The following is a 56,443-nucleotide window of genomic DNA, read 5'->3' as shown; positions in this document are numbered from 1 at the left end:
GGCGACGACCGGGCCCTGGTCCGCGCGGTGTCGCTGCTGCACCGGCAGCGGGAGCTGGCGGCGTGCGCGCTGTCGGTGGTCCCGGTGGGCGGTGCGCTCTCGCTGGCCCGGTCCCTCGGGGTGCCGACCGACGCGGTGGCGGCGGCGCGGGCGGTCCTCGACGGCGCCGAGCGGCGGATGGACCTGCTGGTGGACGACAGCGACGGGGTGGTGCTGGGCGCGCTGCGGATCCCGCCGGTGTCGGCCGTCCCGGGCCAGGACCCCGGGGAGATGGCCGAGGCCGGACGGCCCTGGCTGCGGACCTGCCAGTCCCTCGTACGGACGCTGGTGCCGGCCCGTCCGTCCCGCCCCGCGACCGCGCCGGAGCCCGGGCCCTCGCGCCTGCGGGTGGAGGTGGACGGACAGACGCTCGTCGACCTGCGCCAGCCGGTGGAGGCGGTGTCCGTCACACCGGGCGAGAAGGGCGTGGCCTCGGTCGAGGTGCGGCCGGTGTCGGTGGGCGCGGAGGCCTCGCCGCTGCTGGCGGAGGGACGGACGGTGACGGTGTCCGGAGCCCACTTCCGCTACCGGACGGACGCGGCGGTCTCGGGACCGGTACGCACCAGGACGTGGGTGGTACGGGAGGACGCTTGGGGGCTCACGGTGCCGGCGGTGTCGTGAGCCGGGCTTCCCGCGCCCTCCCCTCGATGCGGACCGGCCGCACCGGCGGGGCGGGCCACTCCCGCCCATACGGGCCTTCTTCAGGGCCGGACACCGCCGAAGAGCTTTTCGCGGTGGGTGCGCCAGCGTTCCATCATCTGGGCCACGTCCTTCTCGACGAACTCGAAGAACGCGAGCGTCTCGGCGAGCCTGCGGCCCGCGGGAGTGTCGGCGCCGAGGCTGGTGACGCCCTCGCGCAGCGCGTCCTCCCACCGCTTGATGATCGCCTCGCGGTTGGTGAGGGCCTCGTACCACTGGTCGCTGTGGACCCGGTACCGCTCCCGGCGCGAGCCGGGTTCCCGCTCGCGGGAGAGCATGTGGACCTGGGCCAGGTAGCGCACCGCGCCGGAGACGGCCGCGGGGCTGATCTTGAGCTGTTCGCCGAGCTCCGCGGAGGTCAGGGCGCCGGTGTCGGAGGCGAGCAGCGCGGCGAAGACCCGCGCGGGCATGCGGGGCAGACCGGCCTCCACGAGCTGCGCCGCGAAGTGCTCCACGAACCTGGAGACCGCCACCGGGTCCCGCTGGCTCTCTTCCCTCGCCTTCGGATCCACCATGTCCCGATCATCTCCCCTGCTCAGGCACCGTCCCCCACCCTACCCCGCGATTTATACGGTTCCTTAACTTCACAAACTTCTGAAAGAAGCGTACGTTCCGAAGCATGACGAAGGCCATCACCGTCTCCGGAGTGCGCAAGTCGTTCGGCCGGACCCACGCGCTCGACGGTCTCGACCTGGACGTCGAGTCCGGCGAGGTCCACGGCTTCCTCGGCCCCAACGGCGCCGGCAAGTCCACCGCCATCCGCGTCCTGCTCGGCCTGCTGCGGGCCGACTCGGGCGCCACGCGGGTGCTCGGCCACGATCCCTGGGCGGACGCGGTCGAGCTGCACCGCCGTATCGCGTACGTCCCCGGGGACGTGACGCTGTGGCGCAACCTCTCCGGCGGCGAGGTCATCGACCTGTACTGCCGCCTGCGCGGCGGTCTGGACCCCCGGCGGCGCGCGGAGCTGATCGACCGGTTCGAGCTCGATCCCACCAAGAAGGGCCGGACGTACTCCAAGGGCAACCGGCAGAAGGTCGCCCTGGTCGCCGCCTTCGCCTCGGACGTCGACCTGCTGATCCTCGACGAGCCGACCAGCGGCCTGGACCCGCTGATGGAAGAGGTCTTCCGCAGGTGTGTGGCCGAGGAACGGGACCGGGGCAGGACGGTCCTGCTGTCCTCCCACATCCTCAGCGAGGTCGAGGAGCTCTGCGACCGCGTCAGCATCATCCGCAAGGGCCGCACCGTGGAGAGCGGTTCGCTGGCCGACCTGCGCCATCTGACCCGTACGAGCGTCACCGCCGAACTCGCCGGCCCGCCCGACGGCCTGTCCCGCCTGTCCGGCGTGCACCACCTCGACGTACGGGGCCGCCGGGTCCGCCTCCAGGTCGACACCGGCGAACTGGACGCGGTGCTGCGCGCGCTGAGCCAGGCGGGCGTGCGGTCGCTGACGTCGACGCCGCCGACGCTGGAGGAACTCTTCCTGCGGCACTACCAGGACGACACGGGCACGAACCGGACGGCCCGGGAGACGGGGGTGGCTTCCCGATGACCGGGACAGCCTTCGCCGTACGCCCCGGCGGCTCGCGCGAGCTGGCCGGTACGGCGACGCTGCTGCGGTTCGCCCTGCGCCGCGACCGGCTGATGACGCCGGTCTGGATCGCGGTGACCGCGCTCATGGTGCTGTCCATGCCGAACTCGCTCCAGGCGCTGTACGGCACCCCGGCCGAACGCGCCGGCCTGGTCCGCCAGATGGAGACCAACTCCTCGCTGCGCGCGATGGTCGGGCCGGTCTTCGACGACTCCCTCGGCGCGCTGACGGCCTGGCGGGTCGGCGTCTACGCGGCGGCCGCGGCGGCCGTGCTGAGCCTGCTCGTCGTCGTACGGCACACCCGCGACGAGGAGGAGAGCGGCCGTCAGGAGCTGGTGGCGTCCGGCATGGTGGGCCGCCGGGCCTCCCTGACGGCCGCCCTGCTGGCGGCGGCGGTCGCCGACGCCGCCCTGGCGCTGCTCGTGACGGCGGGCCTGGCCGGACAGGGCGCCACGGGAGCGGTGGCGTTCGGGGTCGGGATCGCGGGCGTCGGCATGGTCTTCGCCACGCTGGCGGCGATCGTGGCGCAGCTGACCGAGAGCGCGCGGCTCGCGCGGGGCCTGACGGCGGGCGTGCTGGGCGCCGCCTTCGTCCTGCGCGCGGCGGGCGACTCGGCGACGGACGACGGCTCCTCGCCGCTGACGTGGCTGTCGCCCCTCGGCTGGCTGGAGAACCTGCGCGCGTTCGCGGACGAACGCTGGTGGGTGCTGCTCCTCTTCACGGCCGCCGCCGCCCTCCAGGGAGCGGTCGCCTACGCGCTGGCCGGCCGGCGGGACGTCGGCATGGGCTTCCTGCCGGCCCGGCCGGGACCGGCCACCGGCCGCCTGGGCGGCGCGGGGGCGCTGGCCTGGCGGTTGCAGCGGGGCGGTGTGCTGGGCTGGAGCATCGGCTTCCTGCTGGCCGGAGTGGTGTACGGCGCGATGACGGAGGGCGCGGCCGACCTGGTAGGCGACAACGATGACGCCCGGCGGATCATCGAGCGGATGGGCGGACAGGCCGCCCTCACCGACGCGTTCCTGTCGGCGATGATCGGGGTGCTGGGGCTGGTCGCGGCCCTGTACGTCGTGGCGTCGGTGCTGCGGCTGCACGGGGAGGAGACGTCGGGGCGGGCGGAGCCGGTGCTGGCGGGCGCGGTGGGGCGGCTGCGGTGGGCCGCGGGTCACCTGGCGGTGGCGTTCGGCGGCTCGGCGCTGATCATGCTGCTGGCCGGGCTGGGCTTCGCCGCCGGGTACGGCAAGGACGCCGGCGCCGTCCTCGGGGCGTGCCTCGTGCAGCTCCCGGCGGTGTGGGTGGTCGGCGGTGTGGCGGTGCTGCTGCACGGCGTGGCACCACGGGCGGCACCGGCCGCGTGGGGCGTGTCCGGGGCGGTGCTGCTGCTCGGCTGGATCGGCCCGGCGCTGCACCTGCCGGAGGCGGTGCTGGACGTCTCACCGTTCGGTCATCTGCCGAAGATGCCGGGCGGGCAGATGCAGGGGCCTCCTCTGCTGGTCCTGACCGGGCTGGCGGTGGTGCTGGTGGCCGCGGGGCTGGTGGGGTTGCGGCGGCGGGACATGACGACCTGAACCGCCCGGGGAGGGACGGGGCCCGCCTCCCTCCCCTTATGCGCAGCGGAACCGGCACGGCCAGCGACTGGCACGAGCGGGGCCGGTGGGACCGGCGGCGCACCGAGCGCCCTCCGGGCGACGACTCCGAGGGCGAGGGCAGCGACTACAGCGTCCTGTACGCCGAGCCGGCCCTCGTCCGCAGGGCCCGGAGCGTCCTCCCGTCGCTCGCCGTCGCGCCGGCCGCGTGTCTGCCGGACCGGCGCCGACGGCGGCACTCACACCTCGACCGACAGGCCCTCCAGCCCCCGGATCACGAAGTTCGGCTTGCGCTCCGGCTCCGCCGTCAGGCGCAGGGTCGGGGCCTTCTCCAGCAGGGCCGTCATGGAGGCCGCCAGTTCGATGCGGGCCAGCGGGGCGCCGATGCAGTAGTGGATGCCCGCGCTGAAGGAGATGTGCGGGTTGTCCCGACGGGTCAGGTCGAGGCGGCCGGGGTCGGTGAAGGCCGCCGGGTCGTGGTTGGCGGAGCCGAAGAGCATCGCGATCTCCGCGCCGCGCGGGACCGTCGTGCCGTCTATCTCGATGTCGTCCAGCACCCAGCGCTCGAAGAGCTGGAGCGGGGTGTCGTACCGCATCAGCTCCTCGATCGCCGAGGGGACCAGGGAGTGGTCCGCGCGCAGGGCCGCGAGCTGGTCCGGGTTGCGGAACAGCGCCCACCAGCCGTTGACCGTGGCGTTCACGGTCGCCTCGTGACCCGCGTTCAGCAGCAGCACACAGGTCGAGATCATCTCCTGCTCGGTGAGCCGGTCGCCCTCGTCGTGCGCCGCGATCAGGCCCGAGATCAGGTCGTCGCCCGGCTCCTTGCGGCGCTCGGCGATCAGCTCCCGGAGGTAGTCGGAGAACTCCACCGACGCCCGGACCGCCCTCGTCGCCGCCTCCCGCGAGGGGTTCAGCTCGTACATCCCGCAGATGTCCGCCGACCAGGGCCTGAGCGGCGCCCGGTCACCCTCCGGGATACCCAGCATCTCGGCGATCACCGCGACCGGCAGCGGCTCGGCCACGTCCGTCAGCAGGTCACCGCCGCCCGCCGCCACCAGTTCCGCCACCAGCCGGTCCGCGAGGTCCCGCACATACGGCTTCAGCCGCTCCACCGTGCGCGGTGTGAACGCCTTGGACACCAGGCGCCGGATCCGGGTGTGGTCCGGCGGTTCCAGGTCGAGCATCCCGTGGTCGTTGAGCGTGTGGAACGGCTCGTGCTCCGGCGGAGGCGGGGTGCGCCCGAACTCCTCGTGCGTGAACCGGTGCTGATACGTCCTGCCGAGCCGCCGGTCCCGCAGCAGCGCCGAGACGTCCGCGTGGTGGGGCACCAGCCACTGGTTCGTGGGCTCGTAGTGGTGCACCCGGCCCCGGGCGCGCAGCTCGGCGTAGGCGGGGTAGGGGTCGGCGAGGAACGCCGGGTCCCACGGGTCGAAGGCGAGGTCGGTGCGTGCTGCCATGTCCGGACGCTAGCCCGGCGCACCCCGCGCTGACCAGGGTCAGCCCGGTGTGACCAGTCTCGCCTCGTACGCGAACACCGCCGCCTGGGTGCGGTCCCTGAGGCCCAGCTTCACCAGGATGCGGCTCACATGGGTCTTGATCGTCGACTCGGCGACCACCAGCCGCTCGGCGATCTCCGCGTTCGACAGGCCCTGCGCGATCAGCACCAGCACCTCCGTCTCCCGCTCGGTCAGATCCCCGTACGCCGCCTGCGCGGAGGCCATCGGGCGTGGGGTCCGGGACAGCTTGGAGAACTCCGTGATCAGGCGTCTCGTCACCGACGGGGCGAGGAGCGCCTCGCCGGACGCCACCACCCGCACGCCCTCGGCGAGCTGGCGTGCCGAGGCGTCCTTGAGCAGGAAGCCGGAGGCTCCCGCGCGCAGCGCCTGGTACACGTACTCGTCCAGGTCGAAGGTGGTCAGCACCAGCACCTTCGCCGTGCCGTCCGCGGCGACGATCTCCCGGGTCGCCTCGATGCCGTTCAGCTCGGGCATGCGGATGTCCATCAGCACCACGTCCGGGGCGAGTTCACGGACCTTCGCGACGGCCTCCCGGCCGTTCACCGCCTCACCCACGACCTCGATGTCCGGCATGGCGTTCAGCAGGACGGAGAAGCCCTCGCGCACCATCATCTGGTCGTCCGCGATCAGCACGCGGATGGTCATGGGGCACCGTCCTCGAGCGCCGGCGGGACCGGCAGGAACACCGTCACCTCGTGGCCCCCGTCGTCCGTCGCGCCCGCCGTCATCTCGCCGTTGAGCATGGAGACCCGCTCGCGCATGCCGGTGATGCCGTGCCCGGCGCCGGGCGAAGGCTTGATGAGGTTCGGCCGGGGCGACGGGCCGTTGACTATGCGCAGGCCCAGACCGCCGAGGACGTACCCGATCTCCACTCGGGCGCTCGCGCCGGGCGCGTGCCGCAGGGTGTTGCTCAGCGCCTCCTGCACGATCCGGTACGCCGACAGCTCCACCCCCTGCGGCAGCTCGCGCACCGCGCCGGTGACGACCTTCTCGACGCTCAGGCCGGCGTCCCGCACGTTGTCGAGCAGCCCGTCCAGGTCGGCGAGCGTGGGCTGGGGGGCGTCCGGGGCCTCGTAGTCCTCGGCGCGCACCACGCCCAGGACGCGGCGCAGCTCGGTGAGGGCCGCCACCGCGTTCTCCCGGATGGTGGCGAAGGCGCGCTCCAGCTCCGGCGGCGGGTTCTCCACCCGGTAGGGCGCGGCCTCCGCCTGGATGGCGACCACCGACATGTGATGGGCGACGACGTCGTGCAGTTCGCGGGCGATCGTGGTGCGCTCCTCCAGCAGCGTGCGGCGGGACCGCTCGTGCGCGGTCACCGTCTGCTGGGCGGTGACCTCCTGCTCGGCCTCGCGGCGGATGTGCCAGACGGCGACGCACAGCAGGATCAGCGCGGAGATCACCAGCATGGGACCGGTGTTGGAGCCGTAGTAGTGACCCGGGCCGAACGCGGTCTCCGCCACGAACCCGTAGGCCGCGGTCAGCGCCCACATGTACGCGGCCGTCCGCGGCCTGGTGCGCAGGGCCACCACCGTCAGCACCGTCAGATGGCAGGCGAAGCTGCCGGGCCGCCACGGCCAGTCGCCCCAGGAGCTGCCGAAAAGGACGGTGACCGGAGTGGCGGCCATGGAGAGCCAGAACGCTCCCACCGGCCGCACCATGGTCAGCAGAACCGGCAGCGCGGCGAACGGGGCGACCAGGAGCAGCACCGCGCCGGAGTCGACACTGGCGATGAGCAGGGTGATCAGGGCCACCGCCGTGATGAGGGCGTGCGGCGTCCAGGCCGCGTACTCCCGCAGACGCGCCGGCAGCCTCCGGGCGAGCGAGCCGTCCATCCGCAGGCGCGGCAGCGGCCGGTAGGCGAAGGCGTCGTGGAGCAGGTCCTGCCGCAGCCCGCGCAGGGCGTTGGCGGCCAGCCGGAACTCCGGGCTGCGCGAGGCGTGCGGCTCGGATGCGCGCCCCGGCTGTGTCAGGGGCGTCTGGGTCGTCTCGGTCACGTACAGAACGGTAGGCGCAGGCGGGGTGCGCGGTCGTCCCCTTGGAGAGGGGTCCTTCCCCCTCCGTCTCAGGTACTACGGTCCGGCCGGGGTCAGTACCCCGACGGCCGCACCAGCCCCGACTCGTACGCGAACACCGCCGCCTGGGTGCGGTCCCTGAGGCCCAGCTTCACCAGGATGCGGCCCACGTGCGTCTTCACGGTCTGCTCGGCGACCACCAGCCGCTGGGCGATCTCCGCGTTCGACAGGCCCTGCGCGATGAGGGCGAGCACCTCCGTCTCCCGCTCGGTCAGGTCGCCGACGCGCTCCTTGAGCGGGGCGCGGGGCCGGCCGTCCAGGCGAGAGAACTCGGCGATCAGCCGCCGGGTGATGCCCGGGGCCAGCAGCGCGTCCCCGGCAGCGATCACCCGCACCGCCTCGGCGAGCTGGTCGGCGGAGGCGTCCTTGAGCAGGAACCCGGACGCCCCGGCCCGCAGCGCCTCGTACACGTACTCGTCGAGGTCGAAGGTGGTGAGCACCAGCACCTTGATGTGCGGGGTCGCGACGGTGATGCGGCGGGTGGCCTCGATGCCGCCGAGCTCGGGCATGCGGATGTCCATCAGCACCACGTCCGGAGCCGTCTCGGCGACCTTGGCGACGGCGTCCAGGCCGTCCACCGCCTGGCCGATCACCTCGATGTCCGGCTGGGTGTCGAGCAGCACGGTGAAGCCCTGGCGGACCATCTGCTGGTCGTCGGCGATCAGTACGCGAATCGGGCCGCTGGGGCTGCTCGTCATGCGGTGCCGTCCTCCGGGTCGGGGGTGGGGTCGGGGGTGGTGACGCGGCCGGGAGCGGTGAGGCCGCCAGGCGGGGCACCAGTGTCCCGGGCGCCGGCGGGCCTAGAGCCGCCAGGCGGGGCAGCGGCTGGCGGAGCCTCGGCGGGCCGGGAGCCGACGGGCGGGGCACCAGTGTCCCGGGCGCCGGCGGGCCGGGAGCCGACGGGCGGGGCACCGGCGGCCCGGGCACCGGCGGCCGGTGCCTCGGTGGGCGGGGCGTCCGGCAGGAACGCGGACACCTTGAAGCCGTTCCAGTGCCAGGGGTGCGCCGTCATGCTGCCGCCGAGCATCGCCACCCGCTCCCGCATCCCGAGCAGCCCGTGCCCCGCGCCCGGCGACGGCGGCGCGGGCCGTGTCGGCCGCGAGTTGACGACCTCCACCCACAGGCCGTCCGGTTCGTAGGAGACCCGGACCCGGGCGGTCGCCCCGGGCGCGTGGCGCAGCACGTTGCTCAGCGCCTCCTGCACGATCCGGTACGCCGACAGCTCCACGCCGGGCGGCAGCGGACGCCGCTCGCCGGTGGTCTCGGCGGTCACGGCCAGGCCCGCCGCCCGGGTGTTCTCCACCAGTGCGCCGAGCCGGTCGAGGGTGGGCTGCGGGGCTTGCGGGGCGGCTCCGGTGCCGGGCTCGTCGGACGACCCGGGCACGTCGGGGTGTTCCGAGCGCAGCACGCCCAGCACCCGCCGAAGCTCGGTCAGTGCCTCCAGTGCGTTCTGCCGGATGCCCGCGAGGTTCTCCCTGAGCTCCTCGGGCGGGTCCTGCACCAGGTGCGGGGCGACCTGGGCCTGGATGGAGATGACGGACATGTGGTGGGCGACCACGTCGTGCAGTTCGCGCGCTATACGGCTGCGCTCCTCCAGCAGGGTGCGCCGGGCCCGCTCCTCGGCGGTCAGCGTGGTCTGCTCGACGAGCTCGGCGCGGGCCTCACGGCGACCGCGCAGGGCGCTGCCGAGGACGACGACGACGGCGGACAGGGCGACCGCGACCGTCCCGGTGGCGTCGTAGTGCGCCCCGCCCCACAGGCCCTGGAGCACATAGGTGACCAGCGCGGTCGCCGCCAGGGCCTCCACGCAGACGCGGGTGGGTGCGCGCAGCGCGAGGAGCAGCAGCACGAGCAGGTGGGCGACGATCCCGGCCGCCGTCCATGGCCAGGTGTACGTCTCCACGTCGAGACCCAGCCGGCCGTGCACCGCGGCAGCACCCAGGACCCAGGCCACCGTGGACAGCCACCACGCCGGGATCGGCCGCCACATCGCCAGGAGCACGGCACCGCCCTGCCCGCCCGCGACCAGGAAGGCCCACCCGAGGTTCAGGTGCCCGTTGTCCTGCAGGTCGCCCATGCCTCCGACCGCGACGCCGAACGCCGCCAGGCACAGCACACCGTGCGGCAGCCACCGCAGCCACAGCGAGGGCGGCAGCGGATCCGCCCGGACGGTCCACAGGTCCTCCCTCAGCACCCGCAGCCAGCGCCGCACGTGGCCCGTCAGCACCCTTCCCGCCCCCGTTCCCGTCACGCGGACCAGCCTAGACACGGCGCACCCGCCTCTCCGCCCCGCGGTCCGACGGACGATGGGTCCGCACCACCCGCGAGCCTCCCCGGCCGCCGCCCCGCTCGTAGCCGCGGAAGGCGGCCCAGCAGACCGCGAGGGCCACCGCGAAGACCGGGAGCCACAGCAGGCGGGCCGCGACCCAGCCGAGACCGTCGGGGACGGTGTGCAGTCCGGGGAGGCGGCCCGCGAGAAGGCCGGTGGCGGTGGTCGCCATCATGGCCGTCTGGTGCCAGAGGAAGATCGTCATCGCGGAGAGGTTCACCAGGGCCACCGCCGCCCACGCCGTCGGCCGGCGCATCACGCGCCGCAGCCGGCCGCGCAGCAGCAGGGCCAGGCCGCACTGCGCCATGCCGAAGGTGACGGCGGCCAGCGTCGGCGGGTTGAGGTTGGAGACCGCGACACCCGGGACCCCGACCATCGACGCCGGGTAGCCCGCCCAGGCGACGAGGGCCGCGGTGGCCGCCGCGCCGCCCGTGAGCAGGACCCATCCCGCGCGGCGCCGCTCCAGCTCGCCGCGGGTCCAGGCCGCCCCCAGGGTGTAGGGCACGAGCCAGCCCGCCGCCAGGTTCACCCAGCCGAGCCAGGACGGCCCGCCGAGACCGAAGCGCAGCAGGTCCACGTGGACGACGACGGCCAGCGGCCACAGCGGGTGCAGCCGGGTCAGCAGCGGGGTCGCCGCCGTCAGGGCGGCGAACACCAGCAGGAACCACAGCGGGGACAGGGCCAGTTTGACCAGCGTGCGCAGGGTGGTGAACTCGGCGCCGGACAGCAGCAGGGCGAGCGCGACGACCGTCCACAGGGCGAGGACGGCGGCGACGGGACCGAACAGCCGGGCCAGCCGGTCCCCCAGCCAGCGGTGGTACGGAACGCCACGGGCCCGGGCGGAGGCGTACCCCCGGGTGGCCACGTGGCCGCCGACGAGGAAGAACACGGCCAGCGTCTGGAAGACCCAGGAGACGGGGGCCAGCCAGGGCATGTGCCGCAGCGGGCTCGCGGTGTGCAGGGTGCGGCCGTCCGCGACCAGGGCCGTGACCAGCCAGTGGCCGAGCACGACACCGAGGATCGCGGCGGCACGCAGCGCGTCCACGGCCCGGTCACGGCCGGCGGGGGTGGCCACCTCGACGCGGGTCGCTGCCTGCCGTACGCCGTGCCACAGGCCGCCTCGCGCGCTCACGTCACTCGTCATGGGTCACCGCCTTCGTGTCGCCCAGGACGATCCGGGCCAGGTTGGTCAGGGAGGTCGAGCCGGGTGCGAAGTAGTCGCTGTGGCCACCGTCGCCGGCCGCGAAGACACGGGCGCCGAAGGCCGGGGAGACGGGGTCGGTCCCGAACCCGACCGTCGTGCCGAACAGTTCGGCGCTGAGGTGCGGGACGTTTTCCACCCAGTCGCCGGCGCCCCGGGCCGCCCACACCCGGGCGCGGGTGTGCAGGTCGGCGGCGGAGCCGGCGCCGGTGCCGGGGCTGCCGAGGAGGACGATGTCGTCGACGTCCAGGCCGGCGGCGGCCCGGCCGCACACGACCGAGCCGTAGGAGTGGCACAGCAGGCTGATCCGCGCGTCCCGTCCGGCGACGGTGCGCAGGTCGGCGACGAGTTCCCGCAGGTGCGGTGCGGCTTCCTCGGCGCGGCCGGTGGTGGTGACCGTGGCGCTGACGGTGCCGGGCGTCTCGTAGCCCAGCCAGGCCACGACCGCCGTGCGCACACCCGCCGGTGCCTGCCGTGCGAGCCGCTCGTGCAGGGCGACGGCCGCCGCGCCGAACCGGCCGTACGTGTCCAGGCCGGTGTCGGAGCCGGGCACCAGGACGGCGACGCGGTCGGCGTGGGCGAGGTCGCCGAGGACCTCGGTCGCCCGGCCGGAGCCGCGGCCGTCGAAGGAGAGGAGCCGGCGGGACGCGGCGGCGAGCTCGCGGTCCGTCGCGGCGCGGTGGTGGTCGCCGTGGGCGGCGGCCATGCGGGCCGCTTCGGCGGCGTTGGCCCGGTTGGCCGCGTAGACCTCGTCCAGCGTCGCCGCGGTGACGGGGGCGAGTGCGGCGGGGGGCGGCGCGGGAATCCCGGGGTGCGCGGCGGCGGAGAGCGGGACGACCAGGGCACCGGTGATCAGAGCGGCCAGGGCGGTGCGCACCCACCGGCCGCCCCGGCGCCGTTCGACGGCGGCTTCGCCCCGCCGGGCCGGCGACGCCTTTCCGCGCCGACGGCCGCCCCGCTCACCCGCCGCCCGGCCCCACGCTCCCAGCCCCACGGTCGTCTCCCCCGTCCCAGCTCGCCCGGCCATCGGGCTTGTCTGGAGGGGAAGTTACGGATCGTGACGCGTCGTCCGCGTCCCGCCAGGGAACTCTTCCGCGCGGTAGCTCTCAGGTACTACGGGTATCACCAGGAGGGGGGACCGGCCCCGCCCTCACCAGGCCAACTGCGCGATCTCCTCCGCCACCACCGCGCACGCGTCCGCCGCCGGGTCGATCAGCGGAAAGTGGCCGACATCCTCCAGCAGCGTCAGCCCCACCACCTCGCCTGCCTTCGCCGCCGCGTCCGCGTACGACTCGGCCACCGCCTGCGGCACGTCCAGGTCCGTGCGCCCCTGGACGAGGGTGGTCGCGATGCCGGTGGGCAGCAGCAGCGCCGGGTCGGCGTACGGCTGGCGCTCGGCGAAGCGCTCGTCACCGCCGAGGAGTTGCCGTACGGCCCCGCCGCACACGTCCAGCTTGTCGGCGACCGCGAGGTCGGCGATCGGCGCGAGGGCGACGACGCCGCGCAGCGGTGCCGGGCGGTCGGTGCGCCAGGGCGCGTCGGCGGGCAGGACGTGCCGGGCGGCGGCCCACAGCGCGAGCTGGCCGCCGGCGGAGTGGCCGGTGACCACGGTGCGGCGCGGGTCGGCCTGCGGCAGCCTCTCCCCTGCGAGCGCCGGAAGGGCGTCCAGCGCGGCGGCGACGTCGTCGAGCGTGTCGGGCCAGCGGCCGGCCACGGACGCGCCGTCACCGCCGCGCCGGTACTCGACGCTGGCGACGGCGAAGCCCCGGCGGGCCAGGAAGGCCGCGAACGGGCTGACGTGCCGGCGGTCGTACGGAGCCCGCCATGCACCGCCGTGCAGGACCACGACCAGCGGGGCGGGCCCCACGGGACCGGCCTGGACGCGCGGGGCGTAGAAGTCGATCACCTGGTCGGGGTGGTCACCGTAGGAAGCGGTGTTGTCCGGGTCGACGGGCGGGTGCGCGAAGGCCGACTCCTCTTCCGCGGCGGCCCGGGCTGCTGCGACGTCGTCCGTCATGCTCCAACCTCTCAGCGAAGAAACCTACTTGGCGGACCAGGGGAGAAATGCGGCCGTTGGCGGGGACGGTATCAGGCGGATGACGTGCGCCAACACGGGGATGTCACCCTCGGTGAGTATTTAACGGTCCTACGGTTTCGTTACGCTGTCGGAGCGCCCGTCGCCACCCCGACGCCGGTGTCAGCAGCCCGTACGTCAGCAGACCGCACGTCCCCTTGGAGGCCGCCATGCCCGCCGAACCCGGCACCGTGCGTCCCGGGGGGCGGACCGCGCGGGTCCGCGCGGCCGTGCTGCGGGCGGCCGGGGACGTCCTGGCCGAGCAGGGGTTCGCCCACCTGGACCTCGCCGATGTCGCGCGGCGGGCGGAGGTGGGCAAGACGACCGTCTACCGGCGGTGGGGCTCGGTGACGGGCCTGGTGGCCGACCTGCTCGCCGACATGGCCGAGCAGTCGCTGCACCGCACGCAGACCGGCTCCGTCCTCGGCGACCTGCGCGCCAACGCGGACCTGGTCCAGCGCACCCTGGCCGACCCCCGCCAGGGCGCGCTGTTCCGCGCGGTGATCGCCGCGGCCGCCTGCGACGCCCGGACGGCCGAGGCCCTGCGGCGGTTCTACGACGTGCGGATCGCCGAGTGGGCGCCCTGCGTCGAAGAGGGCGTCGTCCGCGGGGAGCTGCCGAGCGGCACGGACGCGGCGGCGGTCGTACGGGCGGTCTCGGCGCCGCTGTACTACGCGCTGCTGACGACCGGGACACCGCCCGGCCCCGCCGCCGCCGACCGCGCGGCCCGCGCCGCGTTCGCCGCGGCGGCGGCGGGCGTGTACGTCACCGGGGAAGGCCACCGGGAACAGGACACCTGAGGCTCACGCCAGGGTCTTTGCCAGCGTCCGCGCCGCCCGCTCCACGTCCGCGAAGCCGACGTACAGCGGGGTGAAGCCGAAACGCAGCACGTCCGGTGCCCGGAAGTCGCCGACCACGCCCCGCTCGATCAGCCGCTTCATCACATCACCGGCGTCGTCGCAGCGCAGCGCCACCTGGCTGCCCCGCTCGGCGTGGGCCACCGGCGTCAGCGACTCGACCCGGCCCTCGGGCACGTACTCCGCGACGCACTCCAGGAAGAAGTCCGTCAGCGCGAGCGACTTGGCCCGCACCGCCTCGATCGACACCCCGTCCCACACCTCCAGGGCCGCCTCCAGGGCGAGCATGGAGAGGATGTCCGGCGTGCCGACCCGGCCGCGCAGGGCGCCGGAGGCCGGTGCGTAGGCGGTGCGCATGCCGAAGGGCTCGGCGTGGGAGTTCCAGCCGGGCAGCGGCGAGTCGAAGCGGTCCTGCAGGTCCCGGCGCACGTACAGGTACGCCGGCGCACCCGGGCCGCCGTTCAGGTACTTGTACGTGCAGCCGACCGCCAGGTCGACGCCGTGCTCGTCCAGCCCGACCGGCAGCGCGCCCGCGCTGTGGCACAGGTCCCAGACGACGTACGCCCCCGCCGCGTGCACGGCGGCCGTCAGCGATGGCAGGTCGTGCAGCCGGCCCGTGCGGTAGTCGACGTGGTTCAGCAGCACCGCCGCCGTACGGTCGCCGAGGGCGCCCGGGACCTCTGCCGGGGTCACCGGCCGCAGCGTCCGGCCCGTCATCCGGGCCGCCGACTCGGCTATGTACCCGTCCGTGGGGAACGTCGTCGCGTCGACGAGGATCTCGTCACGGCCGTCGCCGGCCAGCCGCACCGCGCCCACCAGCGCCTTGAAGACGTTGACGCTGGTCGAGTCGCCCACCACGACCTGCCCGGGCTCCGCCCCGACCAGCGGGGCGATCCGGTCGCCGATCCGCTCGGGCGCCGTCCACCAGCCGCTCTCCTCCCAGGACCGGATGCGCAGCTCGCCCCACTGGCGGCGTACGACGTCCGCGACCCGGTCGGGAACCGCGGCCGGCAGCGCGCCCAGTGAGTTGCCGTCCAGGTAGACCGTGTCGTCGAGCACGAACTCGGCGCGCGTGCCGCCCAGGTCGTCGGCCGCGTCGAGCTTCTCCGCCTTGCTGACCAGTTCAGACATAGGACCGCGCCGTCCACAGCTCGGGGAACACGTTCTTCCGGGCCCGCTTCTCCAGCCAGGCCACCCCGGCGGAGCCGCCGGTGCCCTGCTTGGCGCCCATCGCGCGGCGGGTGGCGACCAGATGGTCGTTGCGCCAGCGCCACACCAGCTCGGCGACATCGGTCAACGCCTCGCCCAGCCGGGCCAGTTCACCGGACTCGTCGCCGGAGTAGACGGCCGCCCAGGCCGCCTCCACCTCCGGCGACTCCTCGTACCGCCGCGACACGTCGCGCCGCAGCACGGCCTCCGGGATGTCGTACCCGCGCCGCGCCAGCAGCCGCACCACCTCGTCGTACAGGCTCGGCTCGTGCAGCGCCTTCTCCAGCTCGGCGTGCACGCGCGGCGCGCCCCGGTGCGGGACGAGCATCGACGCGGACTTGTCGCCGAGCAGGAACTCCATGCGGCGGTACATCGCCGACTGGAAACCGGAGCCCTCGCCGAGGGCGGACCGGTACGCGTTGAACTGCTGCGGTGTCAGCTGGCCGAGCGGCTTCCAGGAGGCGTTCAGCGCCTCCAGCTCCCGCACGGACCTCTTCAGCGCGGCGATCGCGGTGGGGACGTCGTCCTGGCGCAGCGCCCGCGCGGCCGTCTCCCACTCGTGGACGATGACGGTGAACCACAGCTCCATCACCTGGGTCGTGACCAGGAAGACCATCTCTCCGGGATCGTCGGAGAGGGTGTGCTGGAGGTGGGTGAGCACGTCCGCCTTGACGTAGTCCTCGTACGGCGTCGTGCCCTGGAAATCGAGATGCGGGGTCTCGGGCTCGTGTGCCTCAGTGGGCTGAGGGGTCTCGTGAGCCGGTTGGGACATCGCTGTCTCCTGCTGTGCACTCCGGGTAGCGGTCCGCCCTGCCGTTACCGGCACGGGGCCCCGGTCCCCACCCGCATCCTGCGCAATCCGGCCCGGCGACCGCAAGGCCCGCCTGATCACAGACGGGCCTCGGGTACCCGGAACCAGCCGCTCGGCTCAGCCCAGGACCTGGGCGGCCGTCGGCGAGGAGTCCTTCAGGAACTGGGTGCAGCGCTCATACTCCTCCTGCTCGCCGATCGCGTGCGCGGCGCGGGCGAGGGCGTGCAGGGCACGCAGGAAGCCCCGGTTCGGCTCGTGCTCCCAGGGCACCGGGCCGTGCCCCTTCCAGCCGTTGCGGCGCAGCGCGTCCAGACCGCGGTGGTAGCCCGTGCGGGCGTACGCGTACGACTCCACGACACTGCCCCGCTCGAAGGCCTCGTCGGCGAGCTGGGCCCAGGCCAGCGAGGAGGTCGGGTGCTGGGCGGCGACGTCGGCGGGCGCGGTGCCCGACGCGAGCAGCTCACGCGGCCCGGGGTCGTCGGGGAGATGGGTCGGGGGCGGGCCCCCGAGGAGGTTCTCGTGAATGGACATGAGGTCCAGTCTGCGCCATCGAGGCGCTAGGAACCCCGCTCCCCCTCCAGCGGAGGCGCCGTCACGGCCCCGTGCGTGCGGCACTCCGGCCGCCGGCAGCCCGGGCCGGGACGCCGTACGGTCGCGAAGGCCACCGCCGCGCCCAGCACCAGCACCGCCGCACACCACACCATGGCCCGTGCGAACGCGGCGTCGAACGCCCCGGGCTGCCGGTACGCCTCCTCCCCCATGCCCGCCAGCAGCGGCAACGCCGCCACCGCCAGCAGGCCCGCCGCCCGGGCCGCCGCGTTGTTGATGCCGCTGGCCAGGCCCGCCCGGGCCGTGTCCACGGAACCGAGCACCGTGGCGGTCAGCGGCGCCACCAGCGTGACCATGCCCAGCCCCAGCACCAGCAGCGCGGGCAGCACGTCCGCCGCGTACGACGCCCCGGGCCCGGCCCGCAGCATCAGCAGCATCCCGGCGGCGCACAGCAACGGGCCCACGGTCAGCGGGAGACGCGGTCCGATGCGGTCCGCCAGCTCGCCGGAGCGTGCGGACAGCAGCAGCATCAGCACGGTGGTCGGCAGCAGCGCCGTCCCGGCGGCGAGGGCCGAGTAGCCGACGACGACCTGGAGCTGGAGCACGGCCAGGAAGAAGAAGCCGCCGAAGGCCGCGTACACGCACAGCGTCACCAGGTTGACCGCCGTGAACTGCCGGGAGGAGAAGATCCCGAGCGGCATCATCGGATCCGGCCGACGCCGCTCCACGTACCCGAACGCCACGGCGGCGGCCAGCCCCGCGACCGCCGCGGCCACCACGGCCGGGGACTGCTGGCGGGCCTCGATCAGGGCGTACGTCACCAGCGCGAGGGCGAGGGCGCCCAGTCCCGCGCCGAGCACGTCGAACCGGCCATGGGCACGGCTGTCGCCCGATTCCGGTACGTGCCGCACGGCCACCGGCACGCACAGCAGCGCCAGCGGAACGTTGAGCAGGAACACCCACCGCCAGCCGGGCCCGTCCACCAGCCAGCCCCCCACGAAGGGTCCGACCGCGGCCCCGATCCCGCCGAAGCCGGACCACAGGCCCACGGCCCGCCCCCGGTCGTCGGGATGGAAGGAGGCCTGGATGAGGGCGAGTGAGCCGGGCGTGAGGAGGGCACCGCCGATGCCCTGCAGCGCGCGGGCGGCCACCAGCACGCCCGGGGTCGGGGCGAGCCCGCACAGCAGGGAGGCCCCGGCGAACCACACCACGCCCAGGACGAAGATCCGCCGCCGGCCGAAGCGGTCCCCCAGGGCGCCGCCCAGCAGGATCAGCCCGGCCAGCGTGACCATGTAGGCGTTGACCGTCCACTGCAACGCCGTCAGGTCCGCGTCGAGGTCACGGCCGATGCCCGGCAGCGCGACGTTCACGACGGTCGAGTCCAGCAGCGCCATGCTGGAGCCGAGGACCGTGGTGAGCAGGATCCAGCGGCCCGTGGGGCTGGTGATCCTGATGGTGGCCGGGGCGGGGTGCTGTTCCGCGCCCCCGCCCCGGCCGTCCATTACTTGATCTTGGTGCCGGTGGAGCGCAGGTTCTGGCAGGCCTCGACGACCCGCTTGGCCATGCCGGCCTCGGCCAGCTTGCCCCAGGTGCGCGGGTCGTAGGTCTTCTTGGAGCCGACCTCGCCGTCGACCTTCAGGACGCCGTCGTAGTTGCGGAACATGTGGTCGGCGACCGGGCGCGTGAAGGCGTACTGCGTGTCCGTGTCGATGTTCATCTTCACCACGCCGTTCTCCAGGGCGGTGACGATCTCCTCCTCCGTGGAGCCGGAGCCGCCGTGGAAGACGAAGTCGAAGGGGCTCTGCTTGCCGAACTTGGCGGCGACGCCCTCGTTCAGCTCCTTCAGCAGCTCCGGACGCAGCACGACGTTGCCGGGCTTGTACACGCCGTGCACGTTGCCGAAGGACGCGGCGAGCAGGTAGCGGCCCTTCTCACCGAGGCCGAGGGCCTCCGCCGTACGGATCGCGTCGTCGACCGTCGTGTAGAGGGAGTCGTTGATCTCGTGGGAGACGCCGTCCTCCTCGCCGCCGGTCGGGGTGATCTCGACCTCCAGGATGATCTTCGCGGCGCGGGTGCGCTCCAGCAGCTCCTGGGCGATGGCCAGGTTGTCGGCCAGGGTCTCGGCGGAGCCGTCCCACATGTGGGACTGGAACAGCGGGTTCTGGCCGGCCTTGACGCGCTCTTCGGAGATCGCCAGCAGCGGACGTACGTACCCGTCGAGCTTGTCCTTCGGGCAGTGGTCCGTGTGCAGGGCGACGTTGACGTCGTACTTCTTGGCGACGATGTGCGCGAACTCGGCCAGGGCCACCGCACCGGTCACCATGTCCTTGTTGTGCTGGCCGCCCAGGAACTCGGCGCCACCCGTCGAGATCTGGATGATGCCGTCGCTCTCCGCCTCAGCGAAACCACGCAGGGCCGCGTGCAGGGTCTGGGTGGAGGTCACGTTGATGGCCGGGTAGGCGAACTTTCCTGCCTTCGCCCGGTCCAGCATCTCGTTGTAGACCTCGGGAGTTGCGATGGGCATCTGTCCGCTCCTTGTATGTGCGGTTGGCGTTCTGCGTGTACGGCCCTGACCTAGACCTATGGGGGCGACGTCATCGTCGGCCCCATCTTTCCAGACTTGGCCGGATGGTCCATCCCGCCGTCCACGCCCTGGTCACGCTCCGGTCAGTCGAGGCCGAGCTCGTCCTTCGAGTACGCGAACAGGTACGGCACCCCGGCGCCCTCCTGGATCTTCTCGGCGGCACCGGTCGCCCGGTCCACGATGGTCGCGACGGCCACGACCTCGGCGCCGGCCTCCCGCACGGCCTCCACGGCGGTGAGCGGGGAACCACCGGTGGTGGAGGTGTCCTCGACCACCAGCACGCGGCGGCCCTTGATGTCCGGCCCCTCGACGCGCCGCTGCAGCCCGTGCGCCTTGGCGGCCTTGCGGACGACGAACGCGTCCAGGCGCCGGCCGCGCGCGGCGGCCGCGTGCAGCATGGCGGCGGCCACCGGGTCGGCGCCCATGGTCAGCCCTCCGACCGCGTCGAAGTCCAGGTCGGCGGTCAGGTCCAGCAGCGCCTGCCCGACCAGCGGGGCGGCCTCGCCGTCCAGGGTGATGCGGCGCAGGTCGACGTAGTAGTCGGCCTCCAGACCCGACGACAGGGTCACCTTGCCGTGCACCACGGCCTTGTCCTTGATCTGCTGCAGCAGCGCGCCGCGTACGTCACTCATGCCAGCCAGACTAGACGGCCCTACAGGCGCCGCCAGGTCCAGGTCGTGGTGGCCTCCAGCGGCTCCAGGGGCGTGACCAGGCGCGGGAGGGTGTTGAGCCCGTCGGGCGGGCCGGTCTGCGGCTCCACGCACACGGCCTCGGCCTGCTCGTCGTAGAGCACGACCCACTGCTCGGGGCTGGTCACCCTCAGCTCCAGCTGTCCCGGCCAGGTGAGCGTGACGTCGACGCCGTCCGGCATCCCGAAGCAGTCGTCCCAGGGGCCGGGCTTGGGGTCGATCCGGTTGCCGGTCGGCAGGTGGTCGTCGCCGCGCTCCTCCTGCCAGGCGGGTGCGAAGTCGATCCGTACGTCCTGCGCACCCAGGTTCCGGTTGAACCACGGGTGCCAGCCGATCTGCGCCGGGAAGGACGAGGCGTACGTCTCCACGGACATGGTGAGCGTCAAGGCGTCCTCGGCGAGGGTCAGGACCTGGGTGACGCGGCCCGGGCAGGGCCAGGGGTCGACGAGGTCGTAGGTGAGGACGGCCTCGTCGGCGCTCCTGCGTGCGGTGCGCCAGGCGGCGTCGCGGACGGTGCCGTGGATGGCGTGCGGCGGGGCGTTCAGCGGCATCTGGTGGACGGCGGCGCCGTCCCGGAAACGGCCCTCGCGGATGCGGCCGCACCAGGGCACCATCGGGAAGCAGCCGAACCGTTTCCCCTGGCGGAGCAGTTCCACCCCGCCGAGACGCAGCCCTCCGACCCGGCCGCCGTTGCCCGGCTGCACGGTCACCTCCGCGTCACCCGCGGTCAGCGTGATGTCTTCGTTACTCACGCCATGACCCTACTGGGGTGATCAAGAGGCCCTCGCCTCGCGGCGTCCCGGTCCCTACCGGCGCCTGCGCAGCGCCCGGACCGCCACGACCGCCGACGCCAGGGCCAGGGCCGCCGCGGGGGCCGCCCACCGCAGGGGCGTGGGCGGCGAGACGGTCTGGGGTGTTGGCACGGGGGCGTAACGCCCGCGCGGCGGGGCGTGGTCCACCTCCTCGGCACTGCGCCCGATCATCGTCCGCCGGGCATGTGCCGCCTCGGCCACGGGTGACTCGCCACTTCCCGGGTCGTCGTCGTTCTCGTCCTCGTCCTCGTCCTCGGTGGCGGGGTCGAGGGAGGACGGGGAGACATCGGCGGAGGCAGTGGAGGGGGTCTCGGTGACGGGAACCGGACTGTCGTCGGCGTCCGGGGTGGTCTCGAAGTCGTCGGTCGCGCGCGGCTCGAACTCCCCCGGGGCGAGGTACTGGTCCGCCTCCGGCTCGGGCTCCGGCTCGGGGGCAGTCTCCTCGACGGCCGCGGCCAGGTTCTCCGCGAAGCGGTTCAGGAGCCGGCCCGCGGCCGCCGCCACCGTCTCCGCCGGGAACTGCGTGATCCGGCCGTCGGCGTCGGCCGTCCCCTCGAACGCCAGGGCCGTGCCGCCCTCCGCGTCCCGCAGGCGCAGCCGCAGTGCGAGCTTGACGGAGCCGGTGCCCCGGGCCTCCGTCGCGTCGCCCTCGACGGCGTACGCCCCGTCGTCCCGCCCGGACAGCCGGACGGAGCCCCGGTAGGTGATGGAGTGGCCGCCGATCCGCACCTTCAGCCGTCCGGCGACGGGATCGGCCCCGGCATCCTGCTGGAGCCCGGGAACGGCCCGGGCGACCCGCGCGGGGTCGTCCAGCACTTCCCTGAGCCGCTCGGCCGCAACCGGAACGAACACCTCGTGCTCCATGTCGAGGGAGCCTACCCAGCCGACGGCTCCTCGCACCCCCGCCGACCGAAAGTGACCACGCATCCGTGTCACCGAGGGGGCCTGCCGTTGCGCTCCCGGCCGTTGCGCTGCGGGCCGTTCCGTTCCCGGCCGGGCGGGCGGCGGCCACAGCAGGGGTCAGTCGGCGTAGCGCGGGTGCACCAGGGAGGACGGGGGCAGGTCCGGGACGCGGGTGCGGGCGGCGGTGTCGGCGCCCGCCGCGAGGGACGCGACCGTGAGGGTGCGCGGCCGGGGGCCGTCGGGGGCAAGGCGCAGTTCGGGGGACGTGCGGGCGGCCAGCACGTATCCCCAGTCGCGGGGCGAGCGGGAGGCGGGGGTGCGGTCGGGGCCGGAGGCGGAGCCGGTGTGCCGGCCGCCCGCGCGGTACGGGGCGGTGCGGAAGCCGGCCGCGCGCAGGGTCGACTCCACCGTCCAGAACACCCGGGGGCGGCTGGAGAGCGGACCGGCGTGCACGACGAGCCGGCCGCCGGGCGCCAGGACGCGCCGCGCCAGACCGTAGAACTCCTGCGAGTACAGCTTGGTGCTCGCGGTGATGCCCGGGTCCGGCAGGTCTGAGACCACCACGTCGTACGCCGCCGGGGGCGCCGCCCGCAGCCAGCCGAAGGCGTCCGCGGTCGCCACGCGCACGCGTGGGTCGTCGAGGGCGTGCCCGTTGAGCCGGGCCAGCGCCGGATCGCGGCGGGCCAAGCGGACCACGCCCGCGTCGAGTTCGACGACGTCGACGCGGTGCACGCCCGGGTGCCGCAGCACCTCGCGGACGGCGAGGCCGTCGCCGCCGCCCAGGACGAGCACGTGCGCGTGCCGCCCGGCCATCGCGGGGTGGACGAGCGCCTCGTGGTAACGGCGTTCGTCGCTGCCGCTGACCCGGAGCCGGCCGTCGAGGAACAGGGCGAGGGGACGCCCGTGCGTGCCGCCGGTCAGGACCACTTCCTGGATGTCGGTCTTCAGGGCCACGCGCACGTCCTCGCCGTAGACGGCGTGCCGGGCGGCCCGTTCGAAGTCGTCGACGAGGACGGCGGCCGAGGCGAGGACGGCGAGCACGGCGGCGTTGGCGACCAGCAGCAGCCAGCGGGCCCGGGGGGTCAGGTCGCGGCGGAACAGGCCGAGGACCAGGGCGCCGCCGACGACCGTGTTGACGGCACCGGTGAGCAGGGCCCCGGTCAGCTGGCCGAGGAACGGCAGCAGGAGGAAGGGAAAGGCGAGGCCGCCGACCAGGCCGCCGACGTAGTCCGCCGCGGACAGATCGGCCACCGCGCCGCCCGCGTCCTGGCGGCGGATGCGCTGGATCAGCTCCATCAGCAGCGGCACCTCGGCACCGATGAGCAGGCCGGTGGCGAGGGAGAAGGCGACCAGGAGACAGCGGGGGCCGAGCGTCCACGCGCCGCCCCAGTCGCCGGTCCAGGCGAAGACGGCGTACAGGGCCATCGCGCTGCAGCCGCCGACGAGGGCGAGGGCGGCCTCGACGGCGCCGAACCCGGCGGCGGCGTGCCAGCGCAGCCGTTTCGCGGCGAGGGAGCCGAGGCCCATCGCGAAGACCATGACGGACAGCACGACCGATGCCTGGGTGACCGAGTCGCCCATCAAGTACGTGGCGAGCGCGACGAGTTCGAGCTCGTACACCAGTCCGCAGGCCGCGCAGACGAAGACGCACACGAGGACCAGGAACCGTCCGGTGCCCGGCCGGACGGGCAGCAGCGCCGGAGCGATGGGGCCGCCTGGGCCGCCCCAGGACGGCGGGGAGCCGGGCGGGGCGGGCGCGTGCGGTTCGATCACGCTGCGACGTTACGTGACGCCTCCGGTGCGGTTCGTCACCCACACGTGTGGTGCTTGTTTACACCTGCCCGATATTGGTATGAGCAGGGGCCGTCGCTCACAGCGCCGCGGGCACCCGCACACCGACCCTGGTGCGGGTCGCCACCAACTGCCCGTCCTGCGGGTAGGCGTGCCAGGTCCGCCAGTGGACATGTCCCTCGTGGCGCTGGGCCAGCAGCGCCGTGAAGGCGTAGGGGCTGCCCGGGAAGACGCCGGCGAGGCCGTGCGGGTGGTCGGAGACGAGGGCCAGCAGCTCCTGGGCGCGGCCCGCGAACGAGCCGGGCGAGAGGACCTCGACCCGTGCCGCGAACTGGTACTCCCAGTCGCCGACGCGCTTGGCGACGCCCAGCGGCAGGGGCGTGCTGCTGCCCGGCATGCACGCCACCGTCTCCGAGCAGGTGGCCCGCTCGTCCTCCATCAGGATCTGGTGGGACGCGCCGAGGAGTCTCAACTGCAGTTTGACGCCGGTCAGTTCGAGATCCAGCGTGGCCAGCGCGGGAAGCGGCTCGCGTCCCAGTGCCCAGGCGAGGTCGGCCGCACGCGTGTCGGTGTAAGGGGTGTTCAGGGTCGTGAGCATGGATCGGCTCCGCAAGCACACAAGAAGAGGAAGGTGTGGGTCCGCACCCCGGCCACACCGGGGATCCGGCCCGTTCAGCCCAGTCGGCACGGTCAGGAAGGTGTCCGAAGGACGTCCGAGGCGCTGACGTTGGCGTTTTAGAGGGAATCATGAACTGTGGCGCCGACACAGCGTCTTTACCCAACTTCGTGGGGTTTCCATCCCTCAGGGGGCTCCACTGCTCACCTGTTCAACGACGGCGTACGCCGGAACACCGAAGCGGGCGCCGGCGCACGTCCTGCCCGGCGCGCGCCCCGCCCAGGACCGCGCCCTTCCCCACTCCGCACACCCCGGACGACGACCGCGCCCGCCCCGCCCCGCCCCGCACACCCCGGACAACGACCGCGCGCCCTCCCGTCCCCGCACCCCGAGCCGAGCGCACCCGCCCCGCCCCATACCCCCCGGAAACCAACCGCGCGCTCCTGGAACGGGAAGCGGGGCTCGCCCCAGGTGCGAGCCCCGCTGGGTGGATGCGGTCTCCCGTTCGGAGGCCTGCTGCCCCGTGTCAGCTGCCTCCGCCGCCGCATCCGCCCCCGCAGGACGACCCGCCCCCGCAGGACGAGCCGCCCCCGCAGGAGTGACCCCCTCCGTCGCCGCCGGACGAGCCGGCGGCCGACCCGCCGGCCCACCAGCTGTTGTCACCGCTGTCCCGCCGGCTGGAGGCCACGGACGTCCGGCCGCGCGCCGGCCGCGTACGGCCGCCGCCCCTGCGGGCGAGCGACACGAACGCCGCGACGAACAGCACGCCGATCACTGCCAGGATGATGCCGATGACCATGGCGTCACCCTCCTTTCGTTCCCCCGAAGTTCCCCCGAAGCAGCCCCCCGTGGGCGCCTCGCTCCGTGCGTGACCGGGAGATGCCCCGCCCTGTCGCGGCCCAAAGCAGAGTTGAGGAACTCCAGAGCTTCGGCGCAGGATGCACGTCATGACCTCCAGCGCGCGCCCCCTCCTGAACCGCCGGCTCGCCGAGTTCGGGACGACGATCTTCGCCGAGATGTCCGCCCTGGCCCTGCGGACCGGGTCCATCAACCTCGGCCAGGGCTTCCCCGACACCGACGGCCCCGAGGAGGTCAGGGAGGCGGCCGTGCGGGCCCTGCGCGACGGCCGCGGCAACCAGTACCCGCCGGGCCCCGGCGTCCCCGAGCTGCGTACCGCCGTCGCCGCGCACCAGCAGCGGCGCTACGGCCTGTCCTACGACCCCGACACGGAGGTCCTCGTCACCGCCGGCGCCACCGAGGCCATCGCCGCCGCGCTGCTGGCCCTGCTGGAGCCGGGCGACGAGGTGATCGCCTTCGAGCCGTACTACGACTCGTACGCCGCCTGCATCGCGATGGCGGGCGGGAAGCGGGTGCCGGTCACGCTGCGGCCGGACGGCGGGAGCTTCCGCCTGGACCTCGACGAACTGCGCGACGCCGTCACCGACCGCACCCGGCTGCTGCTGATCAACACCCCGCACAATCCGACGGGCACGGTCCTGAGCCGCCAGGAGCTGACCGCGATCGCCGAGCTCGCCGTGGAGCGGGACCTGCTGGTGGTGACGGACGAGGTGTACGAGCATCTGGTCTTCGACGACGCCGAGCACGTGCCGCTGGCGGCCTTCCCGGGGATGCGCGAGCGGACGGTCACCATCTCCAGCAGCGGAAAGACGTTCTCGTTCACGGGGTGGAAGGTCGGCTGGATCACGGCCTCCCCCGGGCTGGTCACGGCGGTCCGCTCGGCGAAGCAGTACCTGACGTACGTGTCGTCGGGCCCGTTCCAGTACGCGGTGGCCGAGGCGCTGGCCCTTCCGGACACCTACTTCGAGGCGTTCCGCGCGGACATGCTGGCCAAGCGGGACCTGCTGGCGGCGGGCCTGGAGGAGGCGGGGTTCCGGGTGTTCCGCCCGGCGGGCACGTACTTCGTCACCACCGACATCCGCCCGCTGGGCGAGACGGACGGCGTCTCCTTCTGCCGCTCGCTGCCGGAGCGGGCCGGGGTGGTCGCCATCCCCAACGCGGTGTTCTACGACCACCGGGAGGCGGGCGCCCCGTTCGTGCGGTTCGCGTTCTGCAAGCGGACCGGTGTGCTGGAGGAGGCCGTGCGACGCCTGAAGGCGTCGGCGGGCTGATCACACAGGCAAGAGCCCGGTCCGGGACGCGACCGGTGGTGGTCGGCGTCCGGGCCGGGCTCCGCTCCGCGTACGGCGCGTACCTGGTCGTACGCGTCGGCACGCCGATGTGACGGGGCCGCTCGGGCCTACTCGTCGTCCTCGGGCTTCTCCGCTTCGTTGATCTCCTGCTCCAGGCCGAGCTGCTCGACGAGCCACTTGTCGAACTCGATGGCCGCCCGCACCCAGCTGACCGTCGAGGAGACGAAGTGCTCCAGGCTCACGCCCATGCCGATCAGCATCTGGGCCTCGCCGATCAGGCGGACCGTGCCGTCGTCGTGGGTGTGGCTGTAGACCTTGGGCCACAGGGTCCGGCGGTTCCAGTCGTCGATGGACTCCAGCAGCTGCGGCTTCTCGTCGATCTGGTGCGGCCGGTCGTAGAACGTGCGCACCGAGAAGACCTGCTGGTCACCCTCGCCGCGGAACATGAAGTAGGTGCGGAACTGCTCCCACGGCGCCGCGAGGTCTCCCTCGTCGTCGACGACGTACTTGAGCTCCATCTGGTCGAGGAGCTGCTTCACGAGGTCCTGATCCGGGACGACGGGGCCCGCCGGTCCTTGGGGCTGCGGCTCGGGCTGGCCCCCGAAGTTCGGAATCGAGGACGGGTCGATGCTCACCGTGATTTTCCCTTCGTACGGATCCCGCCATCCTCCCCCATGCGGGGAGGGGGGTCGCAACCCCCGACAGCCCCTGTCAGCCCTCGGCTGACATGATCCGGCCGGTCGGGGGACGGACGCCGACCTTCCGGTGACGCGGAGATGGCGATGCCGCGCACCGCGGGCCCGGGCACCCGGCCCGCCCCGGCGCGACTGTCACCCCGGCGGAGCCCGCCGCCGACGGGCCCCCGGCCCTCGCTCGGAGTACCCGGAGGCGCTCACACCGAACCCACACGCGGCGGGCCTGTCGCGCGCGATGCGGGCCGCCGCCCCGCCCGTGCAGACCCCGAGAAGGCGTTCCACGCCCCCACCCAGCGCCCCGACGCGCCGAGCCGGGCACAGGGGGGCGACGCGCCGAACCGCCCGCAGGCACCCGGCCCGCGCCCGGCACACCCAGGGGTGGCGCGCGGCCTTCCGGATGCCACACAACCGACATCCGCACCCGGCGGCAGACCTGCCCAGACGGCCCGTCGTCCCGGCAGACGTCCGAGGCCGACGACAACGCCGGCCTACATCACGGACCGCACGCGGGGCCTTCCCCGCGAGCAGCGAGCGGGCCGTCCCGCACCTCGCACAGCCCGAGCATGTGCCCGCGCGGACACCCCCCCGGCCCCGCGGGCCCAGCCGCCCGTTGGCACCCGGCCCGCACCGGGCGTACCCGGGTGATCGAGCCACCTTCCCCGCCACGCCCGACATCCGCACCCGGTCGGCACGACCCCGTCCGGACACTCCACCGCATCCGAGACGTCCAGCGCCGACGAGGACACCGATCTCGGGACACCGATCTCGGTCCCGATCCGCACCACACGCTGGGCCTGCCGCGCGAGTGAGGCCCGTTCACGGAACCACCGCGTGACACGCGACGGCCCGCCCCACCAGGGTTTGGCGGGGCGGGCCGGTGGGTGGTCAGAGGGTCTTGGTCGTTGCCGGGCCCACGAGGAGTTCGTCGCCGAAGCGGTCCACGCGGACCGTGTCGCCGTCGCGGACGTCGCCGGAGAGGATCTCCTTGGCGAGGCGGTCGCCGATGGCGGACTGGACGAGGCGTCGCAGCGGGCGCGCGCCGTACGCCGGGTCCATGCCCTCCTCCGCGAGCCAGGCCAGGGCCTCCGGTGTGACGTCCAGGGTGAGGCGCCGCTCGGCGAGCCGCTTGGCCAGGCGGTCGATCTGGAGCTTGGCGATGCGCTCCAGCTCGGGCTTGGTCAGCGCCGAGAACACCACCAGGTCGTCCAGCCGGTTGAGGAACTCCGGCTTGAAGGAGGCGCGGACCACCTCCAGGACCTGTTCCTTCTTCTCCACCTCACTGGTGAGGGGGTCGACCAGGAACTGGCTGCCCAGGTTCGAGGTCAGCACCAGGATCGTGTTGCGGAAGTCGACCGTGCGGCCCTGCCCGTCGGTCAGCCGGCCGTCGTCGAGCACCTGGAGCAGGATGTCGAAGACCTCGGGGTGGGCCTTCTCCACCTCGTCCAGCAGGACCACGGAGTACGGGCGGCGGCGGACCGCCTCGGTCAGCTGGCCGCCCTCCTCGTAGCCGACGTATCCGGGCGGGGCACCCACCAGCCGGGCCACGCTGTGCTTCTCGCTGTACTCCGACATGTCGATGCGGACCATCGCCCGCTCGTCGTCGAAGAGGAAGTCGGCGAGCGCCTTGGCCAGTTCGGTCTTGCCGACGCCCGTCGGGCCGAGGAAGAGGAAGGATCCGGTGGGCCGGTCGGGGTCGGAGATGCCCGCGCGGGAGCGGCGTACGGCGTCCGAGACCGCGCGGACCGCCTCGCTCTGGCCGATGAGGCGCCTGCCGATCTCGTCCTCCATGCGCAGCAGCTTCTGCGTCTCGCCCTCCAGCAGGCGGCCGGCGGGGATGCCGGTCCAGGAGGCGACGACGTCCGCGATGTCGTCGGGGCCGACCTCCTCCTTGACCATGGTGTCCTTGGCGACCTCCTCCTCGGCCTCGGAGGCTGCCTCCAACTCCTTCTCCAGGGCGGGGATCTCGCCGTACAGGAGCTTGGACGCCGTGTCGAAGTCGCCGTCGCGCTGGGCGCGTTCGGCCTGGCCGCGCAGCTCGTCCAGCTTCTCCTTCAGCTCACCGACCCGGTTGAGGGACTGCTTCTCCTTCTCCCAGCGGGCGTTGAGCCCGCGCAGCTCCTCCTCCTTGTCGGCGAGGTCGCGGCGCAGCTTCTCCAGGCGTTCGCGGGAGGCCTCGTCGGTCTCCCGGCTCAGCGCCAGCTCCTCCATCTTCAGCCGGTCGACGGCACGCTGCAGCTCGTCGATCTCGACGGGCGAGGAGTCGATCTCCATGCGCAGCCGGGAGGCCGACTCGTCGACCAGGTCGATCGCCTTGTCGGGCAGGAAGCGGGAGGTGATGTACCGGTCGGACAGCGTGGCCGCCGCCACCAGCGCGGAGTCCGCGATCTGCACCTTGTGGTGGGCCTCGTAGCGGCCCTTGAGGCCGCGCAGGATCGCGATGGTGTCCTCGACGGTCGGCTCGCCGACGAAGACCTGCTGGAAGCGGCGCTCCAGCGCCGGGTCCTTCTCGATCCGCTCGCGGTACTCGTCCAGGGTCGTCGCGCCGATCATGCGCAGCTCGCCGCGCGCCAGCATCGGCTTGAGCATGTTGCCCGCGTCCATGGCGGAGTCGCCGCCGGCGCCGGCGCCGACGACGGTGTGCAGCTCGTCGATGAAGGTGATGATCTGCCCGTCGGAGTCCTTGATCTCGGCGAGGACGGTCTTCAGCCGCTCCTCGAACTCACCCCGGTACTTGGCGCCCGCGACCATCGCGCCGATGTCGAGCGCGACGAGCCGCTTGTTCTTCAGCGACTCGGGCACGTCGCCCTTGATGATCCGCTGGGCGAGCCCCTCGACGACGGCGGTCTTGCCGACGCCGGGCTCACCGATGAGCACGGGGTTGTTCTTCGTACGGCGGGACAGCACCTGCACCACGCGCCGGATCTCCTGGTCCCGTCCGATGACGGGGTCGAGCTTGCCCTCGCGGGCCGCGGCGGTGAAGTCGGTCCCGAACTTCTCCAGGGCCTTGTACTGGCCCTCGGGGTCGGGGGTGGTCACCCGGCGTCCTCCCCTCGCCTTCTCGAAGGCCTCCTGAAGCTTCTTCGCACTGGCCCCCTGCCGCTCCAGCACCTCGCCTGTGGCACCGCCCTTCGCGGCGATGCCGAGCAGCAGGTGCTCGGTGGAGAGGTACTCGTCGCCCAGCTCCTTGGCCCGCGCCTGCGCGTCCGCGACGACGGCGAGCATCTCGCGGTTCGGCTGCGGGGGCGCGACGGTGGACCCGGTCACGCTCGGCAGCCCGGCCAGGATCTTCTCCGCACCGGAGCGTACGGCGGCCAGGTCGGCCTCGACCGCGACGAGCAGGTCGGTGATGTTCTCGTTGTCCTGCCCCTGGAGCAGAGCGAGGAGCAGGTGGGCGGGGGTGAGGTCCGGGTGCCCCTCGGTCACGGCACGGTTGCTGGCCGCGTTGATCGCGTCCCGGCTCCGGTTGGTCAGCTCGGCGTCCACGTTCCCTGTCTCCTCCTTGCGTCAGCCGTCGTCCGCACTGACTAGAGCAACGTCCACAAAGTTGAGTCTATTCCACTCAAGGTCGGTGTGGGAGGTGTACGGCGACTAAGTTCCGGACCCATGGCCACGTACCCCCAGGACCCCGGCGCACCCGACGCGCCGTACCTCACCTTCTGGCAGGAGCGGCACCTGTGCACGCTGACGACCCTGCGCCCGGACGGCACGCCGCACGTCGTGCCCGTCGGGGTGACGTACGACCCCGGGGCGCGGCTGGCCCGAGTCATCGCGCACAAGGCGAGCGCGAAGGTGGGCCATGTGCTCGCCGCCGGGCCGGAGGGCATGCCGGTGGCCGTGTGCCAGGTGGACGGCCGGCGGTGGGCGACCCTGGAGGGCCGGGCCTTCGTCCGGTCCGAGCCCGAGCCGGTGGCGGAGGCGGAACGGCGGTACGCGGAGCGCTACGGGCGACGGCCGTCGCCGAACCCGGACCGCGTGGTCATCGAGATCCGGCTGACGCGCGCGATGGGCCGGGGATGAGAGCGCCGCGGAATTCCGTACCGAAGATCGATTATTTCCGGCCACGGCAAAGCCCGGCGCGACAGCGCGTATGTCGCGAAATGTCCCGGAAAACTGCAGCGGCGTCACCGTGTTCAGGTCACGGTGACGCCGCTGCGGGGGGAAGCACCTGAGCGATCTGTTACGACGGGGGAATCGCGTCAGGCACTGCGGGGGGTGGCCGAGATGGTCCGAGGCACAGGGGAGCGGGACTCCACCTGCTGATGGTCTCGCTGGTCCAGGTTCACAAAGATCATTCCGTACCGGATGGCACACCGCACAGGCTGTGGCGCCCCCCGAGGCCGCCGCAGACACCGGTACGCCCGCACGTCTCCGTCCTCGTCGCGCGTGACGACGACCGGCTCACCGAACACGGTCACCATCAGCGAGTCACCGCTGTGGGGGATGGCGGTGACCAGGTCGATGAAGTGCCAGCCGGACCGGTATGCCGTGGCCATCTCACGACGGAAGGAGCGGTCGTCGGGTGGAGTGGTCACGTCAGCTCCCGGATCCAGCAGCCCCGGAGCTCGGCCAGCTGGTGTTGTTGACGCCGTAGGTGGTCTGAGCCACCGACGGCCAGCTGGTGTTCGCCCGAACATCATCCTTCGCATCGGAGAAGCCACTCAGCGCGCCGAGGGCCACAACGGCGGAGAAGGCGGCGACAAGCACCGAGCGAAGCATTCTGTTACGCATAGTCGGCTTCGTCCTCACTTGAAGGTCCCCTTTTCCCCCGTCGGGTACGACGATGGCTCATTCGGGCACGTCATGGCCACACAATCGATGCATCATGTTCCTGCATGTTCAGGACCCTGGGGGGTGGAGATTTGGCAACGAATCAAACGAAAGCGACACATCCCCATGCGATGACCGAGTGGTGCGAGGAGGGCAGCCGTCTGTACGCCGCCGCTCTGCGCACGGGACGCATCCCCCGCGCGGAAGTGGAGCCGGCACCCTGCCTGATCGAGTTCGCCCTTCTGCACCCCGACCCGGACGATCCCGACTGGCTGCGCCCCGTGCCCCCGGTCGTCGCCCTGTCCCGGCAACTCAACCCCCTGGAACACGAGATCGCCGAGCGCCGGCGCCTGGCCATCGACCTGGCGGAGACCTTCCAGCCCTTCATGGCCCTGGGTACCCAGATCGCGACGACCAGCGACTCCATCACCGTGCTGGAAGGCGGCGAACGCATCAACGCCGCACTCAACATGGCCACCGCCCAGTGCCGGACCGAGGTCCTCACCCTCCAGCCGAGCGACCGCATGTCCGAACGCAGCCTGCTGCGAGGGCTGGAGCGCGACAAGCCGCTCATCGAACGCGGTGTGCGCATCCGCACCGTCTACCAGCACACCGCCCGCTACAACCCGGAGCAACTGGCCTACGCCGCCCGGCTGTCCGACGGCAAGGCGGAGTACCGCACCATAGACGAGCTGGTGGAGCGACTGATCATCTGCGACGAGGCCGTCGCCTTCATCCCCGCCCGCGACGACCAGCAGGTCGCCCTGGAGCTGCGCCACCCCGGCCTGGTCCGCTATCTCATCAAGTTCTTCGAGTACCTGTGGGACCGCGCGGTGCCGCTGAACACCGGCACCCCGTACGAAGCGGCCTCCGGCGGCATCACGGAGATCCAGCACTCCATCGCCAAGCTCCTCGTCGAGGGCCACGTCGACGAGGCCATCGCCCGCCGCCTCGGCATGAACGTACGCACCTGCCGCGCCCACATCGCCAAGCTGGCGTCGGCCCTGGGCAGCGGCAGCCGGGCCCAACTCGGATATCTCATCGCACAGTCGGGGATCCTCGAACAGGATCACTGAGCAGGAGGGAGTCACCGAGTGACGTCGGCGCCACACCCGGAGCACGGCGCGGAAGAGCTGTGCCCCGCGGGGACGGAGCTGTACGAGCGGGCCCTGCGCGAAGGGCACGTACCCGCCGAGGCGGCCCTCACCACCCCGTGCCTGCTGGACTTCGGTCTGCTGCACCCGGCCGTCGACGACCTCTACCGGCTCGAACCGGTGGCGCCGGCCGTCGCCCTCCACCGGCTGCTGCGGACATCCGAGGAGCTGATCGCGCGCGAACGGCGCCGCGAGGAGCGGCTGGCCGAGACGTTCGAGCGGCTCATGGCGGTCGAGGGGCACCGCACGGCCGCGGCGGCCACGCCGACCCTCCGGCTCCTGGACGGCAAGCAGCGGATCAACCAGGCCATCACCGAGACCATGGCCGAGGCGTCCCGGGAACTCCTCACCGTGCAGCCCCGCACCAGGCACAGCGGTGCACAGATCGAGGCGGCCTATGCCGTCGCCACCCGACGCGACCAGGCGCTGCTGGACCGCGGCGGACGCATCCGCACCCTCTACCAGCACACCCAGCGCCACTTCCCCACCATCACGGCGCACCACGAACGGCTGCGCGGCGACATCGAGGCACGTGCGCTGGACGAGGTCACCGACCGGCTGATCCTCGTGGACCGGGCCGTGGCGTTCATCCCCGCCGACGACGACGGCGACCTCGCGCTGGAGATCCGCCACCCGGCCATCGTCGGATACCTGGCCACCGCCTTCGACCGCCTCTGGCGCCTGGCCACCCCCGTCTACCCCGAGGCCGCCCCCCGGCCCTCCCACGACGGCGTCACCGCCCGCCAGCGCGCCATCGCCCGCCTGTTGGTGGAGGGCCACACCGACGCCGTCATCGCCGACCGCCTCGGCATGAACGTCCGCACCGCCCGCGTGCACATCGCCAAGCTCGCCGCGACGCTGGGAAGCCAGAACCGGGCCCAACTCGGCTACCTCATCGGGCAGTCCGGGATCCTTGATCGGGAACGCTGAGGGACGCGGCGGAGCGCGGCGGGCCGTCCAGGCCGGCCTGGGCGATGCGGACGCCCAACTGCGTGCGGCTGGCCGCGCCGAGGGTCTCCGAGAGCCGGGCGATATGGGCCCGGCAGGTACGGACACTGATCCCGAGCCGCTCCGCGATCACCGCGTCCTGGTGGCCCTCCGCCAGCAGCGCCGCGATCGACTGCTCCCGGTGCGAGATGCCCTCGATGCCGGTGTCCGGGAGCGGGGCGGTCAGCGGGATCGCCAGCCGCCACAGGCGTTCGAAGACCGTGACCAGGTACTCCACCAGCGCCGGATGCCGCAGCTCCAGCGCCATCGTGCGGTCGGCGTTGGCGGGGATGAAGGCCACCGTGCGGTCGAAGAGGATCAGCCGGTCGATGACCTCGTCGAGGGTGCGGGCCTCCACCGCGTCGCCCATCAGCTCCAGATAGGTGAGCAGGCCCTGGCCGTGCCGGGCGACATGGGTGTACAGGTCCCGCATCCGCACCCCGCGGCCGCGCAGCGCCAGCGACCGGTGCAGGCCCTCGGACAGTTCCGCCTCGCGGCGGATGCCGCCGGGCTGCACGGTGAGCACCTCGGTGGTGCACGCCTCGGTCGCCTCGTCCATCGCGGCCTGGATCCGGGCCAGCCCGTCCAGCACCCGGATCGCCGAGCCCTCCGTCGCCGACGGGGCCGGGCGCACCTGGCGGCCGAGACCGGCGTACCACTCGACGGCCCGCACCGCCGAGCCCACCCGCCGCTGACTCGCGCTGACCTCGTCGTACATCCCGCGCAGCAGCCGGGTCATGACCTCCTGCGGGGAGGTCGGCACCAGCCAGTCCATGTCGTCGGGGTCGGGATGCAGCAGGGCGAGTTCCAGCAGGCAGGGCACCGGCTCGGCGTCCCGGCGCGGCACGCGGCCCCGCCGTACGGCCCGGGAATACACCCGATCCCCGGCCTCGCACAGTCGGTCAGCACCATGTGGATGCTCGTCCGTCCCGTGCCCGGCCATCGCCCATCCCACCCCCGGTTTGCGCATCTTTCCGCAGCGCAACTATGCGCGGACCGGACCTGCTCCGCAACACGGCTCCCCGCGCCACGACCGCCGGACGCCGCACTCAGGCCGCCCGACAGAAACGCATACTCCCGGCGTCCGCCTCACCTTTCACAAAAAACCCTTACAACCACCCAGTACCTCCACAGGTCTTGAACGTCAGCGGCCCTCCCACGGGCCGGAGACGATCCAGGACCGAGGAGCCATGAACCCAGCCAGACGGACGACCGCCGCGTTCACCACCGGCGTCGTGCTCGCGACCGCGGGCGGCCTGGTGGCCGCGGCCACCCCCGCATCAGCCGCCACGAGCTGCACCTCCCCCGTGTTCAAGCGGCAGTTCTACGCGAACACCACCCTCTCCGGCGCGCCGAAGAAGGTGGACTGCGACTCGCGGATCGACCAGGACTGGGGTACGGGCGCCCCCGCCACAGGGCTCCCGAAGGACAACTTCGGCGTGCGCTGGACCGTGACCCGCGACTTCGGTTCGGGTGGCCCGTTCTCCTTCGCGGTCGCGTCCCGGGACGGCATCCGGGTCTATCTGGACGGCGTCCGCGAGGTCGACCTCTGGAAAAACGTTGCGACCACGCAGAAGAAGACGGTCGACGTCACGGTCCCGCCCGGCAGGCACACCCTCCGCGTCGACTACGTCAACTGGACCGGCGCGGCGAACGTCGCCTTCGACTACTACCCGCGCAACGGGTCGAGCATCGACAAGGTCAAGCCGCTGGCCCCGGCCGGTGTGTCGGTGACGTACGACAAGGTCACCGGCGAGGCCACGGTGAAGTGGGCGAAGAACAAGGAGATGGACCTGCTGGGCTACCGCGTCTACAAGCGGCTGCCGTGGCAGGAGTTCCCCCGTGACTCCCGGACCCGGACGACCGCGACGACGTACACCGAGCAGCTGGAGAAGGCGGGCAACACCTACCTCTACGAGGTGCGGGCGATCGACAAGTCGGGCAACGAGTCGACCGGTTCCGCCGACGTCGCCGTCACCACGGCCGACGAACTCCCGCCGGAGCGGCCGAACATCGCCTGGACGGAGCCGAGCAACAAGGCCGTCAAGGTGCGCTGGACCGCGAGCCACGGAGCGGACGGCTACGAGGTGTACCGCGCGCCGTCCCAGGACGGCCCGTACACGCTCCTGGCCAAGCCGGCCACGCCCGCGTTCGACGACGTCTCCGCCGACCCCGACGTCACCTACTGGTACCGGGTGCGGGCGACCGACAAGGCCGGCAACGTCTCGGCGTACTCCTACACCCGCGGCGAGTGGGACACCCTCGCGCCGCTCGCCCCGCAGAACCTGACGGTCACCGAGGAGGACGCGGAGGGCATCACGCTGACGTGGAACTCCGTGGGCGCGCCCGAGTACCGCGTGTACCGGTCCACGTCGCCCGCGTCGTACGGCGACCTGATCGCCACGACGCCGACCGTCACCACGGCCTACCGCGACACCACCGGTGAGCCCGGGCAGCCGTACTACTACCGCGTGACCTCCGCGGACCCGGCCGGAAACGAGTCGGCCGCTGACGTGGTCACCGCGACCCGCCGCCCGGCCTCAGCCGAGTAAGGCGAGGGGCGTGGCCGGTCTTGCCGGCCACGCCCCTCAAGCCCGTTGCCTCGTCCGCCCCTTCGGGCCGTCAGGCCCGTGGGATCCGTGAGATCCGCCGGTCCCGCGTCACTTCAGTCCGGCCGCCGAGCAGGCCGCCCTGTACTTGGCGGTGCAGATGTCGGACACCTTGTAGATGCCGTCGGCGACGACCGTGTCCTTGATGTTGGACTTCGTCAGGGCGACGACGGGCACCAGCTGGGCGGGGATCTCCTTGTGCGTGGGGCTGTCGACCTTGTCGCGGGCGAGCGCGTCGAACTGGATGTCCCGGCCCTGGACCTTCGCCACGGCCATCTCCGCGGCGTTCTCGGCCTCCTGCGGGTACGACTTGTACACGCTCATGAACTGCTCGCCGAGCAGGATCCGCTGCACGGCCTCCAGCTCGGCGTCCTGGCCGGTGATGGGCGGCAGCTTGGTCACGCCCGCGGCCTTGAGGGCCTTGATGATTCCGCCCGCCATGCCGTCGTTGGCGGAGTAGACGGCCGCGATGTCGCCCGCGCCGATCGCCGCGATCGCCTGGGCCATGTTGGCCTCGGCGTTCTCCGGCTTCCAGTCCTTGGTGTCGAAGGACTTGGCGATCGTCACCTTGCCGTTCAGCTCGGAGAGCGCACCGGCCTTGAACTGCTTGGCGTTCGGGTCGGTGGGCGAGCCGTTCATCATGACGATCTTGTCGGCGACGGAGACGTCGGGACCGATCGCCTCCAGCAGGGTGCGGCCCTGGACCTCGCCGACCAGCTCGTTGTCGAAGGAGATGTACGCGTCGATCGGGCCCTCGGCCAGCCGGTCGTAGGCGATGACGGGGATGCCGGCGTCCTTCGCCTTCTTCACGCCGGACGCGATGGCGTGCGCGTCGACGGCGTCCAGCAGGATCACGTCGACCCGGTCGTCGACCATCTTCTGCAACTGCTGGGCCTGCCGGTCGGCGTCCGCCTCGGCGTTGGCGTACTCCACCCGGCCCTGGTTGCGGGTGAGGGACTCGACCTTCTTCTTGATGATGGGGTAGTCGAAGTTCTCGTACCGGGTGTTGGCCTTCTCCGGGAGCAGCAGACCCACCGTGATGTCGTTGCCCTTGGTCGGACTCGCCTCGCCGCTGCTCCCTGTCGCGCTGAGCACACCGCAGCCGGCGAGCGTGACGGACAACGTGGCGGCGGCCACGGATATGGCGATACGACGACGCATTCGGGGACTCACTTCGGGTGCGTTCGGGACGTGGGTGCAGCATTGCGGCCCATGTGACTGAAAAGCCAACTTGGCGGCGGTCCCCGGCGTCAAGCGGAACCACTTAACGAGATGGCAACACCACGCTCCGCAGTGTCGGTGAAGGCGTAGCGGAACGACCTCCAAACGCTCTTTACGGCCTCTCCACCCCGCGGAAACAGGGGCAGTTGAAGATCCGCGCAGCCAACCCGGCTCCTCACGCACCGTGACCACGACGACCGGCCACCGCCGTTCCGATACGACCGGGCGACCGAACGATCCCAGCCAGACGCTCGTGGTCCGCCTCCGGCGCCCGGCACGGCGAAGGGGCCCGGAGTGCTCTCCGGGCCCCTTCGCCGCACATGGCGCGCACACCGGCGCGGGTCAGTCCGACTGCTGCTTCCGCTTGGGCGGCCGCCACACCACCAGCGCGCTGGTCTGCTGGACGTCCTGGTACGGCACCAGGTCGCGGCGGTACGACGCGTGCACCGCCGCCTCACGCTGGCGCATCGCCGCCGCGGCCCCGTCGAGGGCGTCCTGCAGTTCGGCCACACGGGCCTGGAGCGCGGCGACTTGGTTCTCCAGTTCGATGATGCGCTTGATACCGGCCAGGTTGATGCCCTCGTCCTGCGACAACTGCTGCACCTGGCGGAGCAGTTCGATGTCACGGGCCGAGTAGCGGCGGCCACGGCCGGCGGTGCGGTCCGGAGACACGAGCCCCAGACGGTCGTACTGGCGCAGTGTCTGCGGGTGCAGACCGGAGAGCTGGGCCGCCACCGAGATGACGTAGACCGGGGTGTCCTCGGTCAGTTCATACGGGTTGCGTCGACGGCCGTCCATCTCATCAAGCTCCCTTCGCGGCCTGGAACAGCTCCGCCCGCGGATCCTCGCCCACGGTGGCTTCGCGATACGCCTCGAGCGCGTCACGAGCCTTCCCCGTCAGGTCCTTCGGGACACTCACCTCGACGGTGACCAGGAGGTCGCCGCGGGTGCCGTCCTTGCGGACCGCGCCCTTCCCCCGGGCCCGCATCGTACGGCCGTTCGGCGTGCCCGGCGGCAGTTTCAGGGTGACGGGCGGGCCGCCCAGCGTCGGGACGCGGACCTCACCGCCGAGGGCCGCCTCGGGATACGTGACGGGCACCGTGATGGTGAGGTTGTCGCCCTTGCGGCCGAAGACGGGGTGTTCCTTGACGTGGACCACCACGTACAGGTCACCCGCCGGGCCGCCCCGCTCGCCCGGTGCGCCCTTGCCGCGCAGCCGGATCCGCTGGCCGTCGGAGACGCCGGCCGGGATGCGGACCTGCATGGTCCGGGAGGACTTGGCCCGTCCGCTGCCGCTGCACACGTCGCAGGGGTTCTCCGCGATCAGGCCGCGCCCCTTGCAGTCCGGGCAGGGGTCGGTGAGGGAGAAGCCCCCGCCGGAGCCCCGGGCGACCTGTCCGGTGCCGACGCAGGTCGGGCACACGCGCGGTGTGCCGTTCTTGTCGCCGGTGCCCGAGCAGGCCTTGCAGGGCTGCTGGGACGACATCCGCAGCGGGACCGTCGCGCCCTCGATCGCCTCGGTGAAGCTCAAGGTGACCTCGGACTCGATGTCCTGGCCGCGTCGCGGCTGGGTGCGGGTGGGGCCCGCGCCGCCGCGGTTGAAAAGGCCCCCGAAGACGTCACCGAGCCCGCCGCCGAAGCCGCCGGCTCCGCCGGGCTGCTGTCCCCCGAACAGGTCGCTCAGGTCGAAGTTGAAGGAGCCGCCGCCCGCGCCGGGCCCCGGGCGGAAGCCGCCGTTGCCGAAGAGCGCGCGTGCCTCGTCGTACTCCTTGCGCTTCTTGGGGTCACCGAGGACGTCGTTCGCCTCGGAGATCTCCTTGAAACGTTCCTCCGCCTTCGCGTTGCCCTTGTTGGCGTCCGGGTGGTACTCGCGGGCGAGCTTCCGGTACGCCTTCTTGATCTCGGCCTCGGTGGCGTCCTTGGGGACGCCGAGGACCTTGTAGTAGTCCTTCTCGATGAAGTCCTTGGTGCTCATCCTCGACGTCCCTCCTCTCCTGCGTCGGTTGTGACGTCAGCCCTCCTCCGGGCCACCGTTCTCCTTGTTCTCTGCGGCGTCGGCCTGCGCCTCGGTCTGCTGCCCGCCCTTGTCCTCGGCCGACTTGACCGTCTGCGCGCCGGGCTGCGGTTCGGCCACGGCCACCCGCGCGGGGCGGATGGTGCGCTCGCCGATCCGGTACCCGGGCTGCAGAATCGCCACGCACGTCGTCTCGGTGACGTCCGGCGCGTAGGAGTGCATCAGGGCCTCGTGGATCGTCGGGTCGAAGGGCTCGCCCTCCTTGCCGAACTGCTGCAGGCCCATCTTCGCCACGGTGGTCTCCAGCGACTCGGCGACGGACTTGAAGCCGCCGACCAGTTCGCCGTGCTCCCGCGCGCGGCCGATGTCGTCGAGCACGGGCAGGAGCTCGGTCAGGAGGTTCGCCACGGCGATCTCCTTGACCGCGATCCGGTCGCGCTCGACCCGGCGGCGGTAGTTCTGGAACTCGGCCTGGAGGCGCTGGAGGTCGGCCGTGCGCTCGTTGAGCGCCGTGCGCGCCTGGTCCAGCTGGGCCACCAGGCCCGCGGTCTGGCCCGCGTCCCCGGCCGGGGCCGCCCCCTCCTCACGCGAGGAAGCGGAGGCGGCCTTCGGCTCGGCGTCTTCGGAGGCGGCGCCGGAGGGGACGTCGGGCTGCTGCGGCTGAGCAGGCTGCTGCTGGCCCTGCTGAGCCTGCTGCTGCTCGTCGAAGCCCGGGGTCTCCTCCGTCACGCGGCACCGTCCTTCCGCTCGTCGTCGACGATCTCGGCGTCGACGACGTCGTCGTCGGCCTTGCCGTCGGAGGCACCGGCGTCGGCGCCGGCGGTCGCCTGGGCGCCCTGGGCGTCGGCGTACATGGCCTGGCCCAGCTTCTGGGAGACGGCCGCGACCTTCTCCGTGGCGGTGCGGATCTCGGCGGTGTCCTCGCCCTTGAGCTTCTCCTTCAGCTCGGCGACGGCGGCCTCGACCTCGGACTTGATCTCGCCGGGGACCTTGTCCTCGTTGTCCTTGAGGAACTTCTCGGTCTGGTAGACGAGCTGCTCGCCCTGGTTGCGGGTCTCGGCGGCCTCGCGGCGCTTGTGGTCCTCCTCCGCGTAGCGCTCGGCCTCCTCGCGCATGCGGTCGACCTCTTCCTTCGGGAGCGAGGAGCCGCCGGTGACGGTCATCTTCTGCTCCTTGCCGGTGCCGAGGTCCTTCGCCGTGACGTGCATGATGCCGTTGGCGTCGATGTCGAAGGAGACCTCGATCTGCGGGACGCCGCGCGGCGCCGGGGGCAGACCGGTCAGCTCGAACATGCCGAGCTTCTTGTTGTACGCCGCGATCTCGCGCTCGCCCTGGTAGACCTGGATCTGCACCGACGGCTGGTTGTCCTCGGCCGTGGTGAAGATCTCGGAGCGCTTCGTCGGGATCGTGGTGTTGCGCTCGATCAGCTTGGTCATGATGCCGCCCTTGGTCTCGATGCCGAGGGACAGCGGGGTGACGTCGAGCAGCAGGACGTCCTTGACCTCGCCCTTGAGGACACCGGCCTGGAGCGAGGCGCCGACGGCGACGACCTCGTCCGGGTTGACGCCCTTGTTGGCCTCCTTGCCGCCGGTCAGCTCCTTGACGAGCTCGGCGACGGCGGGCATACGGGTCGAGCCACCGACGAGGACGACGTGGTCGATCTCGTTGATGGAGACGCCGGCGTCCTTGATGACGTTGTGGAACGGCACCTTGCAGCGCTCCAGCAGGTCGCTGGTGAGCTGCTGGAACTGGGCGCGGGTGAGCTTCTCGTCCAGGTGCAGCGGGCCCTCGGCGGAGGCCGTGATGTAGGGCAGGTTGATCGAGGTCTCGGTGGACGAGGACAGCTCGATCTTCGCCTTCTCGGCGGCCTCGCGCAGACGCTGCAGCGCCATCTTGTCCTTGGAGAGGTCCACGCCGTGGCCGGACTGGAACTGCTTGACCAGGTAGTCGACGATGCGCTGGTCCCAGTCGTCACCACCGAGGTGGTTGTCGCCGTTGGTGGCCTTCACCTCGACGACACCGTCGCCGATCTCCAGCAGCGAGACGTCGAACGTACCGCCACCGAGGTCGAAGACCAGGATGGTCTGGTCCTCCTTCTCCAGGCCGTACGCCAGCGCCGCCGCGGTGGGCTCGTTGACGATGCGCAGGACGTTCAGGCCCGCGATCTCGCCGGCCTCCTTGGTGGCCTGGCGCTCGGCGTCGTTGAAGTACGCCGGGACGGTGATGACCGCGTCGGCCACCTTCTCGCCCAGGTAGGCCTCGGCGTCGCGCTTGAGCTTCTGCAGGATGAACGCGGAGATCTGCTGCGGGTTGAAGGGCTTCCCGTCGAGCTCGATCTTCCAGTCGGTGCCCATGTGGCGCTTGACCGAGCGGATCGTCCGGTCCACGTTGGTGACCGCCTGGCGCTTGGCCACCTCACCCACGAGCACTTCGCCGTTCTTGGCGAAGGCGACGACGGACGGCGTGGTCCTGGCGCCCTCGGCGTTGGTGATGACGGTGGGCTCGCCGCCCTCCAGAACGCTGACGACGGAGTTAGTCGTGCCCAGGTCGATGCCGACCGCACGTGCCATTGTGATTCCTCCAGCTGACTTGAGTGGAACGGACTCAAGTGTGCCCGAGGCTCAGCGTGGGGTCAACAGAGCTGAGTCGACTGGGCTCAACTCTTATCCATTCCTTACGCGCAACTGGTCGCCGACCTGCGAAGACGTGGCGCTCCGGGCACGCGGCGGACATCCGGTCAGCGGCTCCGGGGACACCCGGCCGGGCGCCTGGCGGGTGCCGTACACCGGCACCCGCAGCAGGGCGACCACGACGACCGACGCCACCGCCGCCACCCACAGCGGCGCGGTCCGCCCCGCCCACCCGGTGTGCGCGAGCAGCCCAACGAGTACCCCGCAGAACGCCCCGACGCCCAGGAGCACGGTCGCGCCGTGCGGGGTCAGTCCGAGCCGCCGCAGCCGGTGGGCGAGATGGTCGGGAGCCGTGCGCGCCAGGGGCCGCCCGGCCGACCGCCGGGAGACGGCCACGAGCACGGCGTCGGCGGCCACCACGACGGTCAGCGCGAACAGCACGCCCGCGCTGGATGCGACGTCCTGCCCGGCCCGGGTGAAGACGGCCGCCCCGGCGAGCACGAACCCGGCGAACAGCGAGCCGCTCGCGCCGAGCGCACTCCGCGCGGGGTGCCAGTTGTGCAGGAGGAACCCGGTCAGCGCGGCGGCCAGCACGCTCATCAGCACCGCGACGGCGTCCATGACCTCGGCCGCCGCACAGGCGCCCACCCCGAAGGCGGTCACGACCCCGACCGTGCCCGCGAGCCCGTCGGCGTGGTCGAGGCCCCGGAAGGCGAGGGTGACGAGCGCGATCCAGCAGACGGCCAGCAGCCCGCCCGGCACCCCGGTCTCCTCGTACGGCACCACACACGCGGCGGCGACGGCCGTACCGGCCGCCAGGACCCGTCCGCGCAGCCGCCACACGTCGGCGGCCAGCCCGAGGAGGGCGACTCCGGCGCCGGCGGCCAGCAGCACGCCCACCCCGCCGCCGAGCGGCACGACCCCGGTCAGGTCACCGGCCCAGGCGACCGCCGCGGTCACGGCCACGACGGCCACGCCCCCGGACAGCGGCACCACCCGGGGCCGCCGCCTGCGGACGACGCCCAGGCGCAGGGCGGGGGCCCGCAGCAGGACCGTGACGACGACAGACAGAAGGAAGGCGGCCGTGGCGGCGGCGATACCGTAGAGCACGGTTATAAGTTAGGGCGAGATATGACAATTCCGTACGACTAACACGGCCGGATCTCGATCGGCCCTCGCCGCCCTCAGGCAAGCCTCAGCGATTCAGATCACCCCGCACCCGGCTACAGTGCGGCGGGAGATAGGGGTAGTCTCAGACGGACTGCATAAGTTACCGCTTAGTAATCTCGGGGAACCTCTTCAGGCGAAGGTGTCCCCACGAAACCCCTCGCAGGCCCGAGGAGCCCCCATGCAACTCGCCGCGATCATCGTGTCGCTGGTCCTGACCGTGGTCGGCGTTGCGCTGCTCGCACGCGCGATCGGCCAGTTCGTCCGGTACTTCAGGCTGGGCCAGCCGGTCCCGGCCGGCAGCCGGACCGACAACCCCTACCAGCGCAGCGTGACCCTGGTGAAGGAGTTCCTCGGCCACACGCGCATGAACCGCTGGGGCATCGTCGGTATCGCCCACTGGTTCGTGGCGGTCGGCTTCCTGACGCTGCCGCCGACCCTGGCCCAGGCGTTCGGCCAGCTGTTCCAGGCCGACTGGATGCTGCCGGTCATCGGCGACTTCCTGCCGTTCGAGCTGTACATCGAGTTCATCGGTGTGATGACGGTCCTCGGCATCGCCGTGCTCATCGTGATCCGCCTGCTGAGCCTGCCGTCGCGGCCGGGCCGCAAGTCCCGCTTCGCCGGCTCCAAGGCGGGCCAGGCCTACTTTGTCGAGTACGTCATCCTCACCATCGGCCTGGCCATCTACGTGCTGCGTGGCCTGGAGGGCGCGCTGCACCACGTCGAGCACTACGAGGCCGCGTACTTCGCCTCGTACCCGCTGGTCCTGGCCTTCAAGGGGCTGAGCGTCACCGCGCTGCAGAACCTGGTCTACCTGGTCGCGATGATCAAGATCAGCACCTCGTTCATCTGGATGATCGTGGTGTCGCTCAACACCAACATGGGCGTGGCCTGGCACCGCTTCCTGGCCTTCCCGAACATCTGGTTCAAGCGCAACGCGGACGGCTCCACGGCCCTCGGCGCGCTCCAGCCGATGACCTCCGGCGGCAAGCCGATCGACTTCAGCGACCCGGGCGAGGACGACGTCTTCGGCGTCTCGCAGGTCGAGCAGTTCTCCTGGAAGGGCCTGCTGGACTTCTCCACGTGCACCGAGTGCGGCCGCTGCCAGTCGCAGTGCCCCGCCTGGAACACCGGCAAGCCGCTCTCCCCCAAGCTGCTGATCATGTCCCTCCGGGACCACGCGCACGCCAAGGCCCCGTACCTGCTGGCCGGCGGCGGCAAGACGATGGAGGGCGAGGAGAAGGCGTCCGAGGAGCAGCTGAAGGACGTCCCCGCCGCGGCTCTCGCGGAGGCCGAGCGCCCGCTGATCGGCACCGCCGAGGAGAACGGCGTCATCGACCCGGACGTCCTGTGGTCCTGCACCACCTGCGGCGCCTGCGTCGAGCAGTGCCCGGTGGACATCGAGCACGTCGACCACATCGTCGACATGCGCCGCTACCAGGTGATGATCGAGAGCTCCTTCCCGTCCGAGGCGGGCACGATGCTCAAGAACCTGGAGAAGAAGGGCAACCCCTGGGGCCTGGCCAAGAAGCAGCGCCTGGAATGGACCAAGGAGGTCGACTTCGAGGTCCCGGTCGTCGGCAAGGACATCGAGGACCTGTCCGAGGTCGAGTACCTGTACTGGGTCGGCTGCGCGGGCGCGCTGGAGGACCGCGCGAAGAAGACGACGAAGGCCTTCGCCGAACTCCTCCACATCGCGGGCGTGAAGTTCGCGATCATGGGCGGCGACGAGAAGTGCACCGGTGACTCCGCCCGGCGTCTCGGCAACGAGCCCCTGTTCCAGGAGCTCGGCATGGAGAACGTCATGGCCCTGAACACGGCGTTCGGCGAGGAGCTGGACGACGAGGGCAAGGTGGTCGCGGAGTCCGCCAAGCCGAAGTCGGCGAAGAAGATCGTCGCCACCTGCCCGCACTGCCTCAACACGCTGGGCAACGAGTACCCGCAGCTCGGCGGCGACTACGAGGTCATCCACCACACGCAGCTGCTCCAGCACCTGGTGGACGAGGGCAAGCTGATCCCCGTCACCCCGGTCGAGGGCATCATCACGTACCACGACCCGTGCTACCTGGGCCGCCACAACAAGATCTACACGCCGCCGCGCGAGATCATCGGCAAGGTCCCGGGCCTGCGCAACGAGGAGATGCACCGCCACAAGGAGCGCGGCTTCTGCTGCGGCGCGGGTGGCGCCCGCATGTGGATGGAGGAGCGGATCGGCAAGCGCATCAACAACGAGCGCGTCGACGAGGCCCTCTCCCTCAACCCCGACATCGTCTCCACCGCCTGCCCGTTCTGCCTCGTCATGCTGACCGACTCGGTCAACGGCAAGAAGAACGACGGCAAGGCCAAGGAGTCCATCCAGGTCGTGGACGTCGCCCAGCTGCTGCTGGACTCCGTCAAGACCCCGGTCGCCGACGAGGACGAGCCCCCGGCGGGAGCGGCGGAGTCGGAGAGTGAGCCGGAGCCGGAGCCGGTGAAGTAGGCGGCACCTTCCGTGCACCGACGCCCCCGAGGCCTTCCCGGCCCGGGGGCGTCGCCGTGTCCAGCGGTTCCGCGTTCAGCGGTTCCGTGTCCGCCGCTGCCGCCTACTCCCCCTTCGGCGCCGCCTGCTGCACCACCTCGAACGACCACAGCGTCGACCCCGACGCCGCCGGCTTCGGGCGCTCCCCGCCTTCGCCGCCGCCCTGGTGGGCCGCCTTCATCGGGCCCTCCATCCAGGCCTGGAACGACTCCTCGTCACGCCAACGGGTGTAGACGAGGTACTGGTCGGTGCCCTCGACCGGGCGCAGGAGCTCGAACCACTCGAACCCGTCGGAACTCTCCACGGCGTGGGCGCGGGAAGCGAAGCGCTTCTCCAGGGTTTCCCGCTGCTCGGCGGGAACGGTCAGCACATTGATCTTGACTACGCTCATGTCCCCATCCTGCCGGGTGCGGGGGACGGGTCGAGCGGGGCACCCCGTATGCGCGCGGCGGCGGTCATCGCACCGGCCCGCGCATGAGGAAGGAGCACGCCTCCCGCACAACCCTCACGCCGGTCCGGGGGTCTTCTGTTCGCAACGCCCACACCGCATGTCCCTGCCCACCCGTGGAGCCCCCTTGCGCACGTCCGCCTCTCTCCTCACCGCAGCCGCCCTCCTCGCCTCAGCGCTCACTCCGCTCGCCCTGACCGGCCCGGCCGCCGCCGCGACCGCCCGGTACGCGGACGACTTCAACGGCGACGGGCACCGGGACCTCGCCCTCGGCGATCGCACCGCCGTCGCGGGCGGCAAGAAGGAGGCGGGGGCGGTCGTCGTCGTCTGGGGCACGGCGCGGGGGCTGAACCCCGCCCAGCGGACCGTGGTGACACAGAACAGCACGGGCGTGGAGGGCGCGGCGGAGGCAGGTGACGCGTTCGGCGCGAAGATCACCACCGCGGACCTGAACAAGGACGGGTACGCCGACATCGTGGCCACCTCCCCGGGCGAGGCCACCGGCAACGGCAACCGGGGCACGTTCACCGTCCTGTGGGGGTCCAGGTCGGGGATCTCCGGCGGCAGTTCCCACGCCGCCCCGGCGGGCAGGGAGGTCGGCTTCGCCAAGGACGTCGCGGTCGGCGACTTCGACGCCGACGGCCGTCCCGACGTGATGGCGGTGGACGACGAGTACGTCTGGTTCGTGCGCGGCCCGTTCACCAAGTCCGGCGCGCGCGGCAAGGCGACCAACCTCGACCCGGTCGACGGCGAGGACATCAACCCCGAACTGGTCGTCTCCGGCAAGGTCACCAAGGACGGCACCGCCGACGCCGCGGTGATCGGCTGGGATGCGGACACCCGGAGCAACCGCGTCTGGTTCTACCGTGGCAGCACGACCGGCCCGGTCAGGCCGCCGAAGAAGACCGCTCTGCCCGCTTCCTCCGAACTGGCCGGTTCCGGCGCCGTGATCGCCGACTTCGACAGGAACGGCCACGGGGACCTGGCGGTCGGCGTCTCCCGCTCCGGCAAGGGCGGTGCGGTGCACGTCCTGAAGGGCACCTCCACCGGCTTCGACACGACGGTGAGGTCCCTCACCCAGGACAGCGCCGGAGTGCCCGGCGTCCGCGAGTCCGTGGACTACTTCGGCTACGACGTCTCGGCCGGGGACACCAACGGTGACGGCTACCCCGACCTGGCGGTGGGCGTCCCGGGCGAGGTGATCGGCGACAACCTGTTCCGTACGGGCGCGGTCACGGTCCTGCGCGGCGGCTCCACCGGCCTCACCGGCACGGGCGCACGCCAGTACGACTACGCCACCGCGGGCGTCGAGGGCGACCCCGCCGAGGAGAACGACACCTGGCTCGGCGCCTCCGTCCTGCTGCGCGACTTCGACCACGACGGCCGTGCGGAACTGGCGGCCACCGCCAATGAAGTCGGCCGCCTGCACCTCCTCCCCGGCACCTCGTCGGGGCCGACCGGCGCCGGTTCGACCCTGCTCACCGTCGCCGACCTGGGCCTGGGCACCACCCGTTCGTCCTTCGCCGCCGCGCTGGCGGACTGAGCCCACCCACGGAGTCCGGGGAGTCCCGACCGTGCGGCAACGGCCCGGGAATTTACCGAACGCACGTACAACCCTTACGCACCAGCGCTGGTCTCCTGATCGCCGATCACTCCGTGAACCCGTGGACGACTCCCGGCGAACACGGACACCCCGGCCCCCATCCTCTGCGGATGCCCGCCAGGCATCCCCGCATGCCGCAGGAGAACCCCGCATGCACCAGCACCAGCGCCCGCACGGGCGTCCGCACCTGAGAGTCGCCCTCGCGACGGCCACCGCGGCCGCGCTGACGGGCGGCCTGCTCTCGTTCGCCGCCGCGCCGGCGCCAGCCGCCGACTCCACCTACGTCCCCCAGGCCGACTTCAACGGCGACGGCTACCGCGACGTCGCCGTCGGCGCCATGGGCGCCGACGTCGGCTCGGTCCAGAACGCCGGTGCCGTGGTCGTCCTGTACGGCTCGTCCACCGGCGTCTCGGCGACCAGGAAGACCGTCATCACCCAGAACTCCACCGGCGTCCCCGGCGCCGCCGAGGAGGGCGACCGCTTCGGCTACAGCCTCGCCGCCGCCGACCTGAACGGCGACAAATACGCGGACCTGGTGGTCGGCTCCCAGTACGAGGCCATCGGCGACCGCGAGGGCGTCGGCACGGCCACCGTCATCTGGGGCGGCTCCTCGGGCCTGTCCGGCGGCGCCGCGCTGCCGCAGCCGTCCCCGTCCGAGCTCAACGAATGGGGCGGCTACGGCTCCGCCGTCGCCACCGGTGACTTCGACGGCGACGGCAAGCCGGACGTGACCGTCACCGGCCAGAACCACATCCACCTCTACCGTGGCCCGTTCACCCGCACCGGCACCGGGGAGCTCGGCGGGGCCTACGAGGTGACGGCGGGCGACCTGACCGGCGACGGCGACGCGGAGCGCGTCTACCCGTACCTGGTCGACGGCGACCCCGGCGGCGCGGTCCCGTACTACACCTACGACCCGGGCAACTGGGACGCCCACCCCGAGTCGGACTACGCCCTCGTCGACCTGCCGAACGCGGACGGCGAGGAGGCCGTCATCGCCGACGTCAACGGCGACACCTACGGCGACCTCGTCCTCGGCGACTACCAGGACCCGCGCGCCGACAAGCCCGGCGGCCACAAGGGCGGCCAGATCACCGTCTGGTACGGCGGCCCGAACGGCCCCGACCCCGCGCAGAAGCCGACCGTCATCCACCAGGACACCACCGGCGTGCCCGGCGCGGGCGAGACCGACGACGTCTTCGGCTCGGCGCTCAGCGCGGGCGACGTCAACGGCGACGGCTACGCCGACATCGCGGTCGGCGCCTGGGGCGAGGACCTAGGCTCGGTGAAGGACGCGGGCTCGGTCACCCTCCTGTTCGGCTCGGCCTCCGGCCTGACCGGCACGGGCGCCAGGTCCTACTCCCAGGACACCGCCGGGGTCCCCGGCTCCTCGGAGTACATGGACGCCTTCGGCATGACGGTCCGCCTGGTCGACCTCGACAAGAACGGCAGGGCCGACCTCGTCACCGGCGCCGGCTACGAGAACGGCTACGGCGCCGTCACCGTCCTGCGCGCCGCCTCCTCCGGCCTGACCACCTCGGGCGCGAAGTTCATCTCCGCCCGGGACGCCGGGATCAAGGGCGGCGGCGAGTTCGCGTGGGCGATCGCCCAGTGACGCCGTACCGGGCGGGGCGCTCCGCGCGAACCGTCCGGCGCCCGCGCGCCGGCACCACCGCCGCCGCCCTCGTCACCGCCCTGGCCTCCCTCGACCAGGGCACGGGCGACGGCGCGGTCCGGTCCCTGCCCGCCACGACGACCGGCCCACGGCCACCGGCCCGGTCGGCTCCCGCCCGGCGTCCGGGGGCATCCCGACGCCGGGCCCGCCGGCGTACGGCACGGCCCTGAACCTCCGACGCTCGGAGGACATGCCGCGCCGATGCCGCCGCCACGCCGGGACGAGGCCCCACCCGTACGGCCGAACCCCGACCGCCCACCGGGACAAGGCGGTTCACTCCCTTAGGGGATGTCACAGCTCGGCCGCAAAGCCGGGCCCGGAAGCCCGGGCCCGGCACGTCACTCTCCGGGACCAGGTACGTTCGAAGACGTGGCTGGATTCAGGATCGGACGCGGCCGGGACAACGGCGCTCCTCAGACGCGACCGCAACACCCTCCGTACGGACAGCAGACGCCGCAGGGGCCGTCGTACGGCTACCCGCAGGCGCCGCAGCCGTACCCGCAGCAGCAGTACGGGGGTGGCGGCGGCCCGTGGCCGCACTCGAACGGCGGCGGCTACGGCGGCCCCGACGAGCCGGAGTACTTCGGCGACGGTGCCTACCCCCCGGGCCCGACCGGCCCGCAGGGCGCCCCGCACGACCCGTACGCGGCCAACAACCCGGGCCACACCCAGGCGTTCTCGGTCGGTGAGGACCCCTACAACCAGGGCGACACCTACCGCGCGGGCGCGGCCCCGCCGCCCGGCCCGGTCGGCCCCCGCCTGCACTGGAAGGAACTGCTGAAGGGGATCGTCCTCTCCCCCAACCAGACGTTCCTGCGGATGCGGGACTACACGATGTGGGGCCCTGCCCTCGTCGTGACCTTCCTCTACGGCCTGCTCGCCGTCTTCGGCTTCGACGGCGCCCGCGAGGACGCGATCAACGCGACCCTCTCCAACGCGATCCCGATCGTCCTGACGACGGCGGTCGCGATGGTGCTGAGCGCCTTCGTCCTGGGCGTGGTCACTCACACCCTGGCCCGCCAGCTCGGCGGCGACGGCGCCTGGCAGCCCACGGTCGGCCTCTCCATGCTGATCATGTCCCTCACGGACGCCCCCCGCCTGGTCGTCGCGATGTTCCTCGGCGGCGACGCGACCTTCGTCCAGCTGCTCGGCTGGGCCACCTGGGTCGCGGCCGGCGCCCTGCTGACCCTCATGGTCAGCCGCTCCCACGACCTGCCGTGGCCGAAGGCACTGGGCGCGTCCGCGATCCAGCTGATCGCACTGGTGTCGATCGTGAAGCTGGGCACGTTCTAGGGCCCCGCCGACACACGAAAGGGCCCCGGCTCCCGCCGGGGCCCTTTCCGTACGGCCCGTATCCCAGCTCAGGCGTCGAGGACCTGCCCGGCACGCTTGACCACGGGCGGCTCGACACTTCAGGCACTGTGGTCCGGTAAAGACGTCTCATGAGAGCACTGTCCGCAGGTCAGATCGCTACGGCCAGGCGTCGCGGCCCGCCAAGACTCTGCGATGCAGCCGAACGTGATGCAAAGTCGACCCCGGTCTCAGATACTCGGGACGTTCCAAAGGATCGCTGCCCCTGAGGGCGGCACTTGGGATCAGGGGGGGACGAACTTGCTGGCGAATCTGCTGCCGGGCCTTCGCGACGTCCGCGCCCCACTCTCAACTGGTTGCATCTGGCTCCTGACGCTCTGGCTGATCTTCGAGGACCGTGTTCCGACGCCCCAGCAGGCCCAGGGCGTCTGGGCTTCCGTGTATCGCCTCGGCGGCTTGATAGGTCCCGCCGGCGTGCTCGCATCCGGAGCCTTCCTCGCCTACCTCATCGGCGCCATGCTCACCGTTCGAGTAGTTACCGTCAACGCAAGGGAAGCGCCGAAGCCCTTTGCCTTCTTGGGTGGCAGGACAGCCCTCACCCCCCGTGTGTCACGTTTCGCATACGACGACCTGGTCAGCTTCCTCCACAATCAGGAACGGCTGCCCCGAGCAGAGCCAGAAGGCACCGCGCTCGCCACCCCGGAGCGCGAGCGCGGCGCACGCCTCGTGGCCAACCTGACGGTACGAGACATCCTTGGGGAGACTCGCCAGCTGCGTACCAAGCTGCTGATCGCCAACTACGACTTGTTCAACGAGTACGACCGAGCGGTGGCTGAGGCAGAGTTCCGCAAGAACGTCGCCTACGCCCTTCTGGGGCTGACGGCCGCACTCAGCTGGCTGCAGTCACCTTGGTGGGTCCTCCTTCTCACTGTTTCCGCTCTGCTCTACGTTGCCGGCGTGGGAAGCGAGCGAGCCGCCAACGACGTCATCGTCCAATCTGTGGTGGCAGGCCTCATCACCCCGCTCTCCATCACTGGGGCCGCAGGTGTACCCGCCATTCCCACGGGGCTGACCCAATAGACGGACGAGGATTCGCGAGCCGGGGTGAGGCCGGCACTTCAGCGACTACACGGTGCCGCGCTAGAGCGCCTCCCTGTTCGGCTTGGCGACCTCCCCTGACTTATGTACCGGAGGCAACACACTCCACGGGAAGTTGATCCAGTCGTCGGTCCGCTTCCACACGTACTCGCACTTCACGAGCGACTGCGACTTCTCGTAGATCACGGCGGACCGCACCTCGGCGACATGCTCGACGCAGAAGTCGTGGACGAGCTTGAGCGTCTTGCCGGTGTCGGCGACGTCGTCCGCGATCAGGACCTTCTTGTCGGTGAAGTCGATCGCGTTGGGCACGGGCGCGAGCATGACGGGCATCTCCAGCGTCGTCCCCACGCCGGTGTAGAACTCCACGTTCACGAGGTGGATGTTCTTGCAGTCCAGGGCGTAGGCGAGTCCACCGGCGACGAACACCCCACCGCGGGCGATGGAGAGCACGACGTCGGGCTGGTACCCGTCGTCGGCGACGGCCTGCGCGAGCTCACGGACGGCCCGCCCGAACTGCTCGTAGGTCAGGTTCTCGCGCACGCCACCCGCGCCACTGATGTTGTTCATGTCACTCATGAAGGGCCTGTCACACCTGGGTCCGATGGAAGTTGAGGTAGGACCGCGAGGCGGTCGGCCCCCGCTGCCCCTGGTACCGCGACCCGTACCGCTCGCTCCCGTAGGGGTGCTCGGCGGGCGAGCTGAGCCGGAACATGCACAGCTGTCCGATCTTCATGCCGGGCCACAGCTTGATCGGGAGCGTCGCGAGATTCGACAGCTCCAGGGTCACGTGCCCGGAGAATCCCGGGTCGATGAACCCGGCCGTGGAGTGCGTGACCAGCCCCAACCGCCCCAGCGAGCTCTTCCCCTCCAGTCGCGACGCGAGATCGTCGGGGAGCGTGATGACCTCGTAGGTGGAGGCGAGGACGAACTCCCCGGGATGCAGAATGAACGGTTCGTCCCCCTCCGGCTCCACCAGCCGCGTGAGGTCCGGCTGCTCGATGGACGGGTCGATGTGGGGGTACCGGTGATTCTCGAACACCCGGAAGTACCGGTCCAGCCGCACGTCGATGCTGGACGGCTGCACCATGGCGTCGTCGAAGGGATCGATACGCACGCGCCCGGCGTCGATCTCGGCCCGGATGTCCTTGTCTGAGAGAAGCACGCCCCGAGGATACGCAAGGCGCGCGGAGCAGCCACAATCGTGACGACTCCACGCGCCTGGTACTGCGCTGGTGCCGGTGGTCCCGCTGGTAGTGCCGGTACCTGTGATGCGGGGGGGGTGATGAGGGTTTCCCGCGGTATGACCGGCACTCGGGCCCTCCGGCGCTCCGATACTCGGGCCCTCCCGGTACTCCGTTCCTCGGGCCCTCCCGGTTCTCCCTGTCGGGCCGCTACCGCTTCTCGAGGCTGACCGGCACGACGCTGCGGAGCCGCGCGCATCGCGGGCACCGGAGGAGCCGGCCGGGGCCGAGCCGCTCGGCCTGCTGCATCGGGAACGAAGCGGTGCTGAACACGTGCCCATCGGCACAGCGGACGACGGTGCGCTCCATCAAGTCCTTCAAGTCCCTTCCCCAAGAGCCGCGTCTGGCTGCTGCTCGCCTGACGACAAAAGCCACAGTACGGGATCAAAGGGACGGCCCTCCAGGCGGCACTCCGACCCCGCCCGGACCCCCTCCGCCCCTCCACCGTACGCCCCAACTCCGGCCACCCGCAGCCCGGTCGCCCCTCTGAAACACCATCAGGCCCCAGGGGCTTCAGCACCGGGGGCCTGACATGAGGTACAGTGGCAAACGTTCGGACACCGACTCCGGATCACCCCGGTCGGCGTCTTACGCGGGTGTAGTTTAATGGTAGAACATCAGCTTCCCAAGCTGAGAGCGCGAGTTCGATTCTCGTCACCCGCTCCATGTGAACCCCCAGGTCATCAACCCGGGGGTTCTTTTGTTGTCTAGACCAGTACCCCGGTCGCGCACCACAACCGCACCATTACCCTTCGGCGGCCTCCTCGCTGTGGTGCGCGGACGCGTCCTTGTGGTGCTTCGCACGCTCGGCGCGGACCAGGTCGTCGAGTCCGGCGGCCACCTCGCGCTGGCGTTCCTCGTCGGAGTCCAAACTCGGAGCTAGAGGTGTCAGGTTGACTTGTCAAATGAGCCGTGGACAACGAGCGGATCCAGTCAGGCAAGCGCACGATGAAGCCAGCAGCCTGAGGAGGGCGCGATATGGGCAAACAACACCGCGCTCAAGAACCCCAGTGGGGGCCTCGCACTCCTGATGGATCAGCACGGCCGCCGGATGGCTGGTCAGCGCCACCTCAGGGGTCCCCTCCGAGCAGCCCCTACCGGGGCCAGAAGCCACCACAGCCCAGAAAGCGGCGTCGTGTCTTCCTGTGGGTCTTTCTGGCTGTCCAGATCTTGTTCCTGATCTGGATCATCGGGGGTGCCGTGAGCGCTGGCGGCACACCCGAAGGGTGCAGGGGGCTGACGGGCGACGACTTGGAGCTGTGTGAGGATGCGCGCACCGTCGGCACCACGATCGGGGTGGGGTTCGTGGTTGCGTTCTGGGTAGCCACCGACTTCATCCTGGCTCTCACATATCTGATCTACCGACTCACCAGCCGACAGTCCCGCGGCTGAGGCGGGCCATCCAATGCACGACTCCCCGGCGGTCGACTACGAGTCACGCGAGGGGAGTGCTGTGCCTCAACTGAGCCGATGAACGTCCTCAAGTTCCTCAACGACGGTGGACAGCAACGGCTCCTCGCGACCGTCGGCGACCAGCCACCGCGCGGTCCCCAGTCCCGTGAGGCCCCGTTGTGCGAACTCCTGAAGCGGGTGTCGGCTCGACCAAGACGCGAGAACGCCCGTCACGTTGCCGACGGCCGCGGCTGTTCCGGCGGGACGGACCCCTCGGCGATCGCCATCCACTGGTCGAGGTCAGCCTGCGTGAACTCCGACCATGGCGGAAGGTCAGGAAGCTGGCGGAGAAGGTCGAACGCCTCCGCGATCTGTGGCCGGCGAAGCACCGGCGAGTGGCAGCCGGCGATGACCTCGGCGTCCAGACGCTGGAAGTCGTCTACCACTGCCCGGAACTTCTGGCCCTCCAGCAACGCGACCCACGGCGAAACCAGGCGCCCGCCGAAGAATTGCCCGTCACGGAATTCATCCGCAGACAGGTCAGCGCTTTCGGGCATGGGATTCGGCACGTTCGTTGCGAAGGTGTCCACTGCCCACACGACATTGGTCTTCGGGTCGAACAGGGCGCGGGTTGTCGGGTTGTCGTACAACGGCGGCCGTTTGGCAACCAGTGTTCGGTCACCCACATCCACCGTATCGCCGTCGATCATGAAGCGGCACCGGTTGATCGGCGTCTCCCACTCCTCGGCCATGCGCCCGATCGAAAACCAGGTCGTCAGCAGCGTCGCGTTCGGGCATGCAGCGAGAACCGCCAGAAGGTTGCCGGCGTGATCACGGTCATCGTGAGTGAGGAAGATCCACCGCACGTCCAGCGGATCCACCACGGACCACGCAGCCTCCAGCCACTGCGACCGCACCGCCGGTGCCCCAGTGTCCACAAGCACCGGTTCGGCTCCTCGGATCACCATCGAATTCATGGGGAAGTGGCCGACCGGCGGGGCTTCCAGGGCCCACGGGATGACGAACGTCTCCTCGGCGATCTTGTACGGTTGCAGAAGATCGAAAGCTTCCATGGTGGTCATCGCTGCTCTCCCTCGAACGGAGTCTTGCGGCAGCGCTTGTCCCTTCAGTCCAACCCCATGGCACCCACTAGTCAAACGCAGAACAAAACACGCCGGCGTCGGATAGGTCACTGCTCACGGCCGCGAGGCAAGCACTTCGCGAGCACTTCCCGGGTCCGTGTCGGACTCGTGCCAGGTCAAGCGATCCGGCCCCAGGCCGGCACCGCAACCAGTGCTGGCCACGTCGGTGGTTGCGTGCTCCGCGTGCCCTCGCAGGGGTCGAGCGGCGTCCCACGACGACGTACGGGGACGGCCTCTACTCCGGGGCGTTCGGCTGGTCACGCAGGGACTCCCAGTCGACGGCCAGACCGGTGCGGTTCCGGCAGGGTACGACGGCGGTCGCGGGCAGCCATGTCGCTCGGTCGCGGTTCTGCAGCGGTCGTTCGCCGAGGAGAGACCCCGGTGATCAGCTGCTGGCGGGGGCGGCCGGTCGGCCGAGCAGTCGGCGTAGCTGCGGGGTGCCGAGTGCGACCGTTGTGCCGACCACCAGGACGAAGGCGCCGAGCAGCAGGAAGTAGGCCGCCGACGACAGCACGGCGGTCAGCCGGAACAGCTGGCCTCCCACAACCACACCCACGGCACCGAACAGGCCGTTCACCGCGAGCAGACGGCTGGTGCTGCCGGGCGGCGCGACCGCGGCAGCCAGTGCCAGACCGGCCGGAGCGAGCGCGATCTCGCCGCAGGAGTAGAGCAGGTAGACCAGCAGCAGCCAGTGGGGG

General features: G+C 71.8%; 51 protein-coding genes and 1 tRNA gene (2 of these 52 running past the window's edge). 16 read left to right on the top strand and 36 right to left on the bottom strand.

The features are described 5' to 3' along the window. Window positions 1-660, top strand: partial view of a diacylglycerol kinase family protein gene (locus ACFPZJ_RS10505; RefSeq protein ID WP_381019843.1) — the 3' portion only. 204 nt of this gene lie to the left of the window's left edge; only the last 660 of its 864 coding nucleotides appear in the window; the start codon falls outside the window, past its left edge; the stop codon is at window positions 658-660. An 80-nt stretch (window positions 661-740) separates the two neighbouring features. Here ACFPZJ_RS10505 and ACFPZJ_RS10500 read toward each other — a convergent pair whose 3' ends face one another. After that, entirely contained in the window at window positions 741-1,253 is a 513-nt protein-coding gene (locus tag ACFPZJ_RS10500; protein ID WP_381019841.1) for a GbsR/MarR family transcriptional regulator, read from the bottom strand. Window positions 1,254-1,357: 104 nt separating this feature from the next. Here ACFPZJ_RS10500 and ACFPZJ_RS10495 point away from each other — a divergent pair, with 104 nt between their 5' ends. Together ACFPZJ_RS10495 and ACFPZJ_RS10490 are read left to right on the top strand one after the other, a co-directional pair. Next, window positions 1,358-2,287 (top strand): ABC transporter ATP-binding protein, encoded by a 930-nt coding sequence (locus ACFPZJ_RS10495; protein ID WP_381019839.1) that lies wholly within the window; start codon window positions 1,358-1,360, stop codon window positions 2,285-2,287. Further along, window positions 2,284-3,888 (top strand): ABC transporter permease, encoded by a 1,605-nt coding sequence (locus ACFPZJ_RS10490; protein WP_381019837.1) that lies wholly within the window; start codon window positions 2,284-2,286, stop codon window positions 3,886-3,888. Before ACFPZJ_RS10495 ends, ACFPZJ_RS10490 begins: the two co-directional genes overlap by 4 nt. 257 nt (window positions 3,889-4,145) lie before the next feature. Here ACFPZJ_RS10490 and ACFPZJ_RS10485 read toward each other — a convergent pair whose 3' ends face one another. The 8 genes from ACFPZJ_RS10485 to ACFPZJ_RS10450 form a co-directional block, all read right to left on the bottom strand. After that, window positions 4,146-5,363, bottom strand: a complete 1,218-nt coding sequence (locus tag ACFPZJ_RS10485; RefSeq protein WP_381019835.1) for a cytochrome P450 — start codon at window positions 5,361-5,363, stop codon at window positions 4,146-4,148. Between the two features lie 39 nt (window positions 5,364-5,402). Beyond that, entirely contained in the window at window positions 5,403-6,068 is a 666-nt protein-coding gene (locus tag ACFPZJ_RS10480) for a response regulator (RefSeq protein WP_381019833.1), read from the bottom strand. Further along, window positions 6,065-7,417 (bottom strand): sensor histidine kinase, encoded by a 1,353-nt coding sequence (locus ACFPZJ_RS10475; RefSeq protein WP_381019832.1) that lies wholly within the window; start codon window positions 7,415-7,417, stop codon window positions 6,065-6,067. Before ACFPZJ_RS10475 ends, ACFPZJ_RS10480 begins: the two co-directional genes overlap by 4 nt. Window positions 7,418-7,509: 92 nt before the next feature. Next, entirely contained in the window at window positions 7,510-8,193 is a 684-nt protein-coding gene (locus ACFPZJ_RS10470) for a response regulator (RefSeq protein WP_381019830.1), read from the bottom strand. Beyond that, window positions 8,190-9,764, bottom strand: a complete 1,575-nt coding sequence (locus tag ACFPZJ_RS10465; RefSeq protein ID WP_381019828.1) for a sensor histidine kinase — start codon at window positions 9,762-9,764, stop codon at window positions 8,190-8,192. The genes ACFPZJ_RS10470 and ACFPZJ_RS10465 overlap by 4 nt, the downstream gene beginning before the upstream one ends. Next, the gene (locus ACFPZJ_RS10460) at window positions 9,757-10,968 is read right to left on the bottom strand and encodes an acyltransferase family protein (RefSeq protein WP_381019826.1); all 1,212 of its coding nucleotides are present in this window, start codon (window positions 10,966-10,968) and stop codon (window positions 9,757-9,759) included. The genes ACFPZJ_RS10465 and ACFPZJ_RS10460 overlap by 8 nt, the downstream gene beginning before the upstream one ends. Beyond that, a complete protein-coding gene (locus tag ACFPZJ_RS10455) occupies window positions 10,958-12,019 on the bottom strand; it encodes an alpha/beta hydrolase (RefSeq protein WP_381019824.1) in 1,062 nt (353 codons plus the stop codon). The genes ACFPZJ_RS10460 and ACFPZJ_RS10455 overlap by 11 nt, the downstream gene beginning before the upstream one ends. A gap of 156 nt (window positions 12,020-12,175) precedes the next feature. Further along, the gene (locus tag ACFPZJ_RS10450; RefSeq protein WP_381019823.1) at window positions 12,176-13,042 is read right to left on the bottom strand and encodes an alpha/beta hydrolase; all 867 of its coding nucleotides are present in this window, start codon (window positions 13,040-13,042) and stop codon (window positions 12,176-12,178) included. A gap of 227 nt (window positions 13,043-13,269) precedes the next feature. Here ACFPZJ_RS10450 and ACFPZJ_RS10445 point away from each other — a divergent pair, with 227 nt between their 5' ends. Next, window positions 13,270-13,899 carry a TetR/AcrR family transcriptional regulator gene (locus ACFPZJ_RS10445; protein ID WP_381019821.1) on the top strand — a complete coding sequence of 210 codons (630 nt, stop codon included), beginning with the start codon at window positions 13,270-13,272 and terminating at the stop codon, window positions 13,897-13,899. 3 nt (window positions 13,900-13,902) lie between these two features. Here the strand turns inward: ACFPZJ_RS10445 and kynU are convergent, their stop codons facing one another. From kynU to ACFPZJ_RS10390, 11 genes are all read right to left on the bottom strand, one after another. Then, entirely contained in the window at window positions 13,903-15,087 is a 1,185-nt protein-coding gene (gene kynU / locus ACFPZJ_RS10440) for a kynureninase (protein ID WP_381019819.1), read from the bottom strand. Continuing rightward, window positions 15,080-15,937: a tryptophan 2,3-dioxygenase family protein gene (locus ACFPZJ_RS10435; protein ID WP_381019817.1), complete on the bottom strand. Its 858-nt coding sequence runs from the start codon at window positions 15,935-15,937 to the stop codon at window positions 15,080-15,082. The genes kynU and ACFPZJ_RS10435 overlap by 8 nt, the downstream gene beginning before the upstream one ends. A 156-nt stretch (window positions 15,938-16,093) precedes the next feature. Beyond that, window positions 16,094-16,507, bottom strand: coding sequence for a DUF3151 domain-containing protein (locus tag ACFPZJ_RS10430; protein WP_381019815.1), 414 nt, complete (start codon window positions 16,505-16,507; stop codon window positions 16,094-16,096). Window positions 16,508-16,533: 26 nt separating this feature from the next. Further along, window positions 16,534-18,027 (bottom strand): MFS transporter, encoded by a 1,494-nt coding sequence (locus tag ACFPZJ_RS10425; protein WP_381019813.1) that lies wholly within the window; start codon window positions 18,025-18,027, stop codon window positions 16,534-16,536. Then, a complete protein-coding gene (gene fbaA / locus ACFPZJ_RS10420) occupies window positions 18,027-19,049 on the bottom strand; it encodes a class II fructose-bisphosphate aldolase (RefSeq protein ID WP_381019811.1) in 1,023 nt (340 codons plus the stop codon). Before fbaA ends, ACFPZJ_RS10425 begins: the two co-directional genes overlap by 1 nt. A gap of 143 nt (window positions 19,050-19,192) precedes the next feature. After that, the gene (gene pyrE / locus ACFPZJ_RS10415) at window positions 19,193-19,741 is read right to left on the bottom strand and encodes an orotate phosphoribosyltransferase (RefSeq protein WP_381019809.1); all 549 of its coding nucleotides are present in this window, start codon (window positions 19,739-19,741) and stop codon (window positions 19,193-19,195) included. A 20-nt stretch (window positions 19,742-19,761) separates the two neighbouring features. Next, window positions 19,762-20,550 carry an aldose epimerase family protein gene (locus ACFPZJ_RS10410; RefSeq protein WP_381019808.1) on the bottom strand — a complete coding sequence of 263 codons (789 nt, stop codon included), beginning with the start codon at window positions 20,548-20,550 and terminating at the stop codon, window positions 19,762-19,764. A gap of 54 nt (window positions 20,551-20,604) precedes the next feature. Then, window positions 20,605-21,474 (bottom strand): SRPBCC domain-containing protein, encoded by an 870-nt coding sequence (locus tag ACFPZJ_RS10405; RefSeq protein WP_381019806.1) that lies wholly within the window; start codon window positions 21,472-21,474, stop codon window positions 20,605-20,607. A gap of 156 nt (window positions 21,475-21,630) precedes the next feature. Continuing rightward, the gene (locus ACFPZJ_RS10400; RefSeq protein WP_381019804.1) at window positions 21,631-23,286 is read right to left on the bottom strand and encodes a polyamine aminopropyltransferase; all 1,656 of its coding nucleotides are present in this window, start codon (window positions 23,284-23,286) and stop codon (window positions 21,631-21,633) included. Between the two features lie 97 nt (window positions 23,287-23,383). After that, on the bottom strand, window positions 23,384-23,902 hold the full coding sequence (locus ACFPZJ_RS10395; RefSeq protein ID WP_381019802.1) for a DUF2617 family protein: 519 nt from the start codon (window positions 23,900-23,902) through the stop codon (window positions 23,384-23,386). A 544-nt stretch (window positions 23,903-24,446) separates the two neighbouring features. Then, the gene (locus ACFPZJ_RS10390; protein WP_381019800.1) at window positions 24,447-24,719 is read right to left on the bottom strand and encodes a hypothetical protein; all 273 of its coding nucleotides are present in this window, start codon (window positions 24,717-24,719) and stop codon (window positions 24,447-24,449) included. Window positions 24,720-24,858: 139 nt separating this feature from the next. Between ACFPZJ_RS10390 and ACFPZJ_RS10385 the strand changes: the two genes are divergently transcribed. Further along, on the top strand, window positions 24,859-26,049 hold the full coding sequence (locus ACFPZJ_RS10385; RefSeq protein WP_381019798.1) for a pyridoxal phosphate-dependent aminotransferase: 1,191 nt from the start codon (window positions 24,859-24,861) through the stop codon (window positions 26,047-26,049). A gap of 128 nt (window positions 26,050-26,177) precedes the next feature. Here ACFPZJ_RS10385 and ACFPZJ_RS10380 read toward each other — a convergent pair whose 3' ends face one another. Next, window positions 26,178-26,705 carry a YbjN domain-containing protein gene (locus tag ACFPZJ_RS10380; protein WP_381019796.1) on the bottom strand — a complete coding sequence of 176 codons (528 nt, stop codon included), beginning with the start codon at window positions 26,703-26,705 and terminating at the stop codon, window positions 26,178-26,180. Window positions 26,706-27,650: 945 nt separating this feature from the next. Next, window positions 27,651-30,248: an ATP-dependent chaperone ClpB gene (gene clpB, locus ACFPZJ_RS10375; protein WP_381019794.1), complete on the bottom strand. Its 2,598-nt coding sequence runs from the start codon at window positions 30,246-30,248 to the stop codon at window positions 27,651-27,653. Window positions 30,249-30,368: 120 nt separating this feature from the next. Here clpB and ACFPZJ_RS10370 point away from each other — a divergent pair, with 120 nt between their 5' ends. Next, window positions 30,369-30,782 (top strand): pyridoxamine 5'-phosphate oxidase family protein, encoded by a 414-nt coding sequence (locus ACFPZJ_RS10370; RefSeq protein WP_381019792.1) that lies wholly within the window; start codon window positions 30,369-30,371, stop codon window positions 30,780-30,782. Window positions 30,783-30,961: 179 nt separating this feature from the next. Here ACFPZJ_RS10370 and ACFPZJ_RS10365 read toward each other — a convergent pair whose 3' ends face one another. After that, window positions 30,962-31,297, bottom strand: a complete 336-nt coding sequence (locus ACFPZJ_RS10365; RefSeq protein ID WP_381019790.1) for a hypothetical protein — start codon at window positions 31,295-31,297, stop codon at window positions 30,962-30,964. 366 nt (window positions 31,298-31,663) lie between these two features. On the opposite strand from ACFPZJ_RS10365, the gene ACFPZJ_RS10360 reads away from it, so the two are divergent. Both ACFPZJ_RS10360 and ACFPZJ_RS10355 read left to right on the top strand, forming a co-directional pair. Then, window positions 31,664-32,608 (top strand): helix-turn-helix transcriptional regulator, encoded by a 945-nt coding sequence (locus ACFPZJ_RS10360; RefSeq protein WP_381019788.1) that lies wholly within the window; start codon window positions 31,664-31,666, stop codon window positions 32,606-32,608. An 18-nt stretch (window positions 32,609-32,626) separates the two neighbouring features. Beyond that, a complete protein-coding gene (locus ACFPZJ_RS10355) occupies window positions 32,627-33,616 on the top strand; it encodes a helix-turn-helix transcriptional regulator (RefSeq protein ID WP_381019786.1) in 990 nt (329 codons plus the stop codon). Here ACFPZJ_RS10355 and ACFPZJ_RS10350 read toward each other — a convergent pair. Further along, a complete protein-coding gene (locus tag ACFPZJ_RS10350; RefSeq protein WP_381020170.1) occupies window positions 33,579-34,616 on the bottom strand; it encodes a helix-turn-helix transcriptional regulator in 1,038 nt (345 codons plus the stop codon). The two genes, ACFPZJ_RS10355 and ACFPZJ_RS10350, sit on opposite strands and share 38 nt — an antisense overlap. 247 nt (window positions 34,617-34,863) lie before the next feature. On the opposite strand from ACFPZJ_RS10350, the gene ACFPZJ_RS10345 reads away from it, so the two are divergent. Next, complete coding sequence (locus ACFPZJ_RS10345) at window positions 34,864-36,225, top strand: PA14 domain-containing protein (RefSeq protein ID WP_381019784.1); 1,362 nt, start codon at window positions 34,864-34,866, stop codon at window positions 36,223-36,225. A 108-nt stretch (window positions 36,226-36,333) separates the two neighbouring features. Here ACFPZJ_RS10345 and ACFPZJ_RS10340 read toward each other — a convergent pair whose 3' ends face one another. The 6 genes from ACFPZJ_RS10340 to ACFPZJ_RS10315 all read right to left on the bottom strand — a co-directional run bounded on the left by ACFPZJ_RS10340 (window position 36,334) and on the right by ACFPZJ_RS10315 (window position 43,257). After that, window positions 36,334-37,443, bottom strand: a complete 1,110-nt coding sequence (locus ACFPZJ_RS10340) for a sugar ABC transporter substrate-binding protein (protein ID WP_381019782.1) — start codon at window positions 37,441-37,443, stop codon at window positions 36,334-36,336. Between the two features lie 402 nt (window positions 37,444-37,845). Continuing rightward, window positions 37,846-38,301, bottom strand: coding sequence for a heat shock protein transcriptional repressor HspR (locus ACFPZJ_RS10335; protein WP_381019780.1), 456 nt, complete (start codon window positions 38,299-38,301; stop codon window positions 37,846-37,848). A gap of 4 nt (window positions 38,302-38,305) precedes the next feature. Then, complete coding sequence (dnaJ, locus tag ACFPZJ_RS10330) at window positions 38,306-39,478, bottom strand: molecular chaperone DnaJ (RefSeq protein ID WP_381019778.1); 1,173 nt, start codon at window positions 39,476-39,478, stop codon at window positions 38,306-38,308. Window positions 39,479-39,514: 36 nt separating this feature from the next. Then, window positions 39,515-40,246 (bottom strand): nucleotide exchange factor GrpE, encoded by a 732-nt coding sequence (gene grpE / locus ACFPZJ_RS10325; RefSeq protein ID WP_381019776.1) that lies wholly within the window; start codon window positions 40,244-40,246, stop codon window positions 39,515-39,517. Further along, window positions 40,243-42,087 (bottom strand): molecular chaperone DnaK, encoded by a 1,845-nt coding sequence (gene dnaK, locus ACFPZJ_RS10320; protein ID WP_381019774.1) that lies wholly within the window; start codon window positions 42,085-42,087, stop codon window positions 40,243-40,245. The genes grpE and dnaK overlap by 4 nt, the downstream gene beginning before the upstream one ends. Window positions 42,088-42,180: 93 nt before the next feature. Further along, a complete protein-coding gene (locus ACFPZJ_RS10315) occupies window positions 42,181-43,257 on the bottom strand; it encodes an MraY family glycosyltransferase (protein ID WP_381019772.1) in 1,077 nt (358 codons plus the stop codon). A 238-nt stretch (window positions 43,258-43,495) separates the two neighbouring features. On the opposite strand from ACFPZJ_RS10315, the gene ACFPZJ_RS10310 reads away from it, so the two are divergent. Continuing rightward, complete coding sequence (locus ACFPZJ_RS10310) at window positions 43,496-45,793, top strand: (Fe-S)-binding protein (protein WP_381019770.1); 2,298 nt, start codon at window positions 43,496-43,498, stop codon at window positions 45,791-45,793. A gap of 103 nt (window positions 45,794-45,896) precedes the next feature. On the opposite strand, the gene ACFPZJ_RS10305 is transcribed toward ACFPZJ_RS10310, so the two are convergent. Next, window positions 45,897-46,223 (bottom strand): antibiotic biosynthesis monooxygenase family protein, encoded by a 327-nt coding sequence (locus tag ACFPZJ_RS10305; RefSeq protein ID WP_381019769.1) that lies wholly within the window; start codon window positions 46,221-46,223, stop codon window positions 45,897-45,899. 184 nt (window positions 46,224-46,407) lie between these two features. Between ACFPZJ_RS10305 and ACFPZJ_RS10300 the strand changes: the two genes are divergently transcribed. The 4 genes from ACFPZJ_RS10300 to ACFPZJ_RS10285 all read left to right on the top strand — a co-directional run bounded on the left by ACFPZJ_RS10300 (window position 46,408) and on the right by ACFPZJ_RS10285 (window position 51,949). Beyond that, the gene (locus ACFPZJ_RS10300) at window positions 46,408-47,823 is read left to right on the top strand and encodes an FG-GAP and VCBS repeat-containing protein (RefSeq protein WP_381019768.1); all 1,416 of its coding nucleotides are present in this window, start codon (window positions 46,408-46,410) and stop codon (window positions 47,821-47,823) included. Window positions 47,824-48,034: 211 nt separating this feature from the next. After that, window positions 48,035-49,498 (top strand): FG-GAP-like repeat-containing protein, encoded by a 1,464-nt coding sequence (locus tag ACFPZJ_RS10295; RefSeq protein WP_381019766.1) that lies wholly within the window; start codon window positions 48,035-48,037, stop codon window positions 49,496-49,498. 348 nt (window positions 49,499-49,846) lie between these two features. Beyond that, a complete protein-coding gene (locus ACFPZJ_RS10290; RefSeq protein WP_381019764.1) occupies window positions 49,847-50,851 on the top strand; it encodes a Yip1 family protein in 1,005 nt (334 codons plus the stop codon). Between the two features lie 318 nt (window positions 50,852-51,169). Beyond that, the gene (locus ACFPZJ_RS10285; protein WP_381019762.1) at window positions 51,170-51,949 is read left to right on the top strand and encodes a hypothetical protein; all 780 of its coding nucleotides are present in this window, start codon (window positions 51,170-51,172) and stop codon (window positions 51,947-51,949) included. Window positions 51,950-52,009: 60 nt separating this feature from the next. Here ACFPZJ_RS10285 and ACFPZJ_RS10280 read toward each other — a convergent pair whose 3' ends face one another. Further along, window positions 52,010-52,537: a phosphoribosyltransferase gene (locus tag ACFPZJ_RS10280; protein ID WP_381019760.1), complete on the bottom strand. Its 528-nt coding sequence runs from the start codon at window positions 52,535-52,537 to the stop codon at window positions 52,010-52,012. A gap of 19 nt (window positions 52,538-52,556) precedes the next feature. Beyond that, window positions 52,557-53,132 carry a dCTP deaminase gene (dcd, locus tag ACFPZJ_RS10275; RefSeq protein WP_381019758.1) on the bottom strand — a complete coding sequence of 192 codons (576 nt, stop codon included), beginning with the start codon at window positions 53,130-53,132 and terminating at the stop codon, window positions 52,557-52,559. Between the two features lie 671 nt (window positions 53,133-53,803). Between dcd and ACFPZJ_RS10270 the strand changes: the two genes are divergently transcribed. Beyond that, a tRNA-Gly gene (locus ACFPZJ_RS10270) sits at window positions 53,804-53,877 on the top strand. A 79-nt stretch (window positions 53,878-53,956) separates the two neighbouring features. On the opposite strand, the gene ACFPZJ_RS10265 is transcribed toward ACFPZJ_RS10270, so the two are convergent. Beyond that, entirely contained in the window at window positions 53,957-54,082 is a 126-nt protein-coding gene (locus tag ACFPZJ_RS10265) for a hypothetical protein (protein WP_381019756.1), read from the bottom strand. Window positions 54,083-54,381: 299 nt separating this feature from the next. Between ACFPZJ_RS10265 and ACFPZJ_RS10260 the strand changes: the two genes are divergently transcribed. Next, the gene (locus tag ACFPZJ_RS10260) at window positions 54,382-54,603 is read left to right on the top strand and encodes a hypothetical protein (protein ID WP_381019754.1); all 222 of its coding nucleotides are present in this window, start codon (window positions 54,382-54,384) and stop codon (window positions 54,601-54,603) included. 230 nt (window positions 54,604-54,833) lie between these two features. On the opposite strand, the gene ACFPZJ_RS10255 is transcribed toward ACFPZJ_RS10260, so the two are convergent. Next, window positions 54,834-55,685 (bottom strand): MBL fold metallo-hydrolase, encoded by an 852-nt coding sequence (locus tag ACFPZJ_RS10255; RefSeq protein WP_381019753.1) that lies wholly within the window; start codon window positions 55,683-55,685, stop codon window positions 54,834-54,836. 445 nt (window positions 55,686-56,130) lie between these two features. Continuing rightward, on the bottom strand, window positions 56,131-56,443 hold the end of the coding sequence (locus tag ACFPZJ_RS10250; protein WP_381019751.1) for a peptide MFS transporter. Its footprint extends 1,199 nt past the window's final position; the window shows 313 of its 1,512 coding nt (coding positions 1,200-1,512); its start codon lies off the right edge, out of view; it ends in the stop codon at window positions 56,131-56,133.

The sequence above is a fragment of the Streptomyces bullii genome (assembly GCF_042657145.1).
GTDB classification, from domain to species: domain Bacteria; phylum Actinomycetota; class Actinomycetes; order Streptomycetales; family Streptomycetaceae; genus Streptomyces; species Streptomyces bullii.
The sequence above is the reverse complement of the archived record's forward strand: the minus strand, read 5'-3'. Positions and strand labels throughout refer to the sequence as shown.

Bases quoted from the DNA above. Each gene is read 5' to 3' on its own strand.
- ACFPZJ_RS10500 (WP_381019841.1), bottom strand. From the start codon at position 1,253: ATGGTGGATCCGAAGGCGAGGGAAGAGAGCCAGCGGGACCCGGTGGCG.
- ACFPZJ_RS10495 (WP_381019839.1), top strand. From the start codon at position 1,358: ATGACGAAGGCCATCACCGTCTCCGGAGTGCGCAAGTCGTTCGGCCGG.
- ACFPZJ_RS10490 (WP_381019837.1), top strand. From the start codon at position 2,284: ATGACCGGGACAGCCTTCGCCGTACGCCCCGGCGGCTCGCGCGAGCTG.
- ACFPZJ_RS10485 (WP_381019835.1), bottom strand. From the start codon at position 5,363: ATGGCAGCACGCACCGACCTCGCCTTCGACCCGTGGGACCCGGCGTTC.
- ACFPZJ_RS10480 (WP_381019833.1), bottom strand. From the start codon at position 6,068: ATGACCATCCGCGTGCTGATCGCGGACGACCAGATGATGGTGCGCGAG.
- ACFPZJ_RS10470 (WP_381019830.1), bottom strand. From the start codon at position 8,193: ATGACGAGCAGCCCCAGCGGCCCGATTCGCGTACTGATCGCCGACGAC.
- ACFPZJ_RS10460 (WP_381019826.1), bottom strand. From the start codon at position 10,968: ATGACGAGTGACGTGAGCGCGCGAGGCGGCCTGTGGCACGGCGTACGG.
- ACFPZJ_RS10450 (WP_381019823.1), bottom strand. From the start codon at position 13,042: ATGACGGACGACGTCGCAGCAGCCCGGGCCGCCGCGGAAGAGGAGTCG.
- ACFPZJ_RS10445 (WP_381019821.1), top strand. From the start codon at position 13,270: ATGCCCGCCGAACCCGGCACCGTGCGTCCCGGGGGGCGGACCGCGCGG.
- kynU (WP_381019819.1), bottom strand. From the start codon at position 15,087: ATGTCTGAACTGGTCAGCAAGGCGGAGAAGCTCGACGCGGCCGACGAC.
- ACFPZJ_RS10435 (WP_381019817.1), bottom strand. From the start codon at position 15,937: ATGTCCCAACCGGCTCACGAGACCCCTCAGCCCACTGAGGCACACGAG.
- ACFPZJ_RS10430 (WP_381019815.1), bottom strand. From the start codon at position 16,507: ATGTCCATTCACGAGAACCTCCTCGGGGGCCCGCCCCCGACCCATCTC.
- ACFPZJ_RS10425 (WP_381019813.1), bottom strand. From the start codon at position 18,027: ATGGACGGCCGGGGCGGGGGCGCGGAACAGCACCCCGCCCCGGCCACC.
- fbaA (WP_381019811.1), bottom strand. From the start codon at position 19,049: ATGCCCATCGCAACTCCCGAGGTCTACAACGAGATGCTGGACCGGGCG.
- pyrE (WP_381019809.1), bottom strand. From the start codon at position 19,741: ATGAGTGACGTACGCGGCGCGCTGCTGCAGCAGATCAAGGACAAGGCC.
- ACFPZJ_RS10405 (WP_381019806.1), bottom strand. From the start codon at position 21,474: ATGGAGCACGAGGTGTTCGTTCCGGTTGCGGCCGAGCGGCTCAGGGAA.
- ACFPZJ_RS10395 (WP_381019802.1), bottom strand. From the start codon at position 23,902: ATGCTCACGACCCTGAACACCCCTTACACCGACACGCGTGCGGCCGAC.
- ACFPZJ_RS10390 (WP_381019800.1), bottom strand. From the start codon at position 24,719: ATGGTCATCGGCATCATCCTGGCAGTGATCGGCGTGCTGTTCGTCGCG.
- ACFPZJ_RS10385 (WP_381019798.1), top strand. From the start codon at position 24,859: ATGCACGTCATGACCTCCAGCGCGCGCCCCCTCCTGAACCGCCGGCTC.
- ACFPZJ_RS10370 (WP_381019792.1), top strand. From the start codon at position 30,369: ATGGCCACGTACCCCCAGGACCCCGGCGCACCCGACGCGCCGTACCTC.
- ACFPZJ_RS10360 (WP_381019788.1), top strand. From the start codon at position 31,664: ATGACCGAGTGGTGCGAGGAGGGCAGCCGTCTGTACGCCGCCGCTCTG.
- ACFPZJ_RS10350 (WP_381020170.1), bottom strand. From the start codon at position 34,616: ATGGCCGGGCACGGGACGGACGAGCATCCACATGGTGCTGACCGACTG.
- ACFPZJ_RS10345 (WP_381019784.1), top strand. From the start codon at position 34,864: ATGAACCCAGCCAGACGGACGACCGCCGCGTTCACCACCGGCGTCGTG.
- ACFPZJ_RS10340 (WP_381019782.1), bottom strand. From the start codon at position 37,443: ATGCGTCGTCGTATCGCCATATCCGTGGCCGCCGCCACGTTGTCCGTC.
- ACFPZJ_RS10335 (WP_381019780.1), bottom strand. From the start codon at position 38,301: ATGGACGGCCGTCGACGCAACCCGTATGAACTGACCGAGGACACCCCG.
- dnaJ (WP_381019778.1), bottom strand. From the start codon at position 39,478: ATGAGCACCAAGGACTTCATCGAGAAGGACTACTACAAGGTCCTCGGC.
- dnaK (WP_381019774.1), bottom strand. From the start codon at position 42,087: ATGGCACGTGCGGTCGGCATCGACCTGGGCACGACTAACTCCGTCGTC.
- ACFPZJ_RS10310 (WP_381019770.1), top strand. From the start codon at position 43,496: ATGCAACTCGCCGCGATCATCGTGTCGCTGGTCCTGACCGTGGTCGGC.
- ACFPZJ_RS10305 (WP_381019769.1), bottom strand. From the start codon at position 46,223: ATGAGCGTAGTCAAGATCAATGTGCTGACCGTTCCCGCCGAGCAGCGG.
- ACFPZJ_RS10295 (WP_381019766.1), top strand. From the start codon at position 48,035: ATGCACCAGCACCAGCGCCCGCACGGGCGTCCGCACCTGAGAGTCGCC.
- ACFPZJ_RS10290 (WP_381019764.1), top strand. From the start codon at position 49,847: ATGTCACAGCTCGGCCGCAAAGCCGGGCCCGGAAGCCCGGGCCCGGCA.
- ACFPZJ_RS10280 (WP_381019760.1), bottom strand. From the start codon at position 52,537: ATGAACAACATCAGTGGCGCGGGTGGCGTGCGCGAGAACCTGACCTAC.
- ACFPZJ_RS10255 (WP_381019753.1), bottom strand. From the start codon at position 55,685: ATGACCACCATGGAAGCTTTCGATCTTCTGCAACCGTACAAGATCGCC.